The 56,803-nt window shown below is 43.5% G+C and carries 59 protein-coding genes and 1 riboswitch (1 of these 60 cut by a window edge); of the genes, 20 read left to right on the top strand and 39 right to left on the bottom strand.

The features are described 5' to 3' along the window. The 3 genes in view from murI to btuB are tightly spaced (at most 60 nt apart) and all read right to left on the bottom strand, a layout consistent with a single transcriptional unit that may run on beyond the window. On the bottom strand, nt 1–137 hold the 5' end (the start) of the coding sequence (gene murI / locus AB4138_RS10795; protein WP_372072752.1) for a glutamate racemase. The gene continues 670 nt to the left of window position 1, outside the view; 137 of the gene's 807 nt are visible here — the first part of the coding sequence; the start codon lies at nt 135–137; its stop codon lies off the left edge, out of view. A gap of 60 nt (nt 138–197) precedes the next feature. Beyond that, the gene (locus tag AB4138_RS10790; RefSeq protein ID WP_017063778.1) at nt 198–863 is read right to left on the bottom strand and encodes an ATPase; all 666 of its coding nucleotides are present in this window, start codon (nt 861–863) and stop codon (nt 198–200) included. A gap of 48 nt (nt 864–911) precedes the next feature. After that, entirely contained in the window at nt 912–2,729 is a 1,818-nt protein-coding gene (btuB, locus tag AB4138_RS10785; RefSeq protein WP_372072750.1) for a TonB-dependent vitamin B12 receptor, read from the bottom strand. 39 nt (nt 2,730–2,768) lie between these two features. Next, nucleotides 2,769–2,973: riboswitch (cobalamin riboswitch) on the bottom strand. 154 nt (nt 2,974–3,127) lie between these two features. On the opposite strand from btuB, the gene trmA reads away from it, so the two are divergent. The 3 genes from trmA (at nt 3,128) to AB4138_RS10770 (ending at nt 7,479) form a co-directional block, all read left to right on the top strand. Then, complete coding sequence (gene trmA, locus AB4138_RS10780; protein WP_372157670.1) at nt 3,128–4,249, top strand: tRNA (uridine(54)-C5)-methyltransferase TrmA; 1,122 nt, start codon at nt 3,128–3,130, stop codon at nt 4,247–4,249. A 392-nt stretch (nt 4,250–4,641) separates the two neighbouring features. Further along, complete coding sequence (locus AB4138_RS10775) at nt 4,642–5,643, top strand: helix-turn-helix transcriptional regulator (RefSeq protein ID WP_372306009.1); 1,002 nt, start codon at nt 4,642–4,644, stop codon at nt 5,641–5,643. A 357-nt stretch (nt 5,644–6,000) separates the two neighbouring features. Next, nucleotides 6,001–7,479, top strand: coding sequence for a hypothetical protein (locus tag AB4138_RS10770; protein ID WP_372306006.1), 1,479 nt, complete (start codon nt 6,001–6,003; stop codon nt 7,477–7,479). 92 nt (nt 7,480–7,571) lie between these two features. Here the strand turns inward: AB4138_RS10770 and AB4138_RS10765 are convergent, their stop codons facing one another. The 5 genes from AB4138_RS10765 to AB4138_RS10745 all read right to left on the bottom strand — a co-directional run bounded on the left by AB4138_RS10765 (nt 7,572) and on the right by AB4138_RS10745 (nt 10,630). Then, the gene (locus tag AB4138_RS10765) at nt 7,572–8,117 is read right to left on the bottom strand and encodes a hypothetical protein (protein ID WP_136989367.1); all 546 of its coding nucleotides are present in this window, start codon (nt 8,115–8,117) and stop codon (nt 7,572–7,574) included. Nucleotides 8,118–8,126: 9 nt separating this feature from the next. Continuing rightward, a complete protein-coding gene (locus AB4138_RS10760) occupies nt 8,127–9,503 on the bottom strand; it encodes a nucleotide-binding domain-containing protein (protein ID WP_372306004.1) in 1,377 nt (458 codons plus the stop codon). A 64-nt stretch (nt 9,504–9,567) separates the two neighbouring features. Continuing rightward, nucleotides 9,568–9,912: a hypothetical protein gene (locus AB4138_RS10755; protein ID WP_136989362.1), complete on the bottom strand. Its 345-nt coding sequence runs from the start codon at nt 9,910–9,912 to the stop codon at nt 9,568–9,570. A 2-nt stretch (nt 9,913–9,914) separates the two neighbouring features. Continuing rightward, the gene (locus tag AB4138_RS10750) at nt 9,915–10,199 is read right to left on the bottom strand and encodes a hypothetical protein (RefSeq protein ID WP_136989360.1); all 285 of its coding nucleotides are present in this window, start codon (nt 10,197–10,199) and stop codon (nt 9,915–9,917) included. Nucleotides 10,200–10,441: 242 nt separating this feature from the next. Continuing rightward, entirely contained in the window at nt 10,442–10,630 is a 189-nt protein-coding gene (locus AB4138_RS10745) for an AlpA family transcriptional regulator (RefSeq protein WP_372306001.1), read from the bottom strand. Between the two features lie 456 nt (nt 10,631–11,086). Between AB4138_RS10745 and radC the strand changes: the two genes are divergently transcribed. From radC to AB4138_RS10715, 6 genes are all read left to right on the top strand, one after another. Beyond that, nucleotides 11,087–11,554, top strand: coding sequence for a DNA repair protein RadC (gene radC / locus AB4138_RS10740; RefSeq protein WP_372305998.1), 468 nt, complete (start codon nt 11,087–11,089; stop codon nt 11,552–11,554). Beyond that, entirely contained in the window at nt 11,551–12,003 is a 453-nt protein-coding gene (locus AB4138_RS10735; RefSeq protein WP_372305995.1) for a DUF2787 family protein, read from the top strand. The genes radC and AB4138_RS10735 overlap by 4 nt, the downstream gene beginning before the upstream one ends. Nucleotides 12,004–12,025: 22 nt before the next feature. After that, complete coding sequence (locus tag AB4138_RS10730) at nt 12,026–12,469, top strand: DUF2787 family protein (protein ID WP_372305992.1); 444 nt, start codon at nt 12,026–12,028, stop codon at nt 12,467–12,469. A 127-nt stretch (nt 12,470–12,596) separates the two neighbouring features. Then, nucleotides 12,597–13,157, top strand: a complete 561-nt coding sequence (locus AB4138_RS10725; protein WP_372305990.1) for a tyrosine-type recombinase/integrase — start codon at nt 12,597–12,599, stop codon at nt 13,155–13,157. Continuing rightward, nucleotides 13,154–13,387, top strand: coding sequence for a helix-turn-helix transcriptional regulator (locus tag AB4138_RS10720; RefSeq protein WP_372305987.1), 234 nt, complete (start codon nt 13,154–13,156; stop codon nt 13,385–13,387). The genes AB4138_RS10725 and AB4138_RS10720 overlap by 4 nt, the downstream gene beginning before the upstream one ends. 218 nt (nt 13,388–13,605) lie before the next feature. Beyond that, complete coding sequence (locus tag AB4138_RS10715; RefSeq protein ID WP_372305984.1) at nt 13,606–14,841, top strand: hypothetical protein; 1,236 nt, start codon at nt 13,606–13,608, stop codon at nt 14,839–14,841. Between the two features lie 47 nt (nt 14,842–14,888). On the opposite strand, the gene AB4138_RS10710 is transcribed toward AB4138_RS10715, so the two are convergent. The 4 genes from AB4138_RS10710 to AB4138_RS10695 form a co-directional block, all read right to left on the bottom strand. Further along, nucleotides 14,889–17,498, bottom strand: coding sequence for a S8 family peptidase (locus AB4138_RS10710; protein WP_372305981.1), 2,610 nt, complete (start codon nt 17,496–17,498; stop codon nt 14,889–14,891). Nucleotides 17,499–17,511: 13 nt separating this feature from the next. Beyond that, on the bottom strand, nt 17,512–18,486 hold the full coding sequence (locus AB4138_RS10705; protein WP_372305978.1) for an AAA family ATPase: 975 nt from the start codon (nt 18,484–18,486) through the stop codon (nt 17,512–17,514). A gap of 383 nt (nt 18,487–18,869) precedes the next feature. Continuing rightward, the gene (locus tag AB4138_RS10700; protein ID WP_372305975.1) at nt 18,870–19,553 is read right to left on the bottom strand and encodes an inovirus Gp2 family protein; all 684 of its coding nucleotides are present in this window, start codon (nt 19,551–19,553) and stop codon (nt 18,870–18,872) included. A 357-nt stretch (nt 19,554–19,910) separates the two neighbouring features. Then, nucleotides 19,911–21,281: a hypothetical protein gene (locus AB4138_RS10695; RefSeq protein WP_372305972.1), complete on the bottom strand. Its 1,371-nt coding sequence runs from the start codon at nt 21,279–21,281 to the stop codon at nt 19,911–19,913. 145 nt (nt 21,282–21,426) lie between these two features. Between AB4138_RS10695 and AB4138_RS10690 the strand changes: the two genes are divergently transcribed. Next, on the top strand, nt 21,427–22,062 hold the full coding sequence (locus AB4138_RS10690) for a hypothetical protein (protein ID WP_372083423.1): 636 nt from the start codon (nt 21,427–21,429) through the stop codon (nt 22,060–22,062). 30 nt (nt 22,063–22,092) lie between these two features. Here the strand turns inward: AB4138_RS10690 and AB4138_RS10685 are convergent, their stop codons facing one another. From AB4138_RS10685 to fabR, 3 genes are all read right to left on the bottom strand, one after another. Further along, a complete protein-coding gene (locus AB4138_RS10685; protein WP_372305969.1) occupies nt 22,093–23,352 on the bottom strand; it encodes a tyrosine-type recombinase/integrase in 1,260 nt (419 codons plus the stop codon). 297 nt (nt 23,353–23,649) lie between these two features. After that, nucleotides 23,650–24,021 (bottom strand): YijD family membrane protein, encoded by a 372-nt coding sequence (locus AB4138_RS10680; protein WP_004736696.1) that lies wholly within the window; start codon nt 24,019–24,021, stop codon nt 23,650–23,652. Then, nucleotides 24,021–24,662: an HTH-type transcriptional repressor FabR gene (fabR, locus tag AB4138_RS10675; protein ID WP_010438693.1), complete on the bottom strand. Its 642-nt coding sequence runs from the start codon at nt 24,660–24,662 to the stop codon at nt 24,021–24,023. Before fabR ends, AB4138_RS10680 begins: the two co-directional genes overlap by 1 nt. A 327-nt stretch (nt 24,663–24,989) precedes the next feature. Between fabR and sthA the strand changes: the two genes are divergently transcribed. After that, the gene (sthA, locus tag AB4138_RS10670) at nt 24,990–26,390 is read left to right on the top strand and encodes a Si-specific NAD(P)(+) transhydrogenase (protein ID WP_017061048.1); all 1,401 of its coding nucleotides are present in this window, start codon (nt 24,990–24,992) and stop codon (nt 26,388–26,390) included. A gap of 183 nt (nt 26,391–26,573) precedes the next feature. On the opposite strand, the gene dinF is transcribed toward sthA, so the two are convergent. The 4 genes from dinF to AB4138_RS10650 all read right to left on the bottom strand — a co-directional run bounded on the left by dinF (nt 26,574) and on the right by AB4138_RS10650 (nt 30,100). Then, nucleotides 26,574–27,929, bottom strand: coding sequence for an MATE family efflux transporter DinF (dinF, locus tag AB4138_RS10665; protein WP_372072748.1), 1,356 nt, complete (start codon nt 27,927–27,929; stop codon nt 26,574–26,576). 117 nt (nt 27,930–28,046) lie between these two features. After that, the gene (locus AB4138_RS10660) at nt 28,047–28,925 is read right to left on the bottom strand and encodes a class I SAM-dependent methyltransferase (protein ID WP_372072746.1); all 879 of its coding nucleotides are present in this window, start codon (nt 28,923–28,925) and stop codon (nt 28,047–28,049) included. Between the two features lie 97 nt (nt 28,926–29,022). After that, nucleotides 29,023–29,643 (bottom strand): transcriptional repressor LexA, encoded by a 621-nt coding sequence (gene lexA, locus AB4138_RS10655; RefSeq protein WP_019820514.1) that lies wholly within the window; start codon nt 29,641–29,643, stop codon nt 29,023–29,025. A gap of 94 nt (nt 29,644–29,737) precedes the next feature. Beyond that, complete coding sequence (locus tag AB4138_RS10650) at nt 29,738–30,100, bottom strand: diacylglycerol kinase (protein WP_048615036.1); 363 nt, start codon at nt 30,098–30,100, stop codon at nt 29,738–29,740. 220 nt (nt 30,101–30,320) lie between these two features. Between AB4138_RS10650 and plsB the strand changes: the two genes are divergently transcribed. Beyond that, on the top strand, nt 30,321–32,744 hold the full coding sequence (plsB, locus tag AB4138_RS10645) for a glycerol-3-phosphate 1-O-acyltransferase PlsB (RefSeq protein ID WP_372072743.1): 2,424 nt from the start codon (nt 30,321–30,323) through the stop codon (nt 32,742–32,744). 103 nt (nt 32,745–32,847) lie between these two features. Here the strand turns inward: plsB and ubiA are convergent, their stop codons facing one another. Together ubiA and AB4138_RS10635 are read right to left on the bottom strand one after the other, a co-directional pair. After that, nucleotides 32,848–33,702: a 4-hydroxybenzoate octaprenyltransferase gene (ubiA, locus tag AB4138_RS10640; RefSeq protein ID WP_017061043.1), complete on the bottom strand. Its 855-nt coding sequence runs from the start codon at nt 33,700–33,702 to the stop codon at nt 32,848–32,850. Beyond that, on the bottom strand, nt 33,703–34,245 hold the full coding sequence (locus AB4138_RS10635) for a chorismate lyase (protein WP_164091128.1): 543 nt from the start codon (nt 34,243–34,245) through the stop codon (nt 33,703–33,705). It abuts the gene before it with no gap. A gap of 162 nt (nt 34,246–34,407) precedes the next feature. Here AB4138_RS10635 and AB4138_RS10630 point away from each other — a divergent pair, with 162 nt between their 5' ends. Beyond that, nucleotides 34,408–34,815 (top strand): flagellar basal body-associated protein FliL, encoded by a 408-nt coding sequence (locus AB4138_RS10630; RefSeq protein WP_048610748.1) that lies wholly within the window; start codon nt 34,408–34,410, stop codon nt 34,813–34,815. 87 nt (nt 34,816–34,902) lie between these two features. On the opposite strand, the gene glpG is transcribed toward AB4138_RS10630, so the two are convergent. The 6 genes from glpG to ftsY form a co-directional block, all read right to left on the bottom strand. Then, nucleotides 34,903–35,745 (bottom strand): rhomboid family intramembrane serine protease GlpG, encoded by an 843-nt coding sequence (gene glpG, locus AB4138_RS10625; RefSeq protein ID WP_017063770.1) that lies wholly within the window; start codon nt 35,743–35,745, stop codon nt 34,903–34,905. Nucleotides 35,746–35,803: 58 nt separating this feature from the next. Beyond that, nucleotides 35,804–36,124, bottom strand: a complete 321-nt coding sequence (gene glpE / locus AB4138_RS10620) for a thiosulfate sulfurtransferase GlpE (protein ID WP_017061039.1) — start codon at nt 36,122–36,124, stop codon at nt 35,804–35,806. A gap of 440 nt (nt 36,125–36,564) precedes the next feature. Further along, a complete protein-coding gene (gene rpoH / locus AB4138_RS10615) occupies nt 36,565–37,422 on the bottom strand; it encodes an RNA polymerase sigma factor RpoH (RefSeq protein WP_017055518.1) in 858 nt (285 codons plus the stop codon). A 177-nt stretch (nt 37,423–37,599) separates the two neighbouring features. Then, complete coding sequence (ftsX, locus tag AB4138_RS10610) at nt 37,600–38,568, bottom strand: permease-like cell division protein FtsX (protein ID WP_017061038.1); 969 nt, start codon at nt 38,566–38,568, stop codon at nt 37,600–37,602. Beyond that, nucleotides 38,555–39,232 (bottom strand): cell division ATP-binding protein FtsE, encoded by a 678-nt coding sequence (gene ftsE, locus AB4138_RS10605; RefSeq protein ID WP_004736585.1) that lies wholly within the window; start codon nt 39,230–39,232, stop codon nt 38,555–38,557. The genes ftsX and ftsE overlap by 14 nt, the downstream gene beginning before the upstream one ends. A gap of 78 nt (nt 39,233–39,310) precedes the next feature. After that, nucleotides 39,311–40,549 carry a signal recognition particle-docking protein FtsY gene (ftsY, locus tag AB4138_RS10600; protein ID WP_017063769.1) on the bottom strand — a complete coding sequence of 413 codons (1,239 nt, stop codon included), beginning with the start codon at nt 40,547–40,549 and terminating at the stop codon, nt 39,311–39,313. Nucleotides 40,550–40,779: 230 nt separating this feature from the next. Here ftsY and rsmD point away from each other — a divergent pair, with 230 nt between their 5' ends. Together rsmD and AB4138_RS10590 are read left to right on the top strand one after the other, a co-directional pair. Then, nucleotides 40,780–41,382, top strand: coding sequence for a 16S rRNA (guanine(966)-N(2))-methyltransferase RsmD (gene rsmD, locus AB4138_RS10595; protein WP_017066764.1), 603 nt, complete (start codon nt 40,780–40,782; stop codon nt 41,380–41,382). Between the two features lie 10 nt (nt 41,383–41,392). After that, entirely contained in the window at nt 41,393–41,659 is a 267-nt protein-coding gene (locus AB4138_RS10590; RefSeq protein WP_016784000.1) for a DUF1145 domain-containing protein, read from the top strand. Between the two features lie 80 nt (nt 41,660–41,739). On the opposite strand, the gene AB4138_RS10585 is transcribed toward AB4138_RS10590, so the two are convergent. From AB4138_RS10585 to AB4138_RS10570, 4 genes are all read right to left on the bottom strand, one after another. Then, nucleotides 41,740–42,324, bottom strand: a complete 585-nt coding sequence (locus AB4138_RS10585; protein WP_017063768.1) for a YhgN family NAAT transporter — start codon at nt 42,322–42,324, stop codon at nt 41,740–41,742. A gap of 222 nt (nt 42,325–42,546) precedes the next feature. Next, a complete protein-coding gene (locus AB4138_RS10580; RefSeq protein WP_372305964.1) occupies nt 42,547–42,783 on the bottom strand; it encodes a YecH family metal-binding protein in 237 nt (78 codons plus the stop codon). A gap of 90 nt (nt 42,784–42,873) precedes the next feature. Then, on the bottom strand, nt 42,874–43,494 hold the full coding sequence (locus AB4138_RS10575; protein WP_372153319.1) for a lysoplasmalogenase: 621 nt from the start codon (nt 43,492–43,494) through the stop codon (nt 42,874–42,876). Nucleotides 43,495–44,421: 927 nt separating this feature from the next. Continuing rightward, nucleotides 44,422–44,796, bottom strand: a complete 375-nt coding sequence (locus AB4138_RS10570; protein ID WP_017633159.1) for a hypothetical protein — start codon at nt 44,794–44,796, stop codon at nt 44,422–44,424. A gap of 243 nt (nt 44,797–45,039) precedes the next feature. Between AB4138_RS10570 and AB4138_RS10565 the strand changes: the two genes are divergently transcribed. Then, the gene (locus AB4138_RS10565) at nt 45,040–45,369 is read left to right on the top strand and encodes a DUF2500 domain-containing protein (protein WP_004740515.1); all 330 of its coding nucleotides are present in this window, start codon (nt 45,040–45,042) and stop codon (nt 45,367–45,369) included. A 69-nt stretch (nt 45,370–45,438) separates the two neighbouring features. Here the strand turns inward: AB4138_RS10565 and AB4138_RS10560 are convergent, their stop codons facing one another. The 7 genes from AB4138_RS10560 to rhtB all read right to left on the bottom strand — a co-directional run bounded on the left by AB4138_RS10560 (nt 45,439) and on the right by rhtB (nt 51,921). Beyond that, a complete protein-coding gene (locus AB4138_RS10560) occupies nt 45,439–46,452 on the bottom strand; it encodes an acyltransferase (RefSeq protein WP_017071794.1) in 1,014 nt (337 codons plus the stop codon). Between the two features lie 139 nt (nt 46,453–46,591). Next, nucleotides 46,592–47,812: an organoarsenical effux MFS transporter ArsJ gene (arsJ, locus tag AB4138_RS10555; RefSeq protein WP_029235838.1), complete on the bottom strand. Its 1,221-nt coding sequence runs from the start codon at nt 47,810–47,812 to the stop codon at nt 46,592–46,594. 96 nt (nt 47,813–47,908) lie between these two features. Then, nucleotides 47,909–48,400: a cyclin-dependent kinase inhibitor 3 family protein gene (locus tag AB4138_RS10550; protein WP_017061028.1), complete on the bottom strand. Its 492-nt coding sequence runs from the start codon at nt 48,398–48,400 to the stop codon at nt 47,909–47,911. A gap of 21 nt (nt 48,401–48,421) precedes the next feature. Beyond that, a complete protein-coding gene (locus AB4138_RS10545) occupies nt 48,422–49,423 on the bottom strand; it encodes an ArsJ-associated glyceraldehyde-3-phosphate dehydrogenase (protein WP_017061027.1) in 1,002 nt (333 codons plus the stop codon). Nucleotides 49,424–49,596: 173 nt separating this feature from the next. After that, nucleotides 49,597–49,938 (bottom strand): metalloregulator ArsR/SmtB family transcription factor, encoded by a 342-nt coding sequence (locus AB4138_RS10540; protein ID WP_017063763.1) that lies wholly within the window; start codon nt 49,936–49,938, stop codon nt 49,597–49,599. 99 nt (nt 49,939–50,037) lie between these two features. Then, a complete protein-coding gene (locus AB4138_RS10535; RefSeq protein WP_017061025.1) occupies nt 50,038–51,258 on the bottom strand; it encodes an EAL and HDOD domain-containing protein in 1,221 nt (406 codons plus the stop codon). A gap of 45 nt (nt 51,259–51,303) precedes the next feature. Next, on the bottom strand, nt 51,304–51,921 hold the full coding sequence (gene rhtB, locus AB4138_RS10530; protein ID WP_017061024.1) for a homoserine/homoserine lactone efflux protein: 618 nt from the start codon (nt 51,919–51,921) through the stop codon (nt 51,304–51,306). Nucleotides 51,922–52,002: 81 nt separating this feature from the next. On the opposite strand from rhtB, the gene AB4138_RS10525 reads away from it, so the two are divergent. Next, a complete protein-coding gene (locus AB4138_RS10525) occupies nt 52,003–52,983 on the top strand; it encodes an alpha/beta fold hydrolase (protein WP_017068597.1) in 981 nt (326 codons plus the stop codon). A 182-nt stretch (nt 52,984–53,165) separates the two neighbouring features. Beyond that, entirely contained in the window at nt 53,166–53,993 is an 828-nt protein-coding gene (locus tag AB4138_RS10520) for a Cof-type HAD-IIB family hydrolase (protein WP_017061022.1), read from the top strand. An 87-nt stretch (nt 53,994–54,080) separates the two neighbouring features. On the opposite strand, the gene AB4138_RS10515 is transcribed toward AB4138_RS10520, so the two are convergent. Beyond that, complete coding sequence (locus AB4138_RS10515; RefSeq protein WP_372158637.1) at nt 54,081–54,548, bottom strand: EVE domain-containing protein; 468 nt, start codon at nt 54,546–54,548, stop codon at nt 54,081–54,083. Nucleotides 54,549–54,587: 39 nt separating this feature from the next. On the opposite strand from AB4138_RS10515, the gene AB4138_RS10510 reads away from it, so the two are divergent. Then, on the top strand, nt 54,588–56,132 hold the full coding sequence (locus AB4138_RS10510) for a COG3650 family protein (RefSeq protein ID WP_372305959.1): 1,545 nt from the start codon (nt 54,588–54,590) through the stop codon (nt 56,130–56,132). 2 nt (nt 56,133–56,134) lie between these two features. After that, complete coding sequence (locus AB4138_RS10505; protein WP_372305955.1) at nt 56,135–56,731, top strand: tRNA-uridine aminocarboxypropyltransferase; 597 nt, start codon at nt 56,135–56,137, stop codon at nt 56,729–56,731. Nucleotides 56,732–56,803 lie beyond the last annotated feature (72 nt).

The following is a 56,803-nucleotide window of genomic DNA, read 5'->3' as shown; positions in this document are numbered from 1 at the left end:
GGGTAAGCCTCGTTATCGAATACATAGATATAGTTGTGATTTGGTAGTAACTGGCTTATCTCTTTATATACAGACAGACCGCCAACTCCAGAATCAAAGACCAATATGTTTTTTTGTAGACTATCCGACACAACGATTACCTATAATAAGTTTCGCTGCAATGATACTCCTTCGCTTAGTTTTCGCCAATCCTCACTCTATATAATGCAAGCCTGATAGCGTTGATGAACAAAACGCTCACCTTGCTCTACATTTTCTAACTCTATCTTGAGCTTTCCTTTAAAACACGGTGCTGACGTCACTAGTGTATGGAACTCACCATCTTCTCCACATGGGTCGACGTGACTTGGCAAACTGTCTATTAGTTCAGGCGTGTATTCTTTCCCGCAATAGCTCATATCTAGTGCATCTCTATCAACTGTGACGAGTAAGGTTTCGATTCCTCTGTTTATTATCTCACTAGCAAGAGCCTGGCTACTCTCTCCCATTAGTGGAAACACACACTCCCAGCCAGCCGGTTCTATATAGCTTTTTCTATAGTCGGCAATGCCATTGCAAAACATATCGCCGAATGCCACGGCATCAATTGATAAACCCGACCCTTTAAGCGCCGTAACAATCGTACTTTGATAGATCTCGTTACTTGGGAAGACTTCCGGCAGCTCAATAGTTATTAATGGCAAGCCGATCAATGTTGCCTGCATTTTGACAACCTCGATTGGCGTGACTTGGAAAGGAACCTCATCTCCAACATACGTAGTATAGAGAGCAACAACTTCATACTCGGTGCTTTCAAGTAGACGTTCTAGGGTTAATGTAGAGTCTTTGCCTGACGACCAACTTATGACGACTTTCTTTTTCATTGATATATCCAATAAGAAAAAACCGCCCGAAGGCGGTTTAGGTGAAAATTAGAATTGGTAAGTAGCATTTACGTAATATGTACGCTCTGGAGATGGGTATCCACCAGCTGTCTCGTACTCTTCATCAGTAAGGTTCTCGACTCGACCATTTAAAGTAAGATTTTCATTTGCATAGTAGTTAACTGAAACATCAAACAAACTGTATGCAGCCAACTCTTCAGAGAAATCTGGTCGTGCTCCTACGTATTGGTACCCCAATGACAGATCAACATCATCGAAACTAGCTACCGCGTTATACTTATAAATCTTCTTTGCGCGGCGAACTAACTGCTCACCAGATTGATCTTCGGGGTCTTGAAAGTTAGCGCTCACTTCATGATTAATAAAGCTAGTATCAAATCCTACGACCATTTCCACACCACGTAGTTGGCTTTCGCCATCAGTATTGTAGTACTTGCTTGTCGCGTAGTTATAATCTATTAAGTCTTCGACGTTCGTATCATAGCCAGTAATCGACCAATCAACATCCTTGATTAAGCCACCAAAAGTCAGTTCAAATGAATCTGCCTTTTCAGCTTCTAACTGTGCATTACCGTAGTAGCTATATAGTTGATACAAGTTAGGTGCTTTGAAGGATGTGCCATAAGCTGCTTTTACAACAAGCCACTCAGCATAACGATAGCCTAACCCTGTGTTGTAAGTAGTTTCTGTACCAAACTGCTCATTGTCATCAACACGAAGACTCAGTTCTCCGAACACTTTATCCGCATCTGCGTTTAATGCAGCGAAGTACGCAACATTCGTTCTGTCGTATTCAGTATTCGAAGGCTTAACAATATAAGCCTCATCACGCCAATCTACACCACCACTAAGAGTCAGTGACGACGTTAGTTTGTATGAATTCACCCATTGAACATTTAGCTGTTCAAGCTCATCAGATGTTGCTGACGCTGAGTTCTTGCCTAAAGACTGTTCGTAGTTCCAGTTATCTTGATTCTGATAGTTAACTAAGAAATCAGACTTAAGTTCACTGCCACTATATTTAACACCAGTAGCAAAGGTCGAATTTTGAACTTCAGCTTCTTTGTAAGAATGGTCTGTACCAAATGAACCATCGTACTGAGAAATGGTTTCAAACATACGGAAATTCGCGAAGCCACTCCATTGCTGATCAAAATTATGAACATAACCAATTAGAGCATTGCGTGATTCAAAACCATGGCGATCACCATCATTAACACCTGGTAATGGATGAACGTTGTATCCCTCATCGGAATCGTAACCAACAGATACGTTCAAGTGACCATTTTCACCGACCTTAGTACCACTAACAAAGCTCAGCTCTTGGTAATCTAAGCTTCCTAAACCTGCACTAACTGCCGTTTTTTCATTGTCAGAGTTTGCAACAGTAATAATGTTGATAACACCGCCGATAGCTTCTGAGCCATACATAGCGGCACGAGCTCCTCGAACGTATTCCACTCGGTCAACGAATGTAATTGGTAACTGGCTAAAATCGACACCACCCTTTGCAGCTCGCGCAAAACGAATACCATCAATGAGAACAAGCACTTGATCAGAATTAGCACCACGAACAAAGATCGAAGCTTGCTGTCCTCGGCCTCCATTTTGTGAAACCTGAATACCCGTCAATCGTCTAAACACATCTGTTAGAGACTTAGCTTGAATTCGATCGATATCTTGGCGTGTTACTACTTCAACTTGAGCGACAACACTTTCCGTGCTTTGCTCAAAACGGTTAGCCGTAACCACCATGGTTTCGTCGGCAGAGGCTTCTTGGGCGTGTAAATTGGAGATAGGTGAAAGCAGCGATGCTACAGCTATCGCTAAAAGGGATTTGTTCATGTTGTTATCCTAAATCGCGTAAATTCCTACCAAACCACATCTTATGGTTTAGCTACTGGCAGGTATTCGGACTCAAGAGCACAACCTTTTGGTTACCTTATATTCGACTTCCCACAAAAAGCTATTTGCAGTGTCTTGTGAATACTTGTTCTCTTTTACCGCTGCGCGTCAGTTCTGGATTCACACCAGATTCCCTCTTCAGCCATCTATACATCTAAATGGCACCAGCTTGCCGAAGATAGTATTGACCTCTGAATCATTTGTCTAGTCTAAGATAGTTATAAGCTATAGTTTTCATGGCCTATTTACACTGATTGGCTCTCAACACTGGACAAGCGCCTGTGATTGAATAAAATCTGCGCTCTTGATTTAAAAGCACGACAGCAAAAGGCATAACAATGGCGAATTTAGATGTAAACCCGCAACGCTACCAAGAACAACTGGCAGAAAAGACTGAGCGTCTTACTGAAATGTTCTCAGAATATAATGTGCCTGAGCTGGAAGTGTATGAATCTCCAGAACAACACTACCGCATGCGTGCTGAGTTCCGCGTGTGGCATGAAGGTGACGATATGTATTACGTCATGTTCAATCAAGAGACCAAAGAAAAATATCGTGTAGACCAGTTCCCTGCTGCTAGTCGTCTTATCAATGACTTGATGCCTTTGTTAGTCGATGCAATGAAGGACAACCATTCTCTACGCCACAAGCTATTCCAAGTAGACTTCCTATCTACACTAAGCGGCGAAATTTTGGTGTCACTGCTTTACCACCGTCAATTGGGTGAACAGTGGATTCAAGATGCTAAAGCACTTAAACAGCAATTAAACGATGAAGGTTTCAATCTAAACCTGATTGGCCGTGCGCGTAAGATGAAAATCGTACTAGACCGCGACTACGTCATTGAAAAGCTAGACGTGAATGGTGACAGCTACATCTACCAACAAGTAGAAAACAGCTTTACTCAACCAAACGGCAAAGTAGCAGAGAAAATGTTGGAATGGGCTGTCGATTGTACTCAAGACAGCAAAGGCGACTTACTTGAGCTTTACTGTGGTAACGGTAACTTCTCATTAGCGCTAGCACAAAACTTCGAGCGTGTACTGGCAACTGAACTGGCGAAACCGTCAGTAGAATCTGCGCAATACAACATCGCTGCGAACAACATTGAAAATGTTCAGATCATCCGTATGTCTGCAGAAGATTTTACTGTAGCAATGGAAGGCAAGCGTGAGTTCCGTCGTCTACAGCAAGCGAACATCGATCTTAAGAGCTACAACTGCAACACTATCTTTGTTGATCCACCGCGTTCAGGTATGGATGTTGATACTTGTAAGATGGTTCAAGGCTACGAGCGTATCATGTACATCTCTTGTAACCCTGAAACATTGAAAGAGAACCTAGACATCCTAAGCGAAACGCACGACATCACTCGTTTTGCTCTGTTTGACCAGTTCCCTTACACGCACCACATGGAAGCAGGTGTGCTATTAGAACTTAAAAAACAAATAGTTACATAAATTTAACTACCTGAAAATCAACTCTGGGTACGGCTTGGGGTACGGCACTAGCTATGATGGTGCAATTTCGTATCCCAACCAAAAACCATTAACACTAATGATTTTCATTATCAACTGATCGTATTTACTTCTAATCTAATATATTTCAAACACATATCACTTCTATGTATCCACCAACATAGGAGTTCATCATGCCCACCTCGATTATTCAATTAATTTCAATTGTACGCTTTCATCCGACACCAGATGCCCAAGCTACTCATACAATCAACTCACCTTAAAGCCTAGCGTGAAGAGCTTCGTCTCTTGCTATCAACCGAGTGAGAGTGACTTGTTCCAACATCGTTATACCGTCACCTCTATTTTGCTCCACTTCGCTAAAGGTGTGCACGATGAGTAAATCTACTCATGTGAGCACTCGCCAGCATATGGTATTAGCACTTGAGTTATACAAGCGCATACCGTATTGGCATAAAGTCACGGCTTCTGAGCTCAAGGCACAGCTTCAGGAGATAGGCATTGATAGAGATATTCGAACGATTCAACGTAACCTTGATGTGTTACTTGAGTATTTTGATATTGACCGAGATACCCGTGATAAACCTTATGGATACCAGCGAAAGCAAACTAAATCTCTTGTTGGCTCCGGTACTCAAGAAGCACTATTGTTGTGTCTGGTTGAGTCTCACATTCATTTTTTAATCCCGTCCAATGTAACCCATACTTTCCATAGCTTATTTGAAGACGCCATTTACCATTTGAAATCTCTCGGTCAGGAATCGAAAGAATCCCAATGGCTGAGAAAGGTTATATTTCAAAATGCTTACCAACTAAGTGAAAATATCAACCCAGACATTTACTCTACGATCAGTCAAGGGCTCTATCTCAATCGTTGGTTAAGCTTGCACTATTACTCTGAAGGAGGGCAACACAGAAAAGATGTCATGCCATTAGGCCTTTCACAGCAAAGCAATACATTGATATTGGTGTACCGCCAGAAGGGAGATAAAGACACTACTTTTGTTGATGTCAGCCAGATTCACAAAGTCACATTATCAACCTTCACGTTTGCTTACCCACAAGACTTTGACTTGCAGCACTCAGTATCGGGATACACCAATACAGAGCATGAGCGTTATACACTCAAATTCACTATTACTAAACAAGCTGGTGAACATCTCTACCGGACACCACTTTCCAACGATCAACGCATTTCCGAATACGATACGTATCTACACGTTACTGCTACGGTTTCTAATACACCTCCATTAGTCGCGTGGGTAGAAGCACATAAAAACCACCTCACCTTTGTAGAACAACAACCTACACAGCCATCAGCTAAAAGCACACGATTTCAAAGCGCTTCTCTAAATAGCGATAGCGGTCTCACTTAGTGCTACCCCATGCGACATCAGATGCCCAACCTATTGATAACCTGACAACAAACAGGGATGCCACATAGGGTTGCCGTCTTTCTATGTGATCCACTACGACATAGACGGGGAGAGAAGTTCATGACCATTAAAGCGATTCGACCATTACTTAACAAGTACCTTTGCCTAGCTTCATTTAGCTGCGAATATTGCGGAGGTAGCCACAGTTCAACCTGTGACATTTGCGATATGCCTCCATGCCGATGTGCTTGCTAGTACCACACGTTTAATACCCACCATTAGCGGTTTACGAAAGTAAGCCGCTTTTGTTTTCTATGCATCCCTGCAAACCAATCTATTAATAAAAAGGAATTTCCTATGAAAAAGACGTTAGTTTCTGCGCTTATTGCTAGTGCAACCCTTGCTGGTTGCGGTGGTGGCTCATCTGAGCCTTCACAACCATCGAACACTACATTGTTATCCGGTCGTGCTATTGATGGCTATATCGTTGGTGCCACTGTTCATTATGATTTTAATTCAAATGGTGTTGTCGATCCTGATGAACCATCGGCTATCACTGAGGCTGGTGGTGTGTTCACTATTGAAGGTGACATCACAGAAGAGCAACAAGCCTGTCTTGAATACGTCCCAGTGATCGTAGATGTGCCTGTCGGAGCTATTGATGAAGACTTAGGGGAAGTGACTCAAGCTTATGTACTTAACCTGCCACCAGCGTTCACGTTGCCTGAAGAGGTAGCGAATGGCTCCGTTAACATTACGCCACTCACCACAATGTTGTGGGAGTCAGCGAAACAGACGGTTGAAAGAGAGCAAGGAGCTACATATAGCTGTGAATTAGTGAAAGACAATGAACAAGTCCGCAATGCCATAAAAGACGCTATGCGTAACGTAGCGGGTGATTTAGTTTGGCATTTCAATATCTCAGAGGAAGAGCTGTGGAGTGATTACATAGCGGATGGTAACAGTGCGGTCTACGATATTGCTGAGCAGCTTATGGCATCCATTCAACTTTCATTTGAAGAGACTTATGAATTGTCACTTCAGTACCCATATGCACATATCAACGTGGCTCACTACCTTAACGATCCAACGGACTGGCAACGCCAAGATGATGAACAGTTGTGGTACAAATCGATTTCCATACGTCAAGGTAGCTTCTGGTCTGAATCTGTCTATGCGGTAGATGATAACTGGCTACCCGAACGTTTGATTCGAAACTACCTACAAGAAGACAGTGTCACTGATTTTGGTACGGTGGGTTATGTGAATGAATACCGTAACATGAGCTCAGATCCAAGCTTTGACGATTACATTTGCAGTAAGTCAGAAACCTTACTTTCAAAGGTGGCTGACACTGACAAACAATACGGCATGGATAACAAGTCATCGTTCTATGATCTTAGTGAATTGGAGTGTAATGAGGTTAGTTTGACTGATACAGCTGATAGCCAAAACATGACGCTTTCGACTACGAGAGTGAGTGGTGTGTACGATGAAGACGGAAGCCGTTACAAGTGGAATACAGTACCAAGTGAGTACGCGCATTGGTTAGGCTTCAGTACAGATGTAGAGAGTATCGACATTGATGCATTAAATGCTGATATCGCGGTGCTACCGCAAACCTATGGAACTCAAGATTCTGTTGGGGCTGATTGGTGGGAGCACACAAAACGCTATAAGGAAGGTGTGAACAACGTATCTGAGCATCGGACTAATACGGCAGCTGAAATGCCCAATGGCGATATGGTGTTACATCACCGATTCATATCTTACCCTAATGGGACATTCAAGTATGAGTGTGACAATGGTAATGGCTGGTATAACTGTACTAAATAGCTAAGTTTGAGTTAGCGGCATAAAGGGAGCGATTGCTCCCTTTTAATACTCACAACACACCTTTGGACTGAGATACACTCGATAAATTTACTTTAAGGGGATTCAGTTCCAATAATGAATTGAAGGTAAAAAGCTAAAAAAGCTAACCCCAGTAACGAAATAGATAAACTCAATGAAAGCCAAGTAAGGCTAAGCCTAAAAGCTTTCATTTTCTTTGCACATATCTCAGCACATATCCAATGATTTTCAAGCAGGTCAACTTCGATAAGAGATGGTGATTTATCAGCAATAGAACGATAATATTTTTCATACATCTCATAGGAGTCAAAACTACTCACTATAGAAGCAAATGAAACTATCGATTTTGCTTTTGATGGTAGCATTCGAGGTACAAAGACCCCCCATACTTTAATAAACCAAACAATCCAAAAACCTATAGCTATACCTACTACGGATAAGCTCAGTGGAATGGGAATATCCTCATAATGTTTATCCATGATGTTGAAAAAAATTGATACGTATATCCCCAAAAAAGTAACACCAGCAGCTAGGGTGATAGCCGCTTTTTGGTCAGCAGCAAGTATATATGAATCAGTTCTTCTTAGAGATTCAAAGAGTACATCAAATTTGTCTGTCATTCGCTTTCCTTACTTTATAAGAACTGCGATTACATTTCTGTAAACAAGTTTTTGATATTTATCGAACACTTCGCAACGCATTGTATGTAAACCTCGGTACTGAGTACCTTCATCGATAGAAGTACTTGAGTAAGGTAAAACAGAGCGATTATATTTACTTCGACGTTGTTCCCAAAGAGTTTGTATTGAATGAGGCTGTTCGATATCTCTTTCTTCATCAGGGGTATCTGAACCATGGTTAGTTTTAATAAGCTTGACAGTTAACGGAAAATTTAACGCATGCGTCGTCGAAGCTCTTACTTCAAATTTTAAGTTTTTGCTTTTTTCTAAGAACCTAGAAGCAGATATATATTCTTCATAGTTGCCCTCATCAACAACAAAGCATCGGAACTCTATAGCCTTTGAGTCCTTTATGTAACTTTTTGTAATGGACTCTTTCAATGCCGACGGTAAAGCAATAAATTCCATACACTTTTTGTATGCTAACTGCCGCATCTTGTAGTTTAAGGGGGTACCATCCTTTTGCGTATAGTTTGGAACGACTAAAGGTAATACTTCTTCTTGGCCATCTTTTTCTATTTTTTTTATCGAAGAATATTTGTCTGGCCAATCGATAAAATTAAGGAGACCTTGACCTAGCATGGTTTGATTCTTGCTCGACAGTCCTTGTAATTTAGAAGCCATATCTACAGGGAGCCCCGTCGCCGAGACTTCACCTACTGACTCAATGCCAAAATTACCCCATAGAATTTCCGTGTCATCCCCGAAATCACAACCTATTCTAAAGCCGAAATGCTCTGCTTCTAAGTTGTTTCTAGTCATAAAAGGTTTGATACTCTCTTCGAGATACGCTCGCAAAGTAACACAGCAATTTATCGCGTCTGCAATTGCATCTTCTTTATCTTTCCCTTTACCACCAAAGAACGCAAGTACAGCATCCCCCATGATTCGATGAATATACCCATCGAAAGAACGAACAGTTTCTACACAAGCAGATATAACTGCGTTTTTAAAAAGGAAGACTGTTTCGAGGTCATACAGTAGAGATAGCCTTGTCGAGCCTTTTATATCCACAAATAGAGTGCACATATAATGATACGTTGTTTCAGTTGTTCCCTCTAAACTTACAAAGTCAGGATGCGTTCCGATAGGGGTATCATTTACACCATCTTTACCAAATAATGGACGAATCTGTTGCTGCAACTGAAAGTTTCTCTCTTGGACTGAAAATTTTTCAGCTCCCACAACCGAAGTTCCGTATGACTCAGACTTGGCCTGCCGATTCATACCATAGCTATCCATAGACTCAGTTAGAGACTTCTCTACGTGTTCACTACGATTTTTGACACTGTCATAAATTTTTTCAAAACTATCTGAAAAATCCATAAATTACCCCTAAGAAGAATTGCTATTCAGATGTAACAGAAGTTTGTCTGTAATGATGTTGACGCTAGTCTAGCATCCCCTGTTTTTCTGCTTGCTTGATATTTTTAAGTGGTTCCAAACAACCATAAGAATACATACTTGCACGTTCTATCGATGTTAACTCAAGTACTTGCTGAGCTGCGTATCCCATAAGTTCGTAATGTTGCTCTGACTCAAAACTTGGCATATTTCTAAGCACTGAGATCATCTTTGCAAATAAGTCCGAATCATTGTCCAACCCTGAACCATTAGCTAGATGCCAACACACATAAGCCATAGCTACAGGGCTTTTGTCCATTTTTTGTTGTGCGAATAAATGTGAAGAAGTAAAAAATGTAAGTATCAGTACTACTTTTACAATGACTTTCATGGTTAATGCTGACTGGAAGTTAAATGACGATTAAGTTTGTTTCTAGCGTCGTCAATTTGAGACTGTTGACCAAAGCGTTCCTCTAGAACTTCAAGGCCTTGTAATGCAAGAGGGGCAGTATAGTCCCTTAGCTCTTCTATAGAAGAGCCTGTTTTATGGAGGTTAGCCAAGAGTTGTAGATGTGCAGGCATTACTTGCTCCAGGCTAGTAAGAAATAGATTGGCTTTAATATCCAGTGAAGCTGCAATCTGTTTCCCAACAGAACGTCCTTTAAAAAAAGTGAACATCGTTAGATTCCTTAAACGAGGACAATATGGAACATCTGACTATGTACCATAGTTTCTCAAAATTACCCATTTATTATGATACTGCAATAATATCCATTGTCTCCCTTCGTGTAACTAAACAGATTGAGTCAATTGACATATTTGTGAGCACTCCTGCCTCTTGTGTTAATACGCCATAGGACAAAAGGCCTGTAAAAAATACGGCATAGAAGGAAGCTGTAATAGCTTCCATCCATTATCTGTCAATCAGCATTATCACGCTCACCAATACGTTCCAATACCCAACCTGTCACCTCTTCTTCTACCCATGCCACTGAACGACAACCTAATGACACTGCTTTTGGAAATTGGCCTTCGCTCATGTACTTGTAGATAGTAGAACGTGCGAGGCTAGTTAAGGTCATTACTTCTTTTAGTTTGATTAATCTCATGATGAATTCCGGTTAGTTCAACTCATGAGATAACGAGAATGTGCATTTAATTACTCCACTGCGTAAATCACCACACTCCAATTTTTTTCAACCACACATTACCTTTTTGAAGCCAGCTAGTCGCAGGCTTCCATTTATGCACTTTTTTTAAATTAAACTAAGCAGGAGGCTCTTATGCCGTTTGTGTTCATTGCTGGCTTTATCGTTGGCGCAGGCTTGTACCACATCAACAAGGAGGCGAATGGTGAATCCCCACCAACCTACTAAGACCTTAATCGAATTGTTCATCTATGGCGTAGTGAGTGGTTACAACTGGGCTAAACGACAAGATAAACAGCAACCATAATCTAAAGCAGCCCTGCGTGATTGGGCTGCTTCTATGGGGAAGGATTCCATTATTTTTTAACTACATATTACTTGGATGCACATACCTTTAACGCACAAGAAGGAAAGTACATGCATTCAAATCATTACACGCCAAACGAGCCTACAGAGCTTCGTCAAATCCTAGAGACCGCCGCGACCATGCTCGCAGCTAAGTATTCTCGGGCAGGCTCATTCACCAGCCATGAAAACACTAAGCAATATCTACAGATGAAACTGGCGCATTACGACAGAGAAGTGTTTGCCGTGATGTTTCTTGATAATCAAAACCAACTGATTGAATACAAGGAGATGTTCTTTGGCACCATTGATGCCGCTAGCGTTTATCCAAGAGAAGTCGTTAAAGAAGGATTAATGTTGAATGCGGCGGCGGTTATCTTTGGTCATAATCATCCGTCCGGTTTGCCGGAGCCATCACAAGCCGATCGTAGAATCACTCAACGTCTCTCTGATGCTTTAGCTCTGGTTGATATCCGAGTATTGGATCATGTCGTCGTAGGTGAGCAATGCGTATCTTTTGCTGAGCGAGGTTTGTTATGAGCCAAACCACACCGCATCGACTGCTAGTGGAATACCTCAATGTCCTTGTTGAGCAATTAGATATTCCTACTTTTGCTACACGTATCGCCCTTAACTTTCGAGTGTCGAGCTACTACGAAGACCGTAGCGGCTTTCATCCTGTCGAGATCCAACTCAACAGAGCTACAAGCCAATCAGACAATACTCATTGGAGCATCGTCTTTGTTGCTAGCTTTGCTTATCCAGACGAACAAACCGAAAAGATGGAGGTCGAGCTTTACTTCAATTTTCTGCGTGGATGGTTCTACCAGCCAGATATTGAACGCTGTGAACTCCACCAGCCACAAGTAACCAGTCTATATCAAAGCTATGAACGGTCTTTCCTCAAGCAAATTCAAAAAGGCTCCTTTGACGGTATCCAAGCAACACTCGTCAATGTCGAGACGCCCACTGAATCATCTATCGCATAACTACCTACCAAGGAGGCATACCATGCCAGCCGCAACCAAAATTCAAACGATGCAGTTTCACCCTTGTGTGCTGCCTATCTCAACTCGCTTTCATAACGCCATTACTAAGCAGGTTCAGGAGGCGAGTCTTGATTACTATTCAGATACCTTAACCATTAACTTTCGTGATACAAGCTATAACGCTGAAGCTGGTGGGTATCATCCAGTAGAAATCATGATCCGTAATGACGGCGATAAATGGCGACTCTGTTACATCACCGACTTTGCCTATTCTGGAGGGGTTTATCCAGAGTTAACCATCGAGCTTGATTTCAATATTGAGAGCAACATATTCAGACAGATGTTTTTAGCACCTTGCGCTTTAGCACATCGAGAAGTGAAATCTTTCTATCGAACGTGGGAAGGTAACTTTTTGGAGTATTTATCTGATGGTGTGTTTGACCAAATCAAAGTCACCAAGAGCTGAAAAGCATCCAAGTTCCCATTTTAGCAATTTGGGAACTTGCCATCCCTTATGGAACAAGGCTTTTCGTTTCTGGCTTGCTTTGAAGTTCCTCTAATCATCATTTTCATCGAAAAAAGGAAGCTGCGTTATGGCAGAAGTTCAAGCGGTGAAAAACCGCGACACTATCCAGCTCATCGGTCACTTATTAGAAATACGGCATAGTAAGCAAATGTCAGACATCTGGAATGTGGGTATCAATCTCGCTTTGCGGATTTCTGATTTACTGGCGATTAAGTTCAGTGACATTGAAGAAGACCATCTAACCATCCGTGAATCTAAAACGGGTAAAGTAGCCCAGATAGCACTAAACCCGAGAAGCTTAGAAATCATCCTCCGCATTAAAAAGGAGAATCCACACCATATCTATCTATTTCAATCTTACCGAAACCAACAAGCGATAAACAAAGCCGCCAGCCCATTGAGTCGCCGAGCCGTTAGCCAAGCGTTCTCATCGATTGGTGAAGAGATTAGTTTTCCTTTGGGGACTCATTCGATGCGAAAGACCAGAGGCTACCACTTATACAAAAGCACCAAAGATATAGCACGAGTAATGCGCATGCTCCGCCATAGCTCTGAGGGTGTAACGCTGCGCTACATTGGCGTGACACAAGATGATATTGATAATGACTTTAGGGAATTAGTGCTATGAATATCGAATCAAACGCCGTTACACCACCAGCTTGTCGATTGGTACAGAGACACGAAGTACTAATGATAACAGGCTTAGCTCGTTTAACGATTTACAAATGGATGGACGATGGATACTTTCCCAAGGCAGTAAAACTCAACTATCGCTCGGTTCGTTGGGTCGATAACAATAATGAAGTTCAAGAATGGATTGCATGTAAACGGGAGCCGCATTATTGCACAGGAACGTAGGTTCTGCGTTAGTGAAGAGGTTGGTATTGCCTCTTTTTTTGTGTTCTGGTTCATTTGGGGCAATTGTATTTCAAGGTTTTTATTGAATTAACAACATACGGTTTAGTATGTAAATGTTCAACAATTATGATTGTTCCACAAAATAGTACTAGATAGTAAACTATTAAATCAATTAGTTATCATACTTGAAAGGATAAATTGAATTGGGGGGTATTCGCTTGTATATCAATAAAGTTTTTAATGTAGGTGGCGCTTGGGAAGTGTTGCAGAAAAACAACGCAACCGAGTTGTCAGAGTTGCAAGTAGCGTTAACTAATTTGGGGGATGTCAACTCAATCAAAGATATGAAAGATGGTATTTTAAGCAACTTGAACGAAATGGAATGGAGGTGTCGAAACTATTTAGCCGGTGGTGGTCGAGCAAGTTTCAAAGAATTCAAATCCGCTCCATCTAAGCCGAAGATGATCCAAATGGGAGCTTTGAAAGGTAATGTTGCAATTGATATTGGAATGAATATGCCTACAAACTTAGATAGTTGGGTAACATTTAGATCTAAGTCAGCATCTTCTTTGGGGCTCATTCCTGTCTTAATAATGCCTTTGGAGGTTGGAGAGAGCAGCTCTTTTAGAATGACTTTCGATTATGTGGTTCAGCGAATACAGTACCTTGATATTGTTGAAGGAAATAGCTTTCTGATTCTGGGTTGTTCTTATGATTACTCTGATATTGAGGTTATCAATTCAGATAAGGTAATTCGTAGAACCATCACATTTGAACCTCATCAGGTACAAGCTGGCGTAGGGCTACTTTCCTACTTTAGTGAAGTACTTAAACAGAAGTGCTCTGAAGCGAATAGCAAAGTTACGATTGAGCAAGATGGTGAGAAGGTTAGACTTAGGATTAAGTCTGATGCAGGTACTGAGCACAAGGTTGAATCTCTACTTAATGAGTATGGTGAAGTCCTCAATGGTACTCGTCACCCAGAGCAGCTCATGACAGACCAGATGCAAGTAATGTCTCTTCAAAATAAGCTAGATATGGCAGCGATGGAAGTGAAGCATCAACAGGGTATCATGGCACTAACAAAATCTAACTATGACCAAAGAATTTTTAGCCTAGAAGAGCAGGTTGCAGACCTTAAACACATGCTATCTGAGAGTATAACTTCCCACAGGATTGCTCAAGAACAGGTGTCTATGCTGATAGATAAATATGGTCGTAATAGTGATGTTGAGTTGGAGCTCTTAAGTTTAGCAAAAAAGCTAGATGAGCGTATAGCGGATGTTCAAATAGAGGAGTTAGAGAGAGTAATTAAGCGGCTTCATACGGATAACCCGAAACTAGCAGTTGAGTTCCTATCACTGCTAAAGGGGCCACTTGAAGGGACTGTAGGCAACATCATCTATTCTTGGTTGCCACAATTAGGTAGCATCATCGGGATGGCTATTCGCTAACAAGAAACAAAGTGCCTCTCTGCTCAGAGGCACTAATACAAAAAAATTTAATTGGTAACTACTTGTTCTCGAGTTCTAGTTCTTTCTTGCTCTCGAATCTGCTCTTCAATTACTGCCTGAATCTCTTGGTACAACGCCATATCAACGCCCTCAGCAACTTCTAAAGTAATTGCTAATCCATAACGAACTGGCTCAACAATCTTCGAAGCGTTTTCCTTGCAGTTTACTTTTATTTCTAGCATTCGGTCTTCAGTGACAACTGCTAACTCCTCACCTTCAAAAATCTCATGCTGTAATGTCCCTCGACGAACCTGCATCCAATTAGCAGAACTTGAGCTTCTAGATGTAAGGTGTTTGTTGTCTCCTTCAACTGTGAACCACAGCGCACTATCTCTGTATTTCATGTGAGTAGGGCAAGGTTTGGCAAACCAAGACAATGTAACGGTTAGACGACGCCAAATATCAGCACCACCCATCCCTTCAGGGATTGGCAATTTGTATACATGAGCTTCATCATTCTCTAGGCTGCCGTAGCCAAGAATCGTAGCTCTAGTATCTAAACAGAATTTAGCCTTATCAACGTCAGGCTTTCCATAACCGATATTTCTAGCAATGTCGTTTTTTAACGATTTTGAGTCAGGGTTCCCCAAGCAATTTGAAATACGATCGTGCATTGATCCCCATGAAGCTCCGTGCGTAATAAGAGATTTAAGCAGTTGTGGTGAATACTGCTCGAACTGACCTATCTTGTTACTTTCTGCAAACAGCCCTTCCAGAACATCACAAACTTCAGCGCAACCTCTTGATGTTAGCGCCGCGGAGTTACTAGTTCCTCGAATATATACTCGATGATTAAATGCGGATGGATGAGGGTGAGCTACTTGTTGTCCCGGAGCTGCATAGTTGCTTACAGCGGTTAAGTTCGAATGACCAATGGCTTCATTGTATAACATTCGCCCACCGGGCATAGAGATATCAGGCTTAACCGATCTTGCATAACCGTTCCCTTGACCAGAGTAGGCTGCTGGCATTTCTTCACTGTATATATCGTAAAGTCCTGCTCGTAATATAGGAGAAGATTCATCAGAATGAAGAGAGCCTACTGTTATTGCATTTACACTCTCAGCCGGTGATAAAAGCTTTCTATCCCAACGATCACTTTGTGTTGCTTTAAAAAACTCAATAGCCTTCACATCATTAGTGAACTGGTGGAATGTACTTCCAGAATGTGGAACGGTTACAGCTTTAGGGTGGTTCCCTGAGCTTACAACAAACAATACATTGTATTTAAAACTCAACCAATCGAGTAGCCGAGCAAAAGGACTCATTTTTCCATTAAAATGAATATTGGGGTCACCGATCGAAAGGTTAATCACTTTGATAGATGGCGCGGCAGGGGGTTCAATCCCATCCCCATCGAAAATACGCCTAACGGCCCTATGAATTATATCCAGTGGAAGTTCATTATCTGGCAGAGTCTCTGCATTATTAATCGTATGCGGATCAGGCTTCATGATTGGTCTAACATACAAAGGACTATTTAGCTTACTTCCTCCATCAGTGAGGTCCCCATTTACAATCAGGGACGCCATTGCTGTTCCATGCACACGGTATTGAGCTGAGTAACCTGTCTCAAAATTGTCCGGGTCATCAATTATTAAGCTGTTACGCAGATCAGAGTGGTTAGCAAGAGGTAACCCGTCAAACAGTGCTACTCTAGGCTCGAGGTCGGATTCAGTAGGAATTGAATCATAAAAACTCTCAGGCTCGTCTATCAATCTCATCGACTCATTATCACTCCAAAGAGGCTCTACAGACATCTGTCCTAAAGGGCGAAATAGCATGACTTGATCGCAGCGTACAAGCGAAACATCGTTTTGGTTGAGAATTCGATCAACTTGCCCCGCAGGAAGCTCCAACAATAAGGACTGGTAGTTAATATCAGGCAAACAATAACTCGAAATAACCTGTCCCCCCAGCTCTCGTGTTAACCGAGATACATTGTCACTTGCAGTATTTCGCTTACTTTCATTAGTTCTGAACCATAACTCTGCTTCAAATCGAACTGCCACCTCTGGCTCGTACTCTAAGCGTTCTTGCCAATACTCAAGAACGCCAGTATTTCTCAGCCTATCTTGGGTATCCCAATAACGGATATCTTTGAGTAGACGGAATAGGTCTCTGAATTTCGCCCACCCTCGCATGAACTGCATGTTTGGATTTTGGCCGTAGTTACGCCAAAGAGACAAAAGCTCTTCAATTGCTCGTCTATCTGATAGCATCAGCATGACTTGACCATTCAGAGGCTTATCTCTATCGCTCCCTGTACTGTAAAAGTCATCGTCAGGTTCAAGCCCCCTAAGTTCATGCTCACCAAGCCACTCTAAGCCTTGTATCTTTTTTACGGCTTTAAAAAAGTCAGCAACGCTACCGTAGGTTTCAATAACTACAGTATATTCTGGATCGACCCCTGGGGTATCGCGTTGAACTTCAATTCGGCGATTTTCTAATGCAGACTCTAGGCGTGAAAATTTAGGGCCCAACCTTTCGGCTTGACGTGTAACAGGTGGGCAATTTGGAGTCCCTCCTCCACCATTGCGACTTGATGGGCTAGTTGTATCTGGCGCAGGAAATAGAAGTAAGGGACGACGGCTCATTAATTAATCCTCTTTAATTAGAGGACAGAGTCCTCTCAGACCACGTTTTTAAAGCCGATGATATTATAGAACGCATCTTTGCACTAGGTTGATTAAGCACATATTTGCGTAATATAACTCTGCCAAACTCTTCTATTTCAGAAAAATTTGAACCATAAAGCTTTTTTGACAAAGTCTCATAAGCATACCCCAAAGAAATATCATGCCTTTTCTCAAATGCTTGAAACCATAACTCTATTTGAACACGAGTTGGTTGGGGAACTTCTAGTCTTAGTTGAAAACGGCGCCATACTGCTCTGTCAAGTAACTCAGAGTGGTTTGTTGCTGCCATGACAATAACGTGGCTAGGAAGGGAGTCAATCTGCATTAACAAAGAACTAACAACACGTTTGATTTCACCAGTTTCATTAGTGTCACCTCGCTCTTTGCCTAAAGTTTCAAACTCATCAAACAAGAGAACACAACGCCTTGTAGCTGCGTAGTCGATTACTTTCTTAAGCCTAGAGGCCGTCTCCCCAAGATAAGAACCTATGATTCCCTCATAGCGTACAACTAGTAAAGGAACCATCATTGACTCTGCAAGGGCTTCTGCCAAAGATGTTTTACCATTACCAGGGGGGCCGACCAGAAGGATACGGTTTCTAGGTTCCAAACTATAGGAGCGGAGTAAATCGACTCTAGATTGCTCTTCGACTAACTCATGTAAAGAATCCTTTACCGTGTCTGGTAATATTAAATCTTCAAATCGAAGTTTCGGTGAGATCTCATCGACAAGAGACGAGACGCGGTTATCTTTAGCAGTAGGGGCATTTACAGTAGAATTAGAAGTGCTGAGCTTAACCAACTCTTGCTCTAATCGCTCCGCTATAACATGATGTCGTTTTTGTCTTTCATCAGCTATCAGAGACTCTACAACTCTCTTGAATTGTACCTTGTCTCCTATAGCTCCCGCTCTTACTAAGCTGATGATTTTATCTGACTTTGCCATATTTATATTCACTCCACACAATCATTCATACACACGAAATTCCAATTAGAAATTGGTAACTACTTGGAGTTGCTAGCTGTGCATGATGTACATAGTGAACCTCAATCGGAAGAAAGGATTGCATGATGCAATTAAAATATGGTGCGATATTACCACACAACAATCTTAAATAACCATGAATATGCTTTGCAAAGTAAAGCTCTATTACGATAGAACTATATTTTAATTATATTCACCTTTTCTAATAATAGAACCATTCCGAACAGACTCCAAATCACAATATGCGCTAATGCTAAGGAAATGTTTAAGTCTTTGGCAAGTATTGCATTGTACGCCAACGTAACTATGGACAAAATGACATAGGGTACCATGGCCCTGAGCGCTTAATTTAAGTTGAAGGCTCCCTTCCTTGGGTTACTGCACCCAAAGTTACGGCGACCATCACCAAGTATCTTGGTCTCAGTCTTTGCCAAGTAAGCCAGCCTAACCGCTACTTCCCCTAAATCTTTCTGAAATCGTGCTGGTGGGTGATTACGGTTCAACGTATAGGTTGAATTGTTTGGAATATGCACTGATCTTCCAACGTCATCTGTCGTAATCCCTAATGCACTAGCCCACGCTCTGTTCACCATACAAGCCAGAGCACCCTCGTAATCCAATTGACCAAGTGTGTAATAAGACTCTTGATTGACCACCAGTGCCACATGGTAATGTTCATTGTGACTCGTACTACGTTCCCTTACCCAAATGTAATATAACGGACACGAGTAGATAGGCTTCCCTTGTCTGGCTTTATTCATCTGGTCGAAATTCATCTGAGCTTTCAATGAAGCAATAAAGCGTTTCATCAAATCAACATCGGTATTCGGGTAACAAGTTGGTGTATCACGCTCTAAAGGGTTGTCAGAGTTCCCCCCATTGTTAGGTATACGTAGATCAACTCGAGCGACTAATACTCTATCATGGTTCGCTAAGGCTCCCATAACAGTGTCATTGATACGGGCAAGGTGGTGTTGGTTTAAAGAACCGTAGCTAAGTGGGATTTGAGCAAATTGAAACATGTTCATGAAAATCTCTCCTATGTGTTATTTGATTTCACATAGAAAGAGAATGATGCGTAACAATTTACATAAAACCGTTCTGCCGTGGCAGTGAGTGAATCTCTATTGCCTATGGCTAGAGATCTTAACTGACTAATCAACATGTACTGTATTCATCAGTAGTGTGGCTACTGAGTGTAGTACTGCTTGTAATGCTCTTATAAAGAGTGTTTGTTAAGTAGCTATATTACTAATCCACTGAGAGCATTGTTTCTTTCAGGGCTGTAGTACTGGAGTCATGTCGATGGAGAGCCAAAGATTGGACCTAGCTAGGGTGATTGAAATCGAAGTCACTCTGAAGTTATGTCATTTAATCTAATGACTTTAAAGCTGGTGAAAAGAATCATATTCGTAAGGCTTTATACTAGTTTTGGGTCTTGAGATGAGTGTATGAGCTAACGCATTGGCATCACCAGATGGTTGAATTTGGTAATAGTGAGAGTCATCCAGCTCAGCTTTCCTTTCTCGTAACTTAATCTCTTCAGCTCGCACCCATGACAAGACGAGAATAAAATCATTGATTCCTTTCGCTAGTTGGCTTTCATCGGACAAAGCTTCCATTACTAACCGCTCTTCCTCTACATCCCCCTCTACATAGATAGTGTGATTTATTCCCCCCTTATTACAGTCATCAGCGATGAACTCTAGTAACTGCTCTACATGTTTATAAGGCGGAAGCTTAGATCCAATCAGGTGCCAATAGTGGTTTAAACAATATGATGCATACTGATCAATCTTTGACTGCAAGATTGCTCTCTTATAGGGATCTCGTATGAAAGGGAAATACTTGCGTAGAACGTTAATGAAATCCTTACTATTGCTATCAAATTGCCACTGGTGAAAACGAGAAATGGCTGTGTTTAAAAGCTCTGATTTAACGGGTCTCTCTTTAGTCGCCATCAGTATTTGCCTAGACAGACTTGAACCATAAAGTAGTACAGTATTTTCCTTTCGAGTTACATCAACACGAAAGTCATAGTTTTTGTTCAATAGGTTAAGTGTAAACACACTTTGCACCTTTCCAAATATAGGAGTTAGCGTTTGCCCCCCGATGACATTAATGATGTAGCCTTCACGTAATAAAGTACTCAATTGAGAACGTAGCCTCGTGGGGGTGATACCAACAAGTTTGCAAATTTCCGCTTTACTCAACCCACGCACGATACCAAGTGGATCGGAATGAGCGAGTAACGTAATCAAAACCAATCGGTTTGAAAGCGTCAAAGGGTGCTGTTTATTCCTACCTTGAATTTCGGCAACGCCGTTTTCTTTTTGCGTTGTATCAGGTCTGAGTAATTCATCAATCAATGGTTGGAAATACAGGTCTCTAGATTGAGATATGTTTTGTGCAGCGGAGTAATCAGGATTCCCATTACTACAAATTTTATAGCTGTATGAGTTACCACCTAAGGATGATTTGGCTGAAACTCTCTTTAACAAGCCAACACTTTGAAGTGAATCAATCGAAGATTTTATCACCTTGTCAGATACCCCTAACCTAGCATTAAGCTCCCTTACTTGGACCACGCCAGTTTCAGATTGCCACGCGAATTCTCGAATCAATTTCATCAAGAATATTTTTGACTCAGGGGTACCATTGTAACGACTCACATTACCTTTTAAACCATACTCAGTACGTAGCCATATACACGACATATGATGAATATTCTGTGGCGTTATAGTCTCAAAAATCATTAATTAACCATTATTTGACAGGTGTTATTTATACGACAAATTACTTGCTATTGTAGCTGGTTATATAGAAAGTAATGCTACTATTGATCACATAAACCAATAAGCGTAGTTTAATGGTAACTGAACACAAAAAGGAGTTAGTTTGATGGGGGGATTGAATCTTAAAGGTTGGATTAAGGATAATAATGAAGAGCAAAAGGAGTGGATGACAAAGTACTTATTGAAACGTAAATTGAAACTGACTAACTCAGAATATGCATCAACTTCGTTAATTAATTGGTCAGAAAATAGCTGCCCTGCCAGTGAGTTTATTAAATTACTGGATGTTGATTTAGCTGATAACAGAGAGCTACTTCAAGCTATGAGTAATGCATGGGATAAAAAGAAAAGAGACGGGAGCTCTCATCTGAAGAAAAAAACCTATCGCTTTACTCCAGCTTGTATCTCGACCCTCAAAAGGCTAGCTAAAAACAATAGAACTACGATAGAAAAACAGTTAGAAGGGCTCATTCTTACAGCGGATAATGTAGCTAAGAATCTCAAAAAAAATGAGTTAATCGAGAAGAGAATCTACATAGATAGAAATAAAGTTCTTCGTGACCAAAACCAAAAATTATCAGATGACGTTTGTAATCAAGAAGCATCATTAAAGGAGCTACAACAAGAAATAAAACAGCTTCAAAATCAAGTTGAAGACCTTGAATCAAAACTAAAAGAAAGCGAAGCAAGCGAACTTAAAGCCTTGTCATTGCTTGATGATGAGAAAAAGAAACGAAAATAACGGATTAACAATGCTAAGCCTCTGTACTGCCTAAGCCGACTCAATAGTTGATAAGGGTACAACGTTACTAACACTCAGTGCGTATAGCTTATCCCCCCAAGCTTGCAACACTGACAGTTGTTCATTTAAATAATCATGGTGATTGTAGACTCGCAACATACCCGGCAGCTGGTGGCCTACAGCTTTCTCTACAGCCACAATATCGAGCCCCATCTCACTACATCGACTAATAAAGGTCCGACGAAGGTCATGCGGTGAGAAATGTTCGATATCTGATGGAATATTACGCTTAATAAGTGCTCGTATCGCTGATGGCTCTTGAACTTTATCTGAAGCGATTTGAGGCCAAACCAGCTCCCATTTGTTTGATACAAGCTTACGCTGCTCTTGGAGATGCTCAACCAGATAGTCACTCAACGGTATTTTACGACTCTCTGGGCTCTTCGTATGTCGCTCTTCAGAGCTAGCAGGCAGCAACCAGACCCTTTCATCAAAATCCAATTCACTCCAACGCATTTCAAGTACAGCACTAATACGCTGACCACACCCAAGCAAAAAACGTATCAAGCGAATATTAGCTGGATCTGTGCGCCAGTCACCTAAGCTCGACAACAATACTTTCAACTCAGAAAAACTTAGGTTTCTCTTTGTCACATTAGAGCCACCACCAACATCTTTTGCTTTTAATTGTGGTGCTGGATGTCTATCAATCATATTCAAGGCTAAGGCATGATTGATCACCTGATTAATGATTTTGTGACAAACCCCAATCGCTCCAGCCATACGTTTTCCATCTTTATCCACCTTTGCATCAAACACTTTATTAAGGTCGATAATATTCAAGTCAACTAGGTTGATATTACCTATGTAGGGTTTGATATCACGAAGGTAAATGGATCTAGACTGGGAACTACGAAGTTGCTTTGATAAACGTTTTTCATCAAAGCTAACAAATGCATCATCAAATGTACGTGCTTCTTCTTGCTCTCGACGCTCTCTGAGTAGCTCTATCTTAGGGTTTTTATTGTTCTCTAACCAACTGCGGTAGCGTCCGGCTTCCTTCCTTGCCTGCTCCAGCGTCATACCTGTATTTGGCTTTAGTTGGACGTAACGCCCCATAGATATTTTGTCGTGCTTTTTACCAACTTGAAAACGAAATGTCCAAGTCATCGTACCCGTAGGGCGAACTCGAATATTCAATCCCTCAATTTTCTTATCAGGAATTGAGTACTCTTTCTCTTTTGGTTTCAATGCTTGCAGTGTTGCATTACTACTAATTCGCTTTGTCATTATCAGTAACTCCTACCATTCGGGGTACGGCTCAGGGTACGGGGACCTGTGAGTTTTCATTGTACCCCTGAGGATCCCCATGGACAACCAGTAAGATTTACACCATAAAAAACAACATTTTAAGTGGGATAAATATAACCACATGTACACTGATGGACACTGTTATCTATTTACGCACCACATGGAAGCTGGCGTATTCCTAGAGCGTAAAGCGTAAGTATCGCTTTCAGGTCTAAGCCAAACAGCAGATACAAAAAAACGAGCCCATTGGCTCGTTTTTTTAATTTCTAAATCAGCTTAAGCAGTTTTGCCGATAAAGCCGAGTTTCTTACCTACCCATGCAAGAAGCAACATCGCGACAATAATCGCAAAGAAGTTTGAGCCAGCATCAGGGTGTTGTGCCTTCACAAAAGCCGAGTGGCCAAATGCACCCACGAAGAAACAAGCTAAACCTACTAGTGGGATATCTTCAGATACTGGGTTAGTTAGGTACTCTTGGTAAAGCGCTTGTACAGCCAAAACTAAAGCGATAAGCGGGAAAATAGAGAAGCCCACTTCGCTCATTGTTACCCAAGATAACAATGCATCACCACACACACCGGCTACAACAGCAAGTACGAGTGTTTTTCTTTCAGAACCACGGTTTACAGTATTATTTTCATTCGACATTATTCAATCCCGCCTTTTAATCGGTTACGTTCACGTTCTTTACGATACCAAAAAGCCCCTTTGGCCATCATTCGCAATTGCATGATCAAGCGTTCAGCCAGTTCATCTCGCTGACGTCGATCTAAATCTAATGCTTCTGCCCCTGAGTTGAAGACCAAGATAACGGAGGCTTCAGCTTGAGTAAAAGCTTCGTCCCTTGTCATGCCAGTCGTTATCAAATATTCGGTTAACTCAGCAGAGAAGTGCTGTATCTCACGAGCTACCGCTGCACGAAACTCAAATGAAGTTCCTGAGCGCTCTCGCAATAACAGTCTGAATACGTTAGGGCTGCTTTCAATGAATTCCATAAAGGTTTCAACCGATGTACGAATCACACTGCCTTCTTTTACTATGCGTTGCCTAGCTTGACGCATTAACTGGCGCAGCAGTAAGCCACCTTCATCAACCATGGTTAAGCCAAGCTCATCCATGTCTTTGAAGTGACGATAAAAGGAAGTCGGTGCTATTCCAGCCTCACGAGCGACTTCTCTCAAGCTTAGATTGGAAAAACTACGATCGGCGCTGAGTTGGCTAAATGCTGCATCGATTAAGCTGCGACGAGTTTTTTCTTTTTGCTGTGCGCGAATGCCCATTGGTTTCATACTTTATCAATTTCTTCTTTTACAGCCTAAACAGGCATGTCTAATACTCTATTCAATATAACGCGAATCACTTATTTATATAAGGCACTCTGGTTATATAAGACACTAAACATACCTCTTTGTTCACGTACCGAAGTAAATACGTTCGAAGAAAAAATTTCAATATCCACGCTGTCATTTGGAGACATACGACATACCAAATATTATTTTTTCGATAACACTGCGTGATCCCACCGACTCTCTGATGCCCTTTTCATGTACCCGAGAACAGAATCGGTTAAAATCTCGCTAAAGCAATGTTAATCAAATATAACAAGGAAGATATCTATGCCGCACTCCAACCACTTTGATGTAATCGTAATTGGTAGTGGCCCCGGAGGAGAAGGGGCAGCGATGGGATTAACCAAAGCCGGGTTGAACGTTGCAATCATTGAGAAAGAGAGCAGCGTTGGTGGTGGTTGTACTCACTGGGGAACAATTCCGTCAAAAGCACTGCGTCATGCCGTAAGTCGTATTATCGAATTCAACAGTAATCCGCTGTTTTGTCAGAACAACAAAAGCATACACTCAACGTTTTCTAACATTTTGGGGCATGCCAAATCGGTTATCGACAAGCAGACTCGATTACGCCAAGGCTTCTACGACCGCAACCAGTGCACGTTGGTCTTTGGTACTGCACGTTTTATCGATACCAACACTGTCTCGGTAATGCAAAGCGATGGCACTGAAGAACATTACAGTGCAGACAAATTTGTTATCGCGACAGGCTCTCGCCCTTACCAACCAGATAACGTCGACTTCCTGCATGAACGTATCTACGACAGTGACTCGATTCTTTCTCTTAAACACGACCCGCAACACATCATCATCTATGGTGCTGGCGTTATTGGTTGTGAATACGCGTCGATTTTCCGCGGTTTGGGTGTAAAAACCGATCTTATCAATACTCGTGACCGTCTGTTGTCATTCCTAGACAATGAAACCTCAGATGCACTTTCTTATCACTTCTGGAACAGCGGTGTCGTGATTCGCAACGATGAAACCTTTGAGAAAATTGAAGGCACTGATGATGGCGTGATCATTCACCTAGAGTCAGGTAAAAAGATGCGCGCTGATTGCCTACTGTATGCCAATGGCCGAACGGGTAATACCGATAAACTGAACCTTGGTGCTGTTGGCTTAGAAGCGGACTCGCGTGGGCAAGTCTCAGTAAATACCAATTACCAAACCAATGTTGACCATGTTTACGCTGTCGGTGATGTGATTGGCTACCCTAGCCTAGCAAGCGCGGCTTATGACCAAGGTCGATTTGTGGCTCAAGCAATTGTGAAAGGTGAAGCTGAACGCCACCTTATCGAAGACATTCCAACCGGCATCTACACCATCCCGGAGATCAGTTCTGTTGGTAAAACCGAGCAAGAACTTACCGCAGCTAAAGTACCGTATGAAGTAGGACGTTCTTCATTCAAACACCTAGCTCGTGCTCAAATTGCGGGTAAAGACATTGGTAGCTTGAAGATTCTGTTCCATCGCGAAACCAAAGAGATTTTAGGTATCCACGTGTTTGGTGAGCGTGCCGCTGAAATCATCCATATCGGACAAGCGATCATGGAACAGAAAGGTGAAGCAAATACCATCGAGTACTTTGTGAATACAACCTTTAACTATCCAACGATGGCGGAAGCTTATCGTGTTGCAGCACTCAACGGGCTTAACCGTTTATTCTAGATAAAGAACCAATAGGAGTATTTGACCACCCATAGGCCAAATACATAAACAGCAAGCCACGCGCTTGCTGTTTTTATTTAAAACACTGAATATTAAGGCATTGATAGTAATTAGATCATGATGTTCTAAATACCCCTTTACCTGTACAGCCTCATTTACTCTCCACAAACAGAGCCCTCAGAGCTAAGCGAGAAACTCCCCTTTCTTCCATTGAGAAACAAACAACACACCAAGACCAATTCCGCGCATTGCCATAAAGCTCAGCATCGCTAACCACAGCGCATGGTTCTCTAAACCTGATGCTAAATAGAAAATCGCGAAGAAACTACAGGTCGCAACAAACATACTATTGCGCATATCCTTGCCCTTGGTTGCTCCAACAAAAATACCATCCAACAAGAAGCACCACATAGACACCAATGGCATTGCGATTAACCACGGTAAATACACCTCGGCTTGACTCTTCACGTCTGGGATTGTGGTGATCATATTGATTAAGCTCGAGCCAACGAGTGCGAACACTATGGTCAGTACCAAACAAATATTGAAGCTCCAGAAGAAAGTTCCAATCAATGACTGGTTCAGCTCATCTTTGTCTTTCGCGCCTATCGCCTTACCGACCATCGCTTCCATTGCGTAGGCAAAGCCATCCATCCCATAAGAGATGATCATCAAGAAACTCATCAACACGGCATTGGCCGCAACAACATCATCGCCAAAGCTTGCACCTTGGAAGGTCATGAAAGTGAAAGTCGCTTGTAGGCATAATGAACGAAGAAAGATATCGCGATTCAATTTCACGAAACGACTCAAACCTTGGCTGGTTTTCTTAAGCAGATCCCATGGCGATGGTAACTGCTTCTTCGCCCAGATTCGGTAAACACAAATTAGGCCAAATGTTAGACCGGCATAATCAGCCATTACAGATGCCAATGCAGCACCTTCCACTTGCCACCCTAAGCCGATAACAAAAACGATATCCAAAACGATATTGGTGATATTGGTGATGATCACCATCCACATTGGCGCTTTGGCGTTTTGAGTCCCGAGCAGCCAACCTAGAATCACAAAGTTAGTCAGCGCGGCAGGTGCACTCCAAGCGCGGATTGAGAAATATTGCTGACCATAGTGCTTAACTTGATCACTGGCGCTACTCAATGAGAAAACTAAATCGGCGACTAAACTGTGTAAAAGTAAAAAGACACCAGCAAACCCAAAGGCCATGGTCACGCCTTGCACAAAAACTAAGCCTAGTTGCTTGCCATCATTCGCACCATAAGATTGTGCAGCTAGCCCTGTTGTCGACATACGCAGGAAACCAAGCAACCAAAAGGTCACGCTGATCATTGTGCCGCCCAGCGCCACACCACCTAAATACCAAGAGTGCTCTAGGTGACCGATAACCGCCGCATCGACTAAGCCCAACAGTGGAACAGTAATATTAGAGAGAACCATCGGGATCGCGAGCAACAGCACTTTTTTATGCATCGCCTGATTGGATAGCGTTTGAAAAATAGTTTGGGGATTAAATAACTTCACGATCACCTCTTAGATTAGAGGCGATAGTTTAACCTAGTGGGTGGGCTTTCACTATGTTGTGGAATTTTACTTATACCGGCTATGTGCTCAGTTACTCGAAATACAGAACCGCCAGGGTTACCACTTAACGAGCACTAACTGCGGCGTTAAACGCTTTTTGACCTGAGAGATTTTACAAAGAAGCCGCTGCCACAATTTCCAACGATTGCATTGTTGGTCTAGGGGAGAAAACGCTTTTACCCATTGTGCCCATGGCAGCCAATTAAGAACGCTGTCTATTGGTGAAGACAACCCATGAGCATACTTTCCTGAACCAAGTTTTTGCCCCAACGTACTTGAGCTTTTATCTCCAGCTAACACTAAACACGCATGTGCATGAGTAAAGTAGCGGCTCAAAGACTGAATGAAGTGCGCAGTCTGCTGTTCATTGCAATCGAGCAGAGCATGTTCACACACCACCATCACCGATGCTTGCTCTGGGATGTTAAGTTCATCTAACCAAGTTAGGTCATCAACAGAGCCACACTCTAAACGATAGCGTTCATTTTTGTGGAACAAGCGTTGTCGCCAAAGCAGATTCTCAGTTACATCTAACTCAACCCAATGACAGCGGCCATTATCTAAACGGTAGAAACGGGTATCGAGCCCTGCTCCCACGTTAATAATCCAAGCATCTGGGTTATGAGATAAAAACTGTTGAACTTGAGAATCACAAAGTTGAGTCAGTGTCGCGTAAAGGAGTTGCTGTTGGTCGAGTTCTCCGGTAAGACATTCTGGTGCGAGCTGGCAACGCTTGCAGGCTTGAGCTGCGATAGGATCATAAACGAGACCATCATCGGCTAGGCTTTCACGGCTACGAAACCAAAGATGCTGAACAAGGTTCGTCGGAACTTGGAATTCTTGATGTGCAGACGCTTGTTCAGAAGAAGCCTTTTGAACAGAGGAGCGCGGCTTACGAGTAAGCGGCTTCATTTGAGGTTTGGTTGGGTTTGGCATCATCATCTTCCTTGTATCTCGACAAAGAAGATGATAATGAATATCAATTACAATGACAAGTTATTGAGAATAAATATCAATAAGCTGTTTGTACTGACTACATCCAGTCGGTGTTGCGAATAATACCAACCGCAAGTCCTTCAATAGACAAGTGTTGAGATTCTAGATCGACATGGATTGGAGAAAACTCTTCATTTTCAGCATGTAACAGAACCGTTGAACCTTTACGTTCTAGGCGTTTTACCGTTACATCATCATCGACACGAGCCACGACAACCTGACCATCGCGTACATCTTGTGTTTTATGAACAGCTAATAAATCACCATCCATAATACCGATGTCTTTCATACTTTCGCCATTTACACGAAGTAAGAAGTCAGCTTGTGGTTTAAACATGCCTGGATCAACTTGGTAATGCATTTCTACATGCTCTTGAGCCAAGATAGGCTCACCAGCGGCAACCTGACCGATTAATGGTAAACCTTGCTCTTCGTTCGCTGCATCTTCAAGCAAAATACGAATACCGCGAGACGCACCCGGGATAATCTCAATCGCTTCTTTACGAGCAAGAGCTTTCAAATGTTCTTCTGCAGCATTAGCAGAACGGAAGCCTAGTTCACGCGCGATTTCTGCACGTGTCGGTGGCATACCGGAATCTTCGATCTTACCTTTGATAAGGTCAAAGACTTGTTGCTGGCGGGGCGTTAACGGCTTCATGATTCACCTGTCTTTTTATACAGTTGACTGTGAGTATATCCAGTAACTGAACAAAAGCAAAGCAATTGGTTGTTTTTAGTTCATTTTTAGCAAATTACAAAAACAAGATCTCTAGCCACACATAACCTGCGAGTGCCAAACAGATGAAAACCGCTGCCGAACCGACATCTTTCGCCATCCCAGAAAGCTCATGATGTTCACTGCCGATTCGGTCGACAACCGCTTCAATCGCGGTATTGATTAACTCGACAACCATCACCAATACCACCGATGAGATCATTAAGATTCGTTCAACTTGGCTTACATCTAGGTAAAATGCCAACGGAATAAGCACGGCCGCCATGAACACTTCTTGTCGAAATGCAGCCTCGTTTTTAAACGAACTCGTAATGCCTTGCCATGAAAAGCCTGCAGCTTTGATGATGCGTTTGAATCCGGTGTTTGATTTTTTGGTCATTTTTAACCCTATACTCAATCAGTCGATGAATGATTTTCCACAAACTTAACGGCAATATGACTATTTCCATTAAAAGGTTAGACCAGTTTCTGGTATTCTTGCATCGATTAAATTTACGCCTAGGCTTATCCCTATTTCACTCATAGGATTTATCCTTTTTATCAGAGAAATAGAGATACGCTTCAGCACATTGAAATAACTATTGAGGCAGTGAACCTATATGTCTTCTGGACAATCTTTTTCACGTTCATTAATGAAGCTACCTTTATCCGTATTGGTAAAGGGCACATCAATTCCTTCAAACCCTGTTGAGGATTTGAACATTGATTTGAGCAAACCGATTGTATACGCCTTACCGTTTCGCTCAAGTGTAGACATTCTTACATTGCAAAAACATGCACTTGAATTAGGCCTACCTGATCCGTTGAGCAAGCTTGAAATCAACGGCAAATCACTGCAACGCTACGTTTTTATCTCTTCTCGCAAAACTCTGCTGCAAGACGATGATTATGTACCAAGCTCTTCAATTGAAGTGTTCTCTGAATTGCTTTCACTGCACGCTGACGACTCTGAACTCGATGTTCAAGTTATCCCTGCTACCGTTTTGTGGGGACGCAAACCTGGTAAAGAGAATAACCAGAAGCCTTACCTACAGGCAATGAACGGCTTAGAGAAATCAAAAGCGGTATTGCTAGCCGGTCGTGACTGTCTGGTTCGATTTAGTCCTGTGGTTTCTCTACGCTACATGGCTAACTCACACGGCACCGACAGCACCATCGCGCACAAACTGGCGCGCGTGGCACGTATTCACTTCTCTCGCCAAAAGCTTGCTGCATCAGGTCCTAACCTGCCAAGCCGCCAAGCTCTGTTTGATCGCCTATTAAAATCAGAAGCGATCAAGAAAGCGATTGAAGACGAAGCACAAGCAAAGAACATCTCGATCGAGAAAGCGAGCAAAGAAGCTCAAGACATCATGGACGAGATTGCTGCGAACTTCTCTTACTCGCTGATCAAGCGTGGTGAAAAGATTCTTGGTTGGCTGTGGAATAAGTTGTACCAAGGCCTACATATCAGCAACGCTTCAACGGTTCGTAAGTTGGCTCAAGATGGTCATGAGATTGTTTACGTGCCTTGTCACCGTAGCCACATGGACTACTTGCTGCTTTCTTATGTGCTTTATCATGAAGGCATGGTGCCTCCGCATATCGCTGCGGGTATCAACCTAAACTTCTTCCCTGCCGGTCCTATTTTCCGTCATGGTGGTGCGTTCTTTATTCGTCGTAGCTTTAAAGGCAACAAGCTGTACTCGACGATTTTCCGTGAATACCTAGCGGAATTGTTCGCTAAAGGTTACTCAGTAGAGTACTTCAGTGAAGGTGGTCGTTCTCGTACAGGTCGTTTATTGCAGGCGAAAACAGGCATGCTAGCGATGACAATCCAAGCAATGCTGCGCGGCATGAATCGCCCAGTGACTTTGGTTCCTGTGTACATCGGCTACGAGCACGTGATGGAAGTGGCGACTTACGCGAAAGAACTTCGTGGTAAGCGCAAAGAGAAAGAAAACGCGAGCTTAGTGATTCGTACCATTCGTAAGCTGCGTAACTTTGGTAAAGGCTACGTGAACTTCGGTGAGCCGATTCAGCTTAACCAATATCTGAATGAACACTCACCTGAGTGGACCAAAGACATCGACCCAATGGGCACCAGCAAACCACAATGGATGAACCCAGTGGTTAATGACTTGGCGACCAAAATGATGACGCACATCAACGATGCGGCAGCAACCAATGCCCTGACCCTTTGTGCAACGGCACTATTGGCTTCAAGACAGCGTGCATTGTCTCGTGACTCTTTGGTTTCTCAGATCAACTGTTACCTGTCTCTGCTTAAGAACGTTCCATATTCGGCAACGTTCACTGTGCCAAAAGACAGCGCTGAAGATTTGGTAAAACATGCTGAATCACTGAACAAATTCTTGATTGAATCAGACTCAATGGGCGACATCATTTCGCTAGACCGTCACCAGTCAATTCTGATGACCTACTACCGAAACAACATCATTCACTTGTTTGCTCTGCCATCGTTAATTGCACAGATGACTATTCGTCAACGCGGTTTATCAATTGACGCGATCCAAGAGAACGTTGCTGCTATCTACCCGTTCTTGAAGAAAGAGCTGTTCCTAAGCTACGACGAAGACAAGCTTGAAGGCGTGGTTTCTAACATCATTGAAGAGCTGGTTAACCAAGGTATGCTTGTGGTTTCTGATAATGAAGTCACCATCAACCAATCAAACAGCCAAGCACTGATGCTGTTAGGTCGTACGATTTCAGAAACGCTACAACGCTACTCTATTGCTTTGAACCTGTTAGCAGAGAACCCTGATCTGGATAAATCCGATCTTGAACAGAAGAGCCAAGACATTGCACAGCGACTTGGTCGTCTGCAAGGCATCAATGCACCAGAGTTCTTCGATAAAGGCGTGTTTGCGTCGATGTTCGCAACTCTGAAACAACAGCAATATCTGGATAACGATGGTAACTGTGATTTAGACAAGACTGAGCAATTCGCTAAGCTTCTCTACTCAATGCTTTACCCTGAAGTACGTTTGACGATTCAAGAGAGTATCCACCAAGCGGAGTAATCATCAGCTTGGTGTCTCTTGAATAGCGAGGCCAAACGCGATCAAAAAAGGCACCCAATGGGTGCCTTTTTCTTTAGCATTCGTTAACTCGAAAAGCGGATGCTTACCAGAAGGTAATGAACAAGCCCGCTGTCACTGCCATTCCAACATAGTTGTTGTTTAGAAAGGCTTGGAAACAAAGGTCTCGATCACGGTGGCGCATCAGGTGTTGTTGATACACAAATAAGCTTCCCGCTACCAACAGTGCCCAATAGAAGGTATCTCCTAGTTGGTAATGCATGCCTAACGCAATCAGCATCGCTAGGGTGACGAGTTGCAAAGAGCCAACAATCAGTTTATCGAAGCGACCAAATAAAATAGCCGTCGATTTAATACCAATCTTCAAGTCATCATCTCGGTCAACCATCGCATATTGCGTGTCGTAAGCAATCGTCCACAACGCGTTAATCACGAAGACAAACCACACAATGCTTGGCAGTTCATTGGTTTGTGCCGCCCAAGCCATTGGTATCGCCCAACTAAACGCTAAGCCAAGAAACAACTGTGGAAGATGCGTAAAACGCTTCATGAAAGGGTAAATGAACGCCAGACCCACACCAATAAATGAGAGCTTAATGGTCAGTGGATTCATGGTGAGTACCAGCAAGAATGAAACTACGGCTAGCACTAAAAAGAGCAGAATCGCTTCCTTACTGGAAACCAAACCTGAGGGTAATGGACGCTGCTTGGTACGTTTAACATGACCATCTACTTTACGGTCCGCAAAGTCATTGATCACACAGCCAGCTGAACGCATCAACACCACGCCGAGTACAAAAACAACCAAGACATCAAAATCAGGCATACCTTGTGCGGCGATAATCAGTGACCACAAGGTCGGCCAAAGGAGTAATAGGGTACCAATCGGGCGATTCATTCGCGTTAATTGCCAATACGCCTTCGCTTTGGTGGCAAGCATTTACACACTCTCCTTAGAGTAAATGGGTGATGTTGGTAAAAACAGTTCTGCCACAAGCATCGGTTTATGGTTCATCCATAATCGAGAACGACGCGCGAGTAATCGCTCATCGCCTGCGATAACCCAACCGACTTGCAGCGCATCTCGCTCCACGTTCTCAGCACTGAAAACGGTCAATCCAAGCGGGACATTACCTTGTTGAGAAAGGTCTGAGTGCTGATGATCTTCTAATGTGACTCGGGGAATCAAGGTTCGACCTAACACCCACGGTTCGTCATCACCCTTTAAAATCACTTTACGCAGTAAGCAATCAAACGATGATAAAAGATGTTCCTCGTCTTGTTGCAGCATTGAGCGTTCTACAACTTGATTATGAAGCAACTCAACAGACAGGTGCTGACAGCACTTCCCCAACTTGCGGGAAAGAGAACCTTGCTCCATCAGCCACTCTTTGGTGGTTTCATTAGGAAAATCAAATGTTTCTGTACTTTGCCAATCTACATTCATTAACGAATTAAGATACAGCGATATTGGCTGATTCATACTAGTATTCAATAGGTGACTTTACACGTACAATAAAGCTTCAACTTTCGAACAAAATTAAAGCGTTCTTCGAATTGTAAACGTATTTAGATTTAGACCGCTCATTGTAACAAGACTAATGCGTTTCGAATATCGCGAATAAACTAAAGAAAAGTCACAAATATGCACAAACGTTATGTAGCCCAAATATTTCTTGCGATTACCCTACTCTTTTCAGCATCAAGTTTCGCTGAAGAGGAGTCGGCAGCTAAACTCGCCTACTTCACGCTAGAGCCAGACCTGACCACCAATTTTTACACTAAAGGTAAAAAACTGGGCTACATTCAGGTTCGCCTCGACATCATGGTGGCAAATAGTAACGACTTGGCCGCTATTGAGCATCACCAACCACTGATTCGCGATGCGGTGATTGAATTGCTTGGCAAACAAAACGAAGAAACCATTAAATCTCTATCTGGCCGTGAAGACTTAAGAAAATCCTTAGTTGAACACCTCAACAAGATTTTGCTTCCAGAGACAGGTAAAACCCTGATTGCTGACTTACTGTTTACCAAATACCTTTATCAGTAATGATGTAAAACGAATCCCAATAAAAAAGCGGCTCATCTGGCCGCTTTTTTTGTCTCTATCGTTTGGCTACTCATTAGAAGATATGAATTAGCTTCTTGCCGAGCTTGGTGCTTTCATCGCATCGATAAAGCCAATAATCACACCAGCGGCTAGACCAGCTAAATGCGCCGTATTGGCGATAGCCATAAATGGCTGCATGTACCCAAGCACCAACCACACCAACATAAAGCCGACAATCTGTCTTGGGATACCTAAACCAAGTTGTGGCGCCTTCGCACCAACCACCCATAAGTAACCAACCAAGGCATACACAACACCAGACAAACCACCGAAGTTCGCCCCTTCAACCCAATACTGCCCAGCACCTGAAAGCGCAGAAGAGACAGCAAAGATCTGAAGTAGCTTGAGGCTGCCAAGTTTCTTCTCAATGTCTCCACCTAGCTGCCACCACCACAAAATATTAAATGCGATGTGCATAACAGAGAAATGTAGAACGGCATGACTCAACCAACGCCACAGCTGCCATTGCTGTCCATCCACCGCTGGGAAATGTAGGGCATTGAAAATAGCTTGGCCAAAACCGATCTGTTGCAGCGCAAAAATCACCACACACACCAACATCAGGCTTAGTGTCACTGGGCCTGCTTTGGCTTTGATCATGCCCATGAAGCTTGGCGTGTGGTAATGGAAGTTGCTCTTTCTGGTCTCTGCCATGTCCCAAGATGCAGCTTGATAGCGCTTATGATTGGGCTCAGCCAGAAAACGATTCAGCTCAGCTTCGGTTTCAACCTGAAATTGGCCATCAAGAAGCCAAAGAGCAAAACGCCCTTCTCCCTCTGGAGACATCTGAATAGGGATCTGACGAGAGGCCATATAATCAATAAATGCTTGAGCAAGACGTGGATTGTCTAACACCATCAATCTAATCATTGTTACTTCCTATTCATTCTATGAGGGATGCTTGAGGCGGTTCAGGTGATGAAAGTCATTAACCTGCGATCACTGGAAGTTCAGCACGATGCCAAGCTTCGAAACCACCATCAACACTATATACCTCTTCAAAGCCTTGGTTCACTAAATATTGTGCCGCACCTTGGCTACTGATGCCGTGGTAGCACATCACTAAGATAGGTTGTTCGAACTCAACCTCATCCATGAATGACACCATCGTATCGTTAGTCAGGTGGTAGGCTGTTTTTGGGTGGGCAACCGCAAAAGACTGCGGGTCACGTATATCGACAAGTCGAGCTTCGCCTTGTTCGATGAGGGCTTGAGCGCCTTTAACATCGATATGTTTAAACTGGTCCATGACTTTCTCTTTTTATACTGATTTACTTTGCTGCCATTGTAACCTATCCCAAGGCTAACATTCACATCCACTTAATAAGGTTATCCACCAGCGATCACTTTTACACCATTTGTGGATAAATCTGTGAATTGCGTGAATAAAGTGTCTTTTCAAAAATAGATCCACAACATGTAGTAATGATCCTGATCTAACTGTGGGTTAACTGAAACATATCCCCACTCGAAAAACCCCGTAAAAGCCTTACTACACACTGCTTTTAGATAGCTGACGAATAAACTTCTCACAGAGTTATCCACAAAATCATTTTGCAAATTTCGATCGCAAAAGTTGAGAAATCGATCCAAAACAAAAAGGCCGAGATCTCTCGATCTCGGCCTTTTCAAAATTCAGCTATTTGTTAGCTCTACTAGAAAGTAGAAGCTAATAGAAACTAGATGCTATTAGAAATCACCAACGGCTTGTTTCAATTTCTTCATCGCATTCTTTTCTAACTGGCGAACACGCTCAGCTGAGATACTGTAGGTATCCGCTAAGTCTTGCAGGGTTGCCTTGTTGTCGTCTAACCAACGTGAGCGAACAATGTGTTGGCTACGCTCGTCTAAGCTTGCTAGTGCTAGCCCTAGGCGATTATTGGTGTGTGACTCCCAGTTAGCCGCTTCAACCGTCTCAGCAACGTCTGACGCCTTGTCTTCTAGGTAGTAAACTGGAGCAGTGTAAGCAGAACCGCCATCGTCATCGTCCATAGGCGCTTCAAACGTCGCATCTTGTGCTGCTAAGCGAGATTCCATCTCACGAACTTCTGAAGGCTCAACACCCAGTTCACGAGCAACCGTCTCAACTTCACCGTTATTGAACCAACCCAAACGCTTTTTAGACTTACGAAGGTTAAAGAACAGTTTACGCTGTGCCTTAGTGGTCGCAATTTTAACGATACGCCAGTTACGTAGAACGTATTCATGGATTTCAGCTTTGATCCAGTGAACAGCAAACGAGACGAGACGAACACCAACTTCTGGATTGAAGCGCTTAACAGCCTTCATCAAGCCGATGTTACCTTCTTGGACGAGATCAGCCATTGGTAGCCCGTAGCCAGAGTAGCCTCTTGCAACGTGCACCACGAATCTTAGGTGGGAAAGGATCAAGCCTTTCGCAGCGTCGATCTCACCTTTGTAATGTAATCGCTCTGCAAGTCCACGTTCCTCTTCAGGAGTCAGCATAGGGTAGCTGTTCGCTGAGCGGATATAGCTATCTAAACTATCTTGTGTGACTAAAGCCATTTGATACGCTTGGTTTGCCATTCGGTTCCTCATCAATCTCTGATCTGGAGTAATACATCTATTAAAACCCTACAATCTTGAACCTAAAATGAACAGGTTTCAAGGAGGGGGAAGTAATTATGCATAATCAATTCGTCTATACAAGGCAAAAACTGGTTAAGAAGTGCCTATTTTTCGTCTAAATATGACTCTATTCACCTAAACTGGTTCAATTTCTTTTAGGTGACGCTGTGCAGAAAGCTTTGCAGCCACACTACCAAGCAGAGTTCCGACGATCAAAAGCAGTAAAGATTCATCCCAACTCAGGCCAATTAAACGGAAGTGGCTGTCGTATAGCTGAGCCAAGTCATCCACCGCGCTGTTCAGCAATACGGTAATCAATGCCGTCATTACCCAAGCGCTAATCGAACCTAAAACGCCAAACCACATCCCAGCATAAAGGTATGGTCGAAGAATGTAGCTGTCGGTCGCACCAATCAGCTTCATGGTTTGAATCTCTTCTTTATGCGCCAACACATTAAATCGTAGTGTATTGCCGATAATCAGAAATACCGCGCCCAGCATCAATACCGTTAAGGTAATCACGATGACAGCCGCTAATGCTTTGATCGCATCTAATCGCGCTAACCAATCTTCGTCTAGGCGAACATCGGTCACTAATTCTTGTTGTTTAACTGTGCCTGCCAGCTCTTTAATTAAGGTATCGCTGTGCACGCTTGGCGTAATCACCAGCACACCTGGCAGTGAATAATCGTCGAGAATGGTTAGGGCGTCTTCAAAACCAGAATACTGGCTGAGGTCTGCAAGCCCTTGCTGCGGAGAAATGTACTCCACCAGCTCAACTTGATCCCAACTTTCGATTTCATCCTTAAGCACCATTACTCGTGGCTCAGGAATACCATCCTCTACATAAGCACTTATTTGTGACGGGCTAGTGACATCTTGCGCCACTTCCCCTACATTTTTACCTAATAGGTACAAACAAGCTGGCATCGCCAACGCCATAGAGATCACCGCAAGGGTCAGTAAGTTGCCTAACGGGCGCTGCCACATTTGCGAGAACGATGACTTGGCTTGTTTCCAGTGAACAACAAAGAAGCCGTCGCTTGAAGCGCGGTTTGCTGCTCGATTAGATTGAGGTTTTTTGATGCGCTTATTCGCGGCCATAGTCTTCAACCTCACTCAAAAATCCTTGGTTTAATTCAAGATGGCGGTACTGAGGGCGAGTGTTCACTAACCCGATATCATGCGTCGCTAGGATGATCGTCACACCTGCGCGGTTGAATTCTTCAAATAATCGCAACACACGGTTAGATAATTCAGGGTCTAGATTACCGGTAGGCTCATCGGCTAAAAGCAGAGTTGGACGGTTAACCACGGCGCGAGCAATACCCACGCGTTGTTGTTCACCACCAGAAAGTTGGCTTGGCAAACAACGGGCTTTATCTAATAAACCGGTTTTATCCAACGCAGCACTGACTCGGCGTTTTATTTCGTTTTCAGAAATAGATTCAATACGCATAGGCAGAGCGACGTTATCGAAAATCGAACGGTCCATCAGCAGGCGATGGTCTTGAAAAACAATCCCAATATTACGGCGTAAGAAAGGAATGTCTTTGGCTGGGATACGAGTGATATCGTGATCGTTGAACCAGACACGTCCATCAGTTGGACGCTCTATCGCGCAGATCAACTTCAGCAAGGTACTTTTACCAGCCCCAGAGTGCCCACCCAAAAAAGCCATCTCTCCACGTTTCAGGTGAAAGTCCACTTTTTGGAGCGCTTGTCTTCCACCTCGGTAGGCTTTACTCACTTGCTGAAATTTGATCACCGAAAATTCCTCTTACGATCACTAATATCAAATTTAAAAACGGTAGCAGATTAAGGATAAACCACTTTGCTACTCGCGTTACTCTTCGCGGCTAAATAGTGCTTCAATGAAGTCTTTAGATTCAAATGGACGCAGGTCATCAATACCTTCACCCACACCAATGTAGCGGATTGGAATCTGGAACTGGTCAGCAATTGAGAAAATTACACCACCTTTCGCCGTACCATCTAGCTTAGTCAGTGTAATACCCGTAACTGGAGCCACTTCACTGAACAACTTCGCTTGGCTGATAGCGTTCTGACCTGTACCTGCATCGAGCGTTAGCATGATTTCGTGTGGCGCAGAGTCATCAATCTTCTTCATTACACGAACGATCTTGCGTAGCTCTTCCATCAGGTTGCTCTTGTTCTGCAAACGACCGGCTGTATCAGCAATCACAACATCAACACCACGAGCCTTCGCTGCTTCAATCGCATCGTAGATAACAGACGCACTGTCCGCACCAGTGTGTTGAGCGATAACTGGCACATCGTTACGCTGACCCCAAACCTGAAGCTGTTCAACGGCTGCAGCACGGAAGGTATCACCCGCTGCTAGCATCACTTTCTTGCCTTCATTTTGGAATTGTTTCGCCAGCTTACCGATCGTAGTTGTCTTACCTACACCGTTCACACCCACCATTAAGATAACGTAAGGTGTTTTAGTGGTATCAACAACCAGTGGCTGTTCCACTTGGCTTAAGATGTCTGCCATCTCTTCTTTGAGCAGACCATAAAGCGCTTCACCGTCTTTTAGGTCATTGCGAGATGCTTTTTCTGTCAGGTTTTCAATGATCTTAACCGTGGTATTCATACCCACGTCAGCAATCAGAAGTTGCTCTTCTAGCTCTTCAAACAGGTCTTCATCGATTTGCTTGCCTTTGAACAGACCAAAGAAACCAGCACCGATGTTTGCTTTAGTGCGGCTTAGGCTGCGCTTAAGACGAGCAAAGAAGCTTTCTGTCGGCTTCTCTTGTACTTCTTCAACCTTAGCTTGAGGAACTGCCACTTCTTCCTGTTCTGCTTCTGCTTCTGCTTCTGCTTCTGCTTCTGCTGCGACAGGTTGCTGCTCTTGTTGAGCTTCTTCAAGCGCTTGCTCAGATTCAGTTGGCTTAACTTGTTCAGCTTCAGGCGCGACCTGTTCAGCCTCAACTTGTGATTCAACTTCAGTTTGATCTTCAACGCTTTCTACGTTCGCTTCATTCTGAGTTTTTGGGCTTTGTTCTTCTTCACCAAAACCAAGCCACGATAATAATCCGCGCTTCTTTTTTTCCGTCATCAGAGGAGTTTCCTAGATCTACTAATTAGCTGTATTGACTTAATACACGTCGACTCTTTGCTATTGTTATACAATACAAGCTTGTACAAACGAATAGTAAAGAAAAATGACAAAGCAGTGATAAGTTTGCTTTTAGCTTGATACACTTTGTCATTGCAAATTTATTTAATACACGAACCCACTTAAATTGGGCTCGGTATAGTATCACTTTATTAGCGGTCAAAAAATCTATGGTAAGACGTCGCCAGCAAAACACATCACAAAAAAAGCCATCCGGAGGCTTTGTTCGAATTATTAGTGGCTCATGGAGAGGTAGAAAGCTGCCTGTTCATGATTTAGAAGGATTACGCCCAACCATTGACCGAGTAAAAGAAACACTCTTTAACTGGGTGGCTCAAGATATCCCACATTCAACTTGCTTGGATGTATTTGCCGGTTCTGGCGGTCTAGGTTTTGAAGCAGCTTCTCGCCAAGCCAAAATGGTGACACTGCTCGAAATGAATCAAAAGGCGGCTAAACAGCTTTCTGATAACGCGAAAGAGCTCAAGGCAGACAACATTAATGTCGTGAATACTGATGCTATCTCTTTCCTTAAGAAACCGGGCACGCCTTACGATATGGTTTTCCTTGATCCACCATTTCGTCAAGGCTTACTGGCAGAAACAGTACAACTGCTTGAGAGTAACGGTTGGCTTGCAGACAATGCCATCATTTACGTCGAGACAGAGAAAGAACTGAAACTCGAAGCTATGCCAGAGAACTGGGAATTGCATCGCGACAAGACCACCGGACAGTCAAGCTACCGACTGTTCAATCGAATCACTGAAGAATAGGAGTTATTGAATGAAGTTCTTGCTTCCACTAGCAAAAGCAGCCATCGCCTTTGTTTGGTTTATCTTAATCGTAAATATTTTCTACCCGTTTCCGGGTAATGCTGCGATTGCGCTTTATATCATGACCGCATTCTTGTTCTTCATGCACGGCCTGCAGATGCTGATTTTCATCGGTGCATTCGGCGATAAGATCGAGATGTCACGTTGGGAGAAGTGGTCAATATTGATTTTCGGTGTCTTCGCCCTACTCGATATCCGTCGTAAGCACATGATGTAATCGAAATAAAAACCGAAGAAACAGATACAAAAACGCCGCTCAGTAGAGCGGCGTTTTTTTATTGAGTAATGGTAGCAACACTAGCCCATGTAGCCTTTCACACCATCGAGGAACATTTGCGTCGACAGCATAACCAACAACAAGCCCATCAAGCGTTCGATGGCTTTAAGACCTCTCTCTCCCAGCACTCGCAGGAAGAAGCCATTAAACATCAGAATAAAGAAGGTAGCACCCCAAGCCAGCATCACTGCGCCTGAAAGCTCTAACATATTGTCAGGGTGCTGTGTCGACAACAGAATCAATGCCGCAATCACTGAAGGGCCAGCAATCATTGGGATCGCCATCGGCACAATAAACGGTTCTTCACCCGCCGCGAGGCCAGTAATACTACCCGCACTTGGGAAAATCATCTTAATCGCAATGATGAATAGAATAATACCGCCAGAGATACTCAAGGTTTCAGGCTGCACGTGCAGGAAGTTCATGATGCTTTGACCAGCAAACAAGAACAACAGCAGGATAACCAGCGCAAACATCAGTTCACGAACAAGAACAATACGGCGACGCTTCGGATCAATATGCTTAAGGATAGAGAGCACGATTGGTAGATTGCCAAGCGGGTCCATAATAAGAAACAGCATGGTTGCTGCAGATAAAATTTCCATAAGTTTGTCTCGAAAAGCGTAAGTGCGCGGAGTATAGCAGCCTCAACATTGATTTTCGAACGCAGTAATAAAAGGATTAACTTATGTAATTAGAAGGGAATTTTGCGAGAGCAAATAGAAAGGAAAAAGGAAAAAGAGAATTTAAAGAGTGAAGCCGAAACGTCGCATCCACTCTTCTTATCGATAAAAGCCAAAAGGCTCTAAAAACCAAATCTCTGGGAATTAGTGGTTACACACACGTTCGCGATTAGTGCAAAGCTTGTCATCAATAACCACGACCTTTTCCATCTTCAGGAAAAACTTCAGCAATCCATCTAAATCCAGACCGTTCAGCTTACACGTATGAAAACGCGCTTCTGCGCCATAAGTTTGAGCGAGTTCTTGCGTCAACTCTTCACGAGTCAGTGGCTTTTCACTCAGTAGGGTTAAAACGTTGTGTGCATGAATTTCGGTAGTCATAACTCTATCTCATGTTTAATGAAGTAGACGTAGAGTACCTACTTTCATCTGAGCTGCCTTGATGTAGCTCAGAGTTAAGCGAGCTCTACTCTAAATGGTAAGGGAAGCAACAATGAGAGCGTGCGCCAGAAAGTAGCTGCCCGTCACCCAAAAGTAGGCACCCTTAATTGGGCTACGATAGAAATTTAGCGCGTACGCCAATGCTGAAAGCAGCAGCACGCTACAGCCAGCAAAACCGACCGCGTGTGATAACTGAGGATCCAGCAGCCAAACCTCACCAGAAGCCCATGCTAACTGAATAAGCACAATGCCCATGATGACCACGGGAAAAACGAGTTTGTCTAAGCGTGGCAGCAGTAAAAAGAAAGCAACAACGCAAGCTGCCAATAACAGCGCGAACAACCACCAAACCATTTCACCTGATAGCTGTAACCAAAAAGCTTTGCTGTAACAGAGTTGAGCCAATAAGAAGCAGACAAAATGCAGAGGGCGTTTTTGAGTGAGAGTATGAAGCACATCTGCGATCGCAGAGATAGCCAACCCCGCAACTATCCAATAGGTAAAGTCAGCCACAACCGACTGAGTTAAAGCAATTGTCGCTAATAATACAAAGGTAAATACCTTATACGATAAGGCCTGACCGATATGTCCATGTTTCGTTCCTGCTATTGCTCCGATACCAGATAAGGAAACCGCTAACCAACTCCACATACCACTTGCCCTATTGCTTTAAATCGTCGCCAGTCTAGGCACACGAGTGTTGATGTAAAGCCTCAGCCCCTCAAAATTGGATCTTGATTACGCTTCCACTAAAAAGAGTCTCTTTAGATTGAAGTCGTAACAATTACCACCATGACAATGGCCATTCGTTTAAAACTAGAACGAATCATCATAAAACCCATTCAAACTGGCATTAGAGTCGCCATACTTGAATTTTGGCCAATTCTAACCTATCGACCCCACCAAAACCGGCCTAATTCCGTAAAATACCACACTTAAAAAATTAAAATAACCACATTTAAAGTAAATAATAACAATAACTTAAATAAACAAACTCAAGATTAATAGGAAAATAAAAACGCCAACCAAGCCTAGACTTGTAAAGTAGCCAGTTTTCTTTTTTAACGCCCAGTTTTGTCAGGTTATTTCAAGCCTCCGGTAAAAATCGCCACAAAAACCAAGCCGAAAACTTAAAAAACCAACCAAAACCAACCTAGCCACCACCAACCTCTATTAATACAGTTTAACAACCTTTAACAATATAAATTACACAAAACAACCATTACAAAACAACAAGTTAAATTAAATTAGAACAAACATAAATCACAACGAACAAATTAAGAACACACCATAAAACACAGTTAAACACTGCCAAACAAGCCAAAAACTCATAGTTTTCTACTACTTTTAAAGCTTTCGAAAGTAATTCTTGATCTAAGGCCATAAGTAGTGCTATTCTTTAAAACATAGCGAGAGGCAACCAAATTTAGGAGTAGTGTTATGATTTCATCTTCGCAAAGACAAGGACTTGTAATGATCGCGGTAGTTGTAGGTCTAATGACACTACCGATGATGTACTAAGCAAGTTAAAAATAAAAAAAGGGACGCCATGAGCGTCCCTTTTTTTGTTCAAATTTTTCACTTCGAAAACAGATGCAGTGTTAGCACATCCCAGTTCGCATAGTAGAAACCCGCTGCGGCTAAAGTCATTGCCATCATCAATAAGATCGCAACACGCCAGATAAAACGACCGCTTCGTGGAGTCAGTTCCTTCTCACAATCGTTACACATCATGATGAATTTATGCTGGTCTTCCAACTGAGCGTCATGCTCATTGACTACCTTGTTACGACACGTTGCGATATAACGCAGCTTACTTACCATATCGTGCGGTAGCCTTTCTTCACAGCTTGTCACAAGCTCGTGCAATCCTTCGCCTTCAGCGTGATATTGAAGTCTCAATAATTTTTCTATATTGCGAGTTCTTGTCACCACTTTTTCAATGTCGGTCATCTTGGCCTCCCACTCCACACTATAATTCTAGTCGAGCATTTCCTTATTCTTATACAAAATCATCGCTATTTACGTGAGAAAGAGACAATAAATAACAATGCTTTATCCCAAACTGGCCATTAAATGTGATATCAGCCGAAAAATAATCAGCTTTGCTTACAGCAGTTCACGAATAGCGGCTTTAAACACATATCCCTATTGCCCGAAAGACTAGAATAACCATCACGACTACATGGAGGTTATATGCCTAACTCACTCTTTTTTGCCATCTTTGCACTCGCAGGTCTTGCGGCCTGGGTATTTCTTGTTTTTTATCGAAAACACATGCAAGGCGAGAACGCACCAGAAAAGAAAGTGAACGTCACGGTATTAGATAAACAATCCATCGACCTTCCTGATGCAGAACCAGGTCAAGAAGACCAAGAGTATTGGATTTATGTTCAACGCGGTGTAGTTGGTCCGAAACGTGAATTCCAAGTCGGCATTCACTACTTCCACGCTCTTAACCCTGGTGACAAAGGGACTTTAACCTACCAAGGCGATAAATTCTTACACTTTGCGTTGAAGCGCTAACCTTAGCGCTTCATCCCTTCCTCATCGATAATCAGCAACAAACCAATATCGAAATGCCTTAGCGTATCGCTAAGGCAATAGCCAACGTGTCTTCTCTGACTTAGACACCAACCAACTCATCCATAACGCGCCAGCTCCGCTGATCACGATCCATAATGGAATAACCCAAGCAGGGTGTCCTTGGTACCAACCGAATTCTTTCATTGGCCATAAGAAAATTGGGTGCAGCAGATAAATACCTAAGCTGTGCTTACTGATAAAGCCAACCACTTGATTACTCTTCTCAGACAACCCTTCACCATAGTAACGACACACCATGAACACCATGCTCGCCGCTAATACGGTATTCAGCGTCTTGTAAGATAACCAACGCCCTACTGTGTACTCTTCTGCTACCAAGCTTGCCTCAACCACCATGTAAACCGTGGTCAGTAACGCTAACCCACCCAGTAACACACTCATGCCAACTGTCATCTTGTTAAGTGGCACAATCTTATAGAGCAAGTAACCCAATGGTAAGTAACCGGTGTACAACCACAATTCGTGACTCCAAGGGCCATCGATTTTCAGTAAGAAAAGCAATGTTGTGAACAACCATACCACCGTAAAGGCATAGACAGATCTATCACCGAACTTTCTGACCATGATCTGCAAGAACGGAATCACAAAGTAGAGCGGGATGAAGTAATAGAAGAAACCAAGGTGGTAATAGGTGTAATGATGGTAGCTATTGAGTAGCACATCCCAACTGACGTCGGCATCAAAGCCCATTGCCGACCAACCCGACAGATAGGTATAGAAAAGCGACCAGACAATGAAAGGGATCAGTACCTTGCCCAGACGACGCTTGAGGTAGTATTTGGCGTCAAACGGGCGCTGATCACTGAGCATCAGTGCACCAGTAATCAAGATGAACACCGGCACCGCCCAACGACTGAAACCGTTCACCGTAATGGCGGTCAGCCACTCACCGAAAGGAATAGTGCCTAATTCATTCCGATAAGGCGCCAAAACATGAATCGCGATAACTGCTATGGCCGCAACACATCGTGCTAAATCAAAAAAGAGAATTCGCTGCTTCATGTAAATGCCTGATTAATATTCAATCATTCTACTATAGCAATAAAAAAGCTGACTGGAATAAATACCAAGTCAGCTTAGTGTTAAAGGAGAGGCTTATCGCGAATTTAGCTCATACGAATTTAGCTCGTGCGGCTGAAGCTTATGCTGCTGAGATTTGCGGCACTTTAGGTAAACGGAGAGAGATCACCGTCGTTATCGCTAAGAACGCAAAAGATACCCACAGACACGCAGACAAACCGGCCATTTGGAATACCAAGCCCGACAATATAGTGCCAATCAAACGGCCCATCGCGTTTGCCATGTAGTAGAAACCGACATCAAGAGAAACGCCATCGCCTTTCGCATAACTCACAATCAAATATGAGTGAAGTGATGAGTTCACCGCAAAGATGACACCAAACACCATCAAGCCACCGATAATAACTAACTCGGGTTGCCAACCAATCTGTACCGCATAAGCGATAGCAGCGGTCACTATAGCCAGCGCACCAGCCCATAACAGCGCGGCATGGCCATCTGGCACCTTACCTTGAGCTTTACCAGTAATCTTCGGCGCTATGCCCTGTACAAAGCCATAAGCGATAGTCCAAGCAGCTAAGAAACCGCCAACCCATGAGTGATCCCAACCAAACACACTGCCTAGGTAAATCGGCAAAGCAATCACAAACCACACATCACGAGCGCCAAACAGGAACATACGTGCTGCGGATAGGATGTTGATGGATTCAGACTTAGAGAAGATCTGTTTGAACTTAGGCTTGGTTTTCGCTTTGCCCATGTCCGCTTCTAAGCTCAACACACTGCCAACGAAGACCAATGCCAACACGGCTGCCATCGCGAGCACGGCGTATTGGAAGCCAATCGTTGAAAGCAGTAAACCACCAATAAAGAAGCCTGCCCCTTTAAGCGCATTCTTAGATCCGGTCAGAATCGCAATCCACTTATAAAGCGCGCCTTGTTGTTCATCAGGAACCAGAGTCTTAATTGAGCTCTTGGCACTCATCTTATTGAGGTCTTTAGCGATACCAGACAAGGCTTGCGCCGCCATGACCCAAGGAATGGTCAGCATTGCCGTTGGCACCGCGAGCATACCCAAGGCGACGACTTGCATGCCTAACCCAATGTTCATGGTCTTATTGAGGCCAAGACGCGCCCCTAACCAGCCACCGATTAGGTTAGTCACCACACCAAAGAATTCATAGAAAAGGAACAGTGAGGCGATTTCTAACGAACTGTAGCCAAGGTCGTAAAAATACAGAACCACCAACATGCGAAGTGCACCATCAGTAATGGTGAAGTTCCAGTAGTTAAAAGTCACCAACATGTATTGGCGAACGCTCTTACTTAGATTTGAAAACATAACGCTATCTCTGCAATCTAAACAAAAAGAGCTTTTGGATCATGATAAGTTCAACACTCCAGATACCAAAAGCTCCCTGTCTAACACTGATGACTATTAGCTATTCGCTACGCCATTAATGTATTCAACCTGGATAGGTTTAGTGAAGGCACCTGGACGCAGTGCCTGCACCTCTTGAACTACCTTGCTCAAATCCCAGCCTTTTTCTAACAGTAGGTGAGCTGCGAACAAACCAGTGCGACCAGAGCCGCCCATACAATGCATTGCAACCTTGCCGCCGTTATCGACGATGTTATGTAGCTCAGGGCTAGCTGCTTGCCACTTCGCAGCAAAACCAGCACCCGGTGCACAGTCGTCTTCAATTTCGATCTGGAACCATTGCATACCTAACGCACGTGTTTTTTCACCAAGTGCCGCCACGTCTTTGCTTGCAAGCTCATGGTCATCAAGTGCTGTCACGATAGCTTCAACGCCTTGCTCTTTTAGCTGAGCCAGTGATGCATCAAGCGTTGCTTCTTTTGTGCCTGGGCACGGAGTAAGCACTAGCGCACCTTGCTCTAGGTCTAGTTGCCATGTTGGATGTATCATTATATCTTCTCCAGATTCTTATTAAGCAAGGCCAACGGTACGAACAAGCTCAGCGGTACGTGTTGCGTAACCCATCTCATTGTCGTACCAAGCGTAGATCTTAACCATGCGCTTACCGACCAACATCGTTGATAGTGCATCCACGATTGTTGAGCGTTGGTCGCCTTTGTAATCGATAGAAACCAGTGGACGCTCTTCAAAGCCAAGAATACCTTTTAGTTCATTCTGAGACGCTTCTTTCAGCATCGCGTTAACTTCTTCTGCCGTGGTGTCTTGCTTCACTTCGAAGATGATGTCTGTCAGAGAAGCGTTCGCTAGCGGTACACGAACTGCGTGGCCGTTGATGCGGTTTTCTAGCTCAGGGAAGATCTCAACAATCGCTTTGGCGCTGCCCGTCGTTGTTGGGATAAGACTCATGCCACATGCACGTGCGCGGCGTAAGTCTTTGTGCGGCGCATCAAGAATAGTTTGCGTGTTAGTTAAATCGTGAATAGTGGTGAAGGCTGCGTTCTCGATACCAAGCTTCTCGTTGATCACCTTAACCACTGGCGCGATACAGTTCGTTGTACAAGACGCTGCCGTTACGATTTTGTGTACCGCAGGGTCGAAGATATTGTCATTCACACCAACAACGATGTTTGCGATGCCTTCTTCTTTCACTGGCGCCGATACCACAACACGTTTCACGCCCTGCTCTAGGTATTTGTTTAGGAAAGAGGTCTTACGGTGAACACCTGTCGCTTCGATAACCACATCACAACCAGACCAGTCGATCGCATCGATGTCGCGCTCTTGTGTGGTCTTGATGCGCTGGCCATTAATGATCATCTCATCGCCTTCTGCAGTTACTTCGTGGTGAAAGCGACCTTGAACTGAATCAAATTCTAGAAGGTGGGCCAGTGTTGTTGTGTCGCCAGCAACATCGTTAATTTGAACAAATTCTAGCTCATCCCAATCGAATGCTGCGCGAAGTGCTAGACGGCCGATACGACCAAAACCATTAATACCTACTTTGACTGTCATTTTCTGTTCTCTCAGTTAATTGCCTTCATATTTGAAGCCGCAGCGTTGTTGACTACGTTCACTTACCGGAGCGCCGGCCGCCCTAATTACATAGAGCCACTATGCTCATAGGGATAAGTTCACTTGTCGCCTAGCTGCAACTACAACTATTTCGGCATTAAGTTTTAATGTATTTAAACGCAACATACTGGGCGTGAGTTCATCGACTCTAAGCGCTCAATATCTTGCTGGTATTCAGTTTTCAAACAGTTCGATGCAATAAGGTCGTCAATTAACTTTAGCATCCAACCTGGTAAATCTTGTGACAGGCGGTAAAACACCCACTGCCCCTGGCGAACATCAATCAAAACACCGTTTGAACGCAGCTGCGCAAGATGGCGTGAAACCTTTGGCTGACTTTCTTGCAATGCCTGAGTCAACTCACCAACCGATAAGCACTCATTGCGAACTATCAACATTAAGCAACGCACTCGCGTTTCATCGGACAGTAATTTAAAAAATTGGTGAGGAAGCATAAAAACATACTCATATATGGATATGCACATATCTTAGATATAAAAAAACGCACGTCAAGGCGTGCGTTTCAATTGTCATAAAAGTTTAACGAAGAAATATCAGAGCTTGTTGGTCACGGTATGGCTCCAACGGCGCGCTTCAGTAAGCTCCGTTTTAACCTGATCCACGCTTAATCCTAAATCGGCGCAGTGCTCATCAATCTGTTGCCAATCGGCATGCTCAAAGCTCTCTTCAAGTGCGAGCAAAGTACCATATGGCCCTTCTCTACGTAATAGAGCAACCTTGATACTTTTACACAGCGGCAACTGCTCGACTAAGTTATCTAACGACAAGTCCAACAGAGCATCCAACAAGGAGAATAAGCCAATCATAAAGGCCTGTTCTCTATACCCTTCAAATGCCTGATAGCGAGACATACGCTGACAAAACTGAGCACGCTGTAGAGACAATCCATACAGCTCTTTAGGCTTTTTATCGGACACATAAGAGGCGACGGCTAACGAGACAAACATTTTCAGTTTCTCTTGACCTAGATATACCAAAGCCTGACGAAAAGAAGAGATGGTAACTTCAAGGCGCGGCGACATAGTATTCACAAAACGCAGCAGCTTATATGAGAGCGCCACATCTTTCGCGACAATGCTCTCCACCCGTTGAAAGTCCACATCGGGCTTACACACTTCTTGAAACAGCTCCATAGCAATCACTTGCTCAGGGCTAATGTATTTACTCTTGATGATTTCCGGTTTATTGAAAAAGTAACCTTGGAAAAACTTAAAGCCAGCCTCTTTGGCTTGCTGGAATTCTTGTTCGGTCTCAACGCGCTCCGCCAAAAAGCTAAACTTTTTCCCTTGATGCGCCCTAACCAAATCACACGCTTCATCCAAACCCATCTGCATAATATCGAGCTTTACGATATGCGTGTATTTAAGGAAACGTTCCCATTCTGGGGTCGAAGTAAAATCATCTAGGGCAATCATGTAACCCGCTTGGTAAAGGTCTTTAACCGCTTCCAACAATTCATCTGTTGGTTTACAGGTTTCCAGAATCTCTACCACCACCTTATCTTTCGGCAAACTTAAGGGCAGTCGACGAATCAAACTTTGATAAGGGAAGTTGATAAAGCAGCGTGAAGATGGAATAGAAGGGTTAAGACCAACAGACAAGAAGTTCTCAACAATCAGACGATACGTTGCTCGATTAGACTCAATATGCGCTGGGTACGCATTCTTTTCTCCATCGCGAAATAACAACTCATAGCCGAGTGTATTCCTCTTGCGATTTAAGATAGGTTGTCGAGCAACGTATGTAGCGGTCATTTCTTGATAACTCTGATTGGTTTAACTATAACTCAGTCGCTTAATCTAAGCTTTCGCGGCAGCTAGCAAAGCACCGCAGCCCATGAACATACCACCAAATATTTTATTTATCTTACCCATTATGCGATCAGAGCGAATAAAACGTCCCATTTGTGACGCTAATGAGGTGTAACCCAACATAACAACGCTATCAATGAATACTGTCGTCACACCTAGCACTAATAACTGAGGTGCTTGAGGTTGTGTAGGGTCAATAAACTGAGGAAACAAAGCCACCAAAAACACGATTGATTTCGGGTTAGTTAGGTTGATAAGCACAGCGTTTCTCAGCAGTTTGCCACTCGACAGAGTAGAGCTTTCTTCAGATGCTACTAGGCTCGAGCTATCACGCCACTTTTGAATACCTAACCAAAGTAAGTACACCACGCCGACCCACTTAATGATGGTGAACGCCAACGCAGACTTAGCAACGAGTGCACCGATACCCGCGCCCACCAGCATAATGTGAAACGCAAGACCAAGCTGTAAGCCAACAATTGATGCGAGTGACTTTTTAGTGCCATAGCTAAGCCCATTACTGATTGAGTTAACGGTACCCGAGCCCGGAGCCAAACTAAACAATATCGCCGTGACGACATAAGCAAGCCAAACATGAGTATCCATTTGCATTTCCTTACTAGTTCTTTAATCTAACAACATTAGTAGCAATAAAGCTCTCACACGCATCAGTTCAGGTAATTTCCCATGGAAAACCACAGCGAAGCCACCTTCCCTTACACTCAAGAACCTCAGTTCGATCATGCGATTAAACACCCGATCCCTGCCCTTTGGCAACAACGTAAAGATGGGTATGTCACATCATCAGGTAAAAAGAAGCTGTACTGGTGTAGCCTAACCTCACCAACGCACACCAAAGCCATTGTTATTTCAAATGGCCGCATTGAATGTTGCTTGAAATACCAAGAACTCTTTTATGATTTTTATCAGCAGGGCTATGACGTTTATTCATTTGACCACCAAGGTCAAGGCCAGTCGGAACGCATGGTAACAGACTCTGACATTGGTCACATTCATGAGTTTGATGATTACGCCTCAGATATGTCTGACGTCATTGCCAGTTTTGACCTAAGCCGATACTCCAATCGCTACCTACTGGCACACTCAATGGGCAGCACCATAGCCACTCGCTATCTACAAACTCATCCCGATCACCCGTTTGACAAAGTTACTCTGTGCGCTCCGATGTTTGGTATCAATACCGAGTGGTACCTGAAACCTATCGCGATGATCGTTGGACAAGTGCTTACCGCTTTTTATGCCAAGCCAACTTACGCGCCGGGCCAGCAAGCATATTATTCGAAGCCTTTTGAAAACAACTTACTGAGCCACAGTAAGGTTCGCTATCAGTGGTTCCGCCGCTTATATGACGAGTCTCCATCTTTGCAGGTGGGTGGACCAAGCACGCGTTGGGTGTGGCAAGGGTTAATGGCCGCCAAGCAAGCAATTCAACAAACTCGTCAAATCAAGATCCCTCTGCTATTGATTCAAGCTGGGGATGAAAAGATTGTCAGTAACAGTGCTCAAGTAAAGTTCATCTCTAAGCTGAAGAAAACCAACTCTGATTGTCAGTTTAAGTTGATTGAGGGTTCTAGGCATGAGGTGTTGTTTGAGCAGGATGAATATCGCAATCAAACACTGGATGCGATCAATCAGTTTTTCGCCTAGAGCTAATAGGCTAAGCAACCTACCAAGAAAATAAGCGCTAAAGAGGAAGAGAAGTAAGTGAGCTTTGCCCTCTTTTCTTGCATGAATTTGGCATACAATTTCTACCTAGAGATATTGTAGTTAAAACGATTCTAGCGCTGGCTAGCGTCAATATTGGTTAAGCATTTTGCAATGAGGGTTAAATGAGTATTCCTGCACTAAAAGATTCCGTGAAAATTGTTGCTTCTGATTTAGATGGTACGCTTTTGGCTCCCAACCATCAGCTAAGCGACTTTACCAAGCTAACGCTTAAGAAATTACACGACCAAGGTTATACCTTCATCTTCGCTACGGGTCGTCACCACGTCGATGTGGCGGGTATTCGTCAGATAGCAGGTATTCCGGCGTACATGATCACTTCAAACGGTGCACGCGTGCATGACCAAAACGATCAACTGATGTATAGCCAGAACGTACCTCAGGAACTCGTTCAGCCAGTTATTGATATTGTGCGCCAAGATCCAAACCTCTTTATTCACATGTACCAGAATGAAGATTGGTTACTAGACCGTGAAGATGAAATGTTGGCTAAATTCCACAGTGAGTCTGGCTTTAGCTACAAGCGCTTTGAAGCTGAAAACGCACCAAGCGAAGGCATCGCGAAAGTCTTCTTCACACATCCAGAACAAGACCACGAATATCTCGTCACGTTTGAACAAAAGCTAAGAGATGCTTTTGGCGACAAACTGAACATCGCCTTCTCTACACCTTGGTGTCTGGAAGTGATGGCAGCTGAAGTCTCTAAAGGCCACGCTCTAGACGCTGTTGCAAAATCACTAAACCTGACTCTGGATAACTGTGTTGCCTTTGGTGATGGCATGAACGACGCTGAAATGCTGGCTATGGCGGGTAAAGGTCTAATCATGGGTACATCACATGAGAAAGTGATGAAAGCACTACCTGACAATGAAGTGATTGGCAGTAACGCTGACGATGCCGTTGCTCACTACCTAGAAAAGCATCTGCTCTAATCTCGCTCGTTGAACAGATCTGAATAAATAAAAAGGCAGCCAACTGGCTGCCTTTTTTGAACCTTACGTAAAAAGCTCTCTCTAACGCTATCGAGAACCTAACACTTCTTTGCTTAAGATTGCCTGCCACTCTTGTTCAGTCACAGGCATGATCGATAAGCGATTACCGCGTTTCACCAAGGGCATTTCGGAGAGTTCAGGCATGGCTTTAAGCGTAACCAAAGGAATCAAGCACTCAGTCACTCGCACAAACTCGACATCCACCATGATCCAGCGTGGGTTATCGGGTGAAGACTTAGGATCGTAGTAATCACTCTCAGGGTCGAACTGAAAGTGGTCTGGGTAGGCTTCTCTGGTTACTTTAGCGATCCCCGCTACGCCAACTTTTTTACATGATGAGTGGTATATCATCACCAGATCGCCAAGCTTGACGTCATCACGCATCATGTTTCGAGCCTGATAGTTGCGTACACCCTCCCAACAAGAGGTTTTTTGTACTCTAAGAGTCTGAATAGAGAAGGTGTCGGGTTCTGTTTTAAATAACCAATATGCCATAATAAATCCAATTAACGGTTGCTCCGAGGAAGATATAACATGAAGGTAATGAAAAACCCAGTGACATGGCTAGTCGCGTTCGCTCTACAAGGCTGTGTTACGGCACCTGATACGCCGCAACAACCTGAACAGCCCCCAGCAACCTTGGATGAGCCACAGAGCATTCAACCGCAAACCTTCATCATGCGTGGTCAGGTGGTGGTTGGTCACGAAAGTCGAACCTTCACTCCTTGCGGCAGCCAACAACAATACTGGTTAGACTTATCTCCAGAGTTAGCGCTAGAAGCACAAGGGCTCTCAACGAGACCTTACCAAGCCTTATATGGCGAGCTGATTGGTCACCTAACCGTGCCGAGCCAAACGGGTTATAACGCAGATTTCACAGCGCGTTTCGTGGTTGACCAAGTGAACATCCTAACCGCAGAGAACCCAGATCGCTGCGTCCAACCGCTGCGCTCAACACGAGTATTTGGTAATGAACCCTTCTGGTCAGCAACCTTCGATAAAGACCAGCTGAAATACACCAAGATGGGCGAACAGCCACAGACCCTCGATATTGAATCAAGCCGCACCACATCGAGCAGCCGTGACTACCAATTAGAAGGTAAAGCTGCACAAGGCAAACTCAACCTTACGAAAGAGAGCTGTAGCGACGGCATGAGCGATTCTATCTATGGATGGCATGCCAAGCTTAACCTCAATGACAGTAACTACAATGGCTGTGCGACGGTCTCTAACCAAGATCCAACGCTGGACTGGAGCGGACTCTACTTCGCTAGCTCAACGCAAAACTCAGGGTTCTCTATCAACCTTGAACTCAACAATGACCACAGTGCTATCACGACTTATTCATACAGCAATGGAGACCCTTCTATTGTTGAACAAGGCTTCTGGCAGCAACTGAACCAAAATCAGGTACAAGTGGTTATGACTCGCCACCAGCAACAATATTTGATCTCCGAGCGCATCTTCACACTCGATAATGGCAAGCTAATCGCTGAAAAAGAGAAAGTGGGCAACGTGGTGTATCCGATTGCCAATGGCGGTCTGGTGCTATTCGAAGCTAAGAGTGCGCAAGCACAAGTAAACACCACCACTAACGTTGATCTAACCGCAAAGCAGGTGAACTCCAGCGATCAACTTGATCCAAAAGTCGACCAAGCGATCCGCGAATACTTTAAGATCAACAACAGCTCACCTGACGACACTAAATACCGCTGGTTAACCTACGACCTCAACGGCGACGGTAAAGAAGAGCTGTTCGCCCAACTCGATTGGTGTGGTTCTGGTGGCTGTACACTGCTAATTTTCGAAAACCATCAAGATAACTGGCGCTTCAATAGCCGAGTGACACTGGTTAAGGGCGACATACGCTTAGGTAAATCGCAAAACCACGGCTGGCAGGATCTGATCTTCAATGTCAGTGGCGGCGGTGCAACACCGGCGAAACACACACTTTCATACTCTGGTGTCAGCTACCCGCTAAACCCAAGTGTCGCTCCAGTTGCAGATGATGCTGATATCAGCGACGTGGTTTTGTTTGCTGATGGTATCTCACCCGCACAAAGTGGAGTTAATTTGTAAACATGAGTAACCAACAAGCTTGCCATGGTTGTAGCTTCACTCACCAATGTATTTGTCACCTGATACCTAGTGTCGCAAGCCAAATCGATCTTGTACTGCTCACTCATGAGAATGAACTGTCACGCGATACCAATACAGGGAAGCTGCTTCAGCAATCCCTTGATCAGTGTCAGTCCATTGTATGGCAAAGGAAAACACCACCAGCGGAGCTCATCGCACTGCTTGACGATGAAACACGACAACCGTTTCTTTTATTCCCAAGTGATCAAAGTGTCGAGTGCCAGCAAGCTGTAATGACCCAAGCCCAGAGCCGTAAGCCGCTATTCATCATCTTGGATGGCACATGGCAAGAAGCGAAGAAGATGCTTAACAAGAGCTCGTGGTTACAAGCCGTTCCGCAAGTTCACCTCGATATTACCAGCGAATCTTCATACACCTTGCGCCGCAACCAAGACAGTGGCCACTTGTGTACTTGTGAAGTGGGTATTGAGTTACTCAAATCTTTAGGTGAAAGTGAATCTGCCAAGCTCATTGATGACTACTACCAGCATTATCTAAAAGTGTTCCACGCCGACAAGTGTGGCCACACCCTCAAATAGACCAAGCAGGCGCGCGGGAAGGTAAAAACACATTTCGGGACGAGACAGACACTAAATCGAGTAGGAGGAGGC

This window comes from Vibrio sp. 10N.286.52.C3 (genome assembly GCF_041468865.1).
GTDB classification, from domain to species: Bacteria; Pseudomonadota; Gammaproteobacteria; order Enterobacterales; family Vibrionaceae; genus Vibrio; species Vibrio crassostreae_C.
The sequence above is the reverse complement of the archived record's forward strand: the minus strand, read 5'-3'. Positions and strand labels throughout refer to the sequence as shown.

What these genes read in the sequence shown, in the direction of transcription:
- AB4138_RS10790 (WP_017063778.1), bottom strand. Translation starts at nt 863, where the DNA reads ATGAAAAAGAAAGTCGTCATAAGTTGGTCGTCAGGCAAAGACTCTACA.
- btuB (WP_372072750.1), bottom strand. Translation starts at nt 2,729, where the DNA reads ATGAACAAATCCCTTTTAGCGATAGCTGTAGCATCGCTGCTTTCACCT.
- trmA (WP_372157670.1), top strand. Translation starts at nt 3,128, where the DNA reads ATGGCGAATTTAGATGTAAACCCGCAACGCTACCAAGAACAACTGGCA.
- AB4138_RS10775 (WP_372306009.1), top strand. Translation starts at nt 4,642, where the DNA reads ATGAGTAAATCTACTCATGTGAGCACTCGCCAGCATATGGTATTAGCA.
- AB4138_RS10770 (WP_372306006.1), top strand. Translation starts at nt 6,001, where the DNA reads ATGAAAAAGACGTTAGTTTCTGCGCTTATTGCTAGTGCAACCCTTGCT.
- AB4138_RS10765 (WP_136989367.1), bottom strand. Translation starts at nt 8,117, where the DNA reads ATGACAGACAAATTTGATGTACTCTTTGAATCTCTAAGAAGAACTGAT.
- AB4138_RS10760 (WP_372306004.1), bottom strand. Translation starts at nt 9,503, where the DNA reads ATGGATTTTTCAGATAGTTTTGAAAAAATTTATGACAGTGTCAAAAAT.
- AB4138_RS10755 (WP_136989362.1), bottom strand. Translation starts at nt 9,912, where the DNA reads ATGAAAGTCATTGTAAAAGTAGTACTGATACTTACATTTTTTACTTCT.
- AB4138_RS10750 (WP_136989360.1), bottom strand. Translation starts at nt 10,199, where the DNA reads ATGTTCACTTTTTTTAAAGGACGTTCTGTTGGGAAACAGATTGCAGCT.
- AB4138_RS10745 (WP_372306001.1), bottom strand. Translation starts at nt 10,630, where the DNA reads ATGAGATTAATCAAACTAAAAGAAGTAATGACCTTAACTAGCCTCGCA.
- radC (WP_372305998.1), top strand. Translation starts at nt 11,087, where the DNA reads ATGCATTCAAATCATTACACGCCAAACGAGCCTACAGAGCTTCGTCAA.
- AB4138_RS10735 (WP_372305995.1), top strand. Translation starts at nt 11,551, where the DNA reads ATGAGCCAAACCACACCGCATCGACTGCTAGTGGAATACCTCAATGTC.
- AB4138_RS10730 (WP_372305992.1), top strand. Translation starts at nt 12,026, where the DNA reads ATGCCAGCCGCAACCAAAATTCAAACGATGCAGTTTCACCCTTGTGTG.
- AB4138_RS10725 (WP_372305990.1), top strand. Translation starts at nt 12,597, where the DNA reads ATGGCAGAAGTTCAAGCGGTGAAAAACCGCGACACTATCCAGCTCATC.
- AB4138_RS10720 (WP_372305987.1), top strand. Translation starts at nt 13,154, where the DNA reads ATGAATATCGAATCAAACGCCGTTACACCACCAGCTTGTCGATTGGTA.
- AB4138_RS10710 (WP_372305981.1), bottom strand. Translation starts at nt 17,498, where the DNA reads ATGAGCCGTCGTCCCTTACTTCTATTTCCTGCGCCAGATACAACTAGC.
- AB4138_RS10705 (WP_372305978.1), bottom strand. Translation starts at nt 18,486, where the DNA reads ATGGCAAAGTCAGATAAAATCATCAGCTTAGTAAGAGCGGGAGCTATA.
- AB4138_RS10700 (WP_372305975.1), bottom strand. Translation starts at nt 19,553, where the DNA reads ATGAACATGTTTCAATTTGCTCAAATCCCACTTAGCTACGGTTCTTTA.
- AB4138_RS10695 (WP_372305972.1), bottom strand. Translation starts at nt 21,281, where the DNA reads ATGATTTTTGAGACTATAACGCCACAGAATATTCATCATATGTCGTGT.
- AB4138_RS10690 (WP_372083423.1), top strand. Translation starts at nt 21,427, where the DNA reads ATGGGGGGATTGAATCTTAAAGGTTGGATTAAGGATAATAATGAAGAG.
- AB4138_RS10685 (WP_372305969.1), bottom strand. Translation starts at nt 23,352, where the DNA reads ATGACAAAGCGAATTAGTAGTAATGCAACACTGCAAGCATTGAAACCA.
- AB4138_RS10680 (WP_004736696.1), bottom strand. Translation starts at nt 24,021, where the DNA reads ATGTCGAATGAAAATAATACTGTAAACCGTGGTTCTGAAAGAAAAACA.
- fabR (WP_010438693.1), bottom strand. Translation starts at nt 24,662, where the DNA reads ATGAAACCAATGGGCATTCGCGCACAGCAAAAAGAAAAAACTCGTCGC.
- sthA (WP_017061048.1), top strand. Translation starts at nt 24,990, where the DNA reads ATGCCGCACTCCAACCACTTTGATGTAATCGTAATTGGTAGTGGCCCC.
- AB4138_RS10660 (WP_372072746.1), bottom strand. Translation starts at nt 28,925, where the DNA reads ATGCCAAACCCAACCAAACCTCAAATGAAGCCGCTTACTCGTAAGCCG.
- lexA (WP_019820514.1), bottom strand. Translation starts at nt 29,643, where the DNA reads ATGAAGCCGTTAACGCCCCGCCAGCAACAAGTCTTTGACCTTATCAAA.
- AB4138_RS10650 (WP_048615036.1), bottom strand. Translation starts at nt 30,100, where the DNA reads ATGACCAAAAAATCAAACACCGGATTCAAACGCATCATCAAAGCTGCA.
- plsB (WP_372072743.1), top strand. Translation starts at nt 30,321, where the DNA reads ATGTCTTCTGGACAATCTTTTTCACGTTCATTAATGAAGCTACCTTTA.
- ubiA (WP_017061043.1), bottom strand. Translation starts at nt 33,702, where the DNA reads ATGCTTGCCACCAAAGCGAAGGCGTATTGGCAATTAACGCGAATGAAT.
- AB4138_RS10635 (WP_164091128.1), bottom strand. Translation starts at nt 34,245, where the DNA reads ATGAATCAGCCAATATCGCTGTATCTTAATTCGTTAATGAATGTAGAT.
- AB4138_RS10630 (WP_048610748.1), top strand. Translation starts at nt 34,408, where the DNA reads ATGCACAAACGTTATGTAGCCCAAATATTTCTTGCGATTACCCTACTC.
- glpG (WP_017063770.1), bottom strand. Translation starts at nt 35,745, where the DNA reads ATGATTAGATTGATGGTGTTAGACAATCCACGTCTTGCTCAAGCATTT.
- glpE (WP_017061039.1), bottom strand. Translation starts at nt 36,124, where the DNA reads ATGGACCAGTTTAAACATATCGATGTTAAAGGCGCTCAAGCCCTCATC.
- rpoH (WP_017055518.1), bottom strand. Translation starts at nt 37,422, where the DNA reads ATGGCAAACCAAGCGTATCAAATGGCTTTAGTCACACAAGATAGTTTA.
- ftsX (WP_017061038.1), bottom strand. Translation starts at nt 38,568, where the DNA reads ATGGCCGCGAATAAGCGCATCAAAAAACCTCAATCTAATCGAGCAGCA.
- ftsY (WP_017063769.1), bottom strand. Translation starts at nt 40,549, where the DNA reads ATGACGGAAAAAAAGAAGCGCGGATTATTATCGTGGCTTGGTTTTGGT.
- rsmD (WP_017066764.1), top strand. Translation starts at nt 40,780, where the DNA reads ATGGTAAGACGTCGCCAGCAAAACACATCACAAAAAAAGCCATCCGGA.
- AB4138_RS10590 (WP_016784000.1), top strand. Translation starts at nt 41,393, where the DNA reads ATGAAGTTCTTGCTTCCACTAGCAAAAGCAGCCATCGCCTTTGTTTGG.
- AB4138_RS10585 (WP_017063768.1), bottom strand. Translation starts at nt 42,324, where the DNA reads ATGGAAATTTTATCTGCAGCAACCATGCTGTTTCTTATTATGGACCCG.
- AB4138_RS10580 (WP_372305964.1), bottom strand. Translation starts at nt 42,783, where the DNA reads ATGACTACCGAAATTCATGCACACAACGTTTTAACCCTACTGAGTGAA.
- AB4138_RS10575 (WP_372153319.1), bottom strand. Translation starts at nt 43,494, where the DNA reads ATGTGGAGTTGGTTAGCGGTTTCCTTATCTGGTATCGGAGCAATAGCA.
- AB4138_RS10570 (WP_017633159.1), bottom strand. Translation starts at nt 44,796, where the DNA reads ATGACCGACATTGAAAAAGTGGTGACAAGAACTCGCAATATAGAAAAA.
- AB4138_RS10565 (WP_004740515.1), top strand. Translation starts at nt 45,040, where the DNA reads ATGCCTAACTCACTCTTTTTTGCCATCTTTGCACTCGCAGGTCTTGCG.
- AB4138_RS10560 (WP_017071794.1), bottom strand. Translation starts at nt 46,452, where the DNA reads ATGAAGCAGCGAATTCTCTTTTTTGATTTAGCACGATGTGTTGCGGCC.
- arsJ (WP_029235838.1), bottom strand. Translation starts at nt 47,812, where the DNA reads ATGTTTTCAAATCTAAGTAAGAGCGTTCGCCAATACATGTTGGTGACT.
- AB4138_RS10550 (WP_017061028.1), bottom strand. Translation starts at nt 48,400, where the DNA reads ATGATACATCCAACATGGCAACTAGACCTAGAGCAAGGTGCGCTAGTG.
- AB4138_RS10545 (WP_017061027.1), bottom strand. Translation starts at nt 49,423, where the DNA reads ATGACAGTCAAAGTAGGTATTAATGGTTTTGGTCGTATCGGCCGTCTA.
- AB4138_RS10540 (WP_017063763.1), bottom strand. Translation starts at nt 49,938, where the DNA reads ATGCTTCCTCACCAATTTTTTAAATTACTGTCCGATGAAACGCGAGTG.
- AB4138_RS10535 (WP_017061025.1), bottom strand. Translation starts at nt 51,258, where the DNA reads ATGACCGCTACATACGTTGCTCGACAACCTATCTTAAATCGCAAGAGG.
- rhtB (WP_017061024.1), bottom strand. Translation starts at nt 51,921, where the DNA reads ATGGATACTCATGTTTGGCTTGCTTATGTCGTCACGGCGATATTGTTT.
- AB4138_RS10525 (WP_017068597.1), top strand. Translation starts at nt 52,003, where the DNA reads ATGGAAAACCACAGCGAAGCCACCTTCCCTTACACTCAAGAACCTCAG.
- AB4138_RS10520 (WP_017061022.1), top strand. Translation starts at nt 53,166, where the DNA reads ATGAGTATTCCTGCACTAAAAGATTCCGTGAAAATTGTTGCTTCTGAT.
- AB4138_RS10515 (WP_372158637.1), bottom strand. Translation starts at nt 54,548, where the DNA reads ATGGCATATTGGTTATTTAAAACAGAACCCGACACCTTCTCTATTCAG.
- AB4138_RS10510 (WP_372305959.1), top strand. Translation starts at nt 54,588, where the DNA reads ATGAAGGTAATGAAAAACCCAGTGACATGGCTAGTCGCGTTCGCTCTA.
- AB4138_RS10505 (WP_372305955.1), top strand. Translation starts at nt 56,135, where the DNA reads ATGAGTAACCAACAAGCTTGCCATGGTTGTAGCTTCACTCACCAATGT.